Consider the following 57671-nt stretch of genomic DNA (forward strand, 5'->3'; position numbering starts at 1 on the left):
ATGATTAAAAACAACGAGTTAATCCATCCTTTTGACGTAACCAGTAATGAATCAGGTAAGACTTATCAACTGACGCCTAACTCGTCCAAGTCGGTTCAGCCCGTGGCCCTGCTGAGATTGAGTGTATTTACCCCTGTCGGCACAAAAGAAAACCGCGACCGAAACTTTGAAGTTGATGCCTCTGATGAGCTTTCGTGTATGGAAATTGCAAGATCGGAGGGTTATGACGACATCAAGATAACTGGTGTCAAACTATCTATGTCTACCGACTTTAAGTGCTGGCTCGGGATCATCATGGCTTTCAGTAAATATGGTTTTACTTCCGAGAAGATTAGCCTGACTTTTAACGAGTTTGCGAAGATGTGTGGTATCAGTTCAACAAACATCAACAAACGAACTCGTGCGCGCTTTAAAGAGTCATTAATGAACCTTGCATCGGTAGTGCTTGCCTTCTCAGACTCTCGTAGTGGTCGGTTCACAGTAACGCATCTGGTGCAGAAGGCTATGATTGATCCAAAAAGCGATACTGTTGAGCTGGTTGGGGATCCTTCTATGTGGGAACTGTATCGTTACGACCATAAGACATTGTTAAGCCTTCAGGTTCTATACATTTTGGCTAAAAAAGAAGCTGCGCAATCTCTCTATATTTATTTTGAAGCAATGCCAGCTGGTACGTTGTTCGTTAATATGAAACGGTTGAGGGAAAGGTTGCTTCTTACAACCCCTATTCGTACGCAAAACCAGATAATTCGTAAAGCAATGCGGGAACTTGAATCTATCGGATATCTCGATTATCAAGAAGTTAAGAAAGGTCGCGACATACAATTTCAGATCTTCAAAAGAAGCCCTAAGCTGGCCCTTGCCAAACAAGGTTGAAAGCTATCTGGTATGCACTGGTTATAACCTGCTGAAAAATAAGTTATTTATCAGTGCTATGCTTAGTGCTTCTTTTACTACTGGTCTTACATCTCGGCTTAATGTGCAAAAAAGTAACTTTTCAAACGAACTCCTGACTATTCATCTGTATGCCTTTCTGACTCAAGCGTACATGCTAGCCCATTCATTAAATGCCGTTGAGCAAGATGGTTTCGTGCGCACTCTATTCACGTGAATGCCTTTTGTGGATTACGCCTCTTACATTCATACAAATGCTTTTGATGTCGGTATCCCAAAAATTCATTCATTGAAATGCTTTTGTTTGCCACTGTATCCCGAGCATAGCTATGCAGTGGTATAAAAAGGCATTTTGGTGAATGGCATTAGGTCGAATGACACACAGTTCAGCTTTGTTAAGAGCGAGAATGGTCCAAGACATCTATGACATTGGGCATCAGAAGGACTATGTGCTTGATATGAGATCAAAAAAATATCAGAAGCATCACAACTCCAATGGCATTCAAAGAAATGCCTTTGTTTTGTTAGTACACCAAACAACCCAAAATTCATGCAGTTATATCAAAGACTCATTCGCAAAAGGACTCAGCCAGAAAGCATTTGCTTAAATAGCATTGGCCAAAAGCATTCGAATGAATGATGTTCGTATGGACAAGACAAAGTCCCACTCACGCCCAGAGGTGTAAAAGGCATTTAGATGAATGACGCACCGGCCCGAGGATTGTATGTAGTTTCTCCAACTGATAGTTGCCGAACCAGGGAGCACAGTGATATGCGGCCTTCTCAGAATCAAGAGATAGATAATAAGGGAACAAAAAAGATTAGATATGAAGCTTAGTTACCTGCCCGATATCTAGTTAGAGCTTTTCAAACCATCAAAAGTGACTTTTATGCTTGAGGAGTCTCATCAGCTTCAGGATTGAGCTTAACGTAATCTTACCCCCTCCCCTCTTTCAAACTTTTACTAAGCGTTCACTGGTACCTTTCAAAGATTATGCTTTAGGCCCTTTGCTTAAAAATTCACCAATCGCTAAACGTTAAAAAAAGGGGGTTTATGCGAACGGAAGGATCGGAATAAAAAAGTATTATTCATTCGCGTTTACGTGAACTCAAATCTACACGGAGTAATTATGGAACTTTCTTTAAATATTGGCCTTAGTGAAAAGAAATCTAACACGGCTGCACTTTTTAAAACAAAAAGCGCAAAAGTGATTTTGTTTGTTCTGCTGACCGTGCTTTTTTGCGGTCTGGCATATGCGGGTTCAGATGATGGGGCACTGGGAGATATTTGGTCATACATGAGTGAAAGTATGACTGGAGCTCCGGGCAAAATTCTGGCAGCCGCGATGTTGATCTCAAGCGTATATTTCTCTGTCCTTAAGCCTAACCCGGGCCTGGCACTGGTTTCATTATTCATGATGCTGGTAATGGCCAACGGCGAGAAAATTATCAGCACCTTTATGGATGCTGGCGTACCGCTGTAATTTATTGTTAATCATGCATGAGGGGGTTCATCCCCCTCTCTGGATTTTTAATGAGTAAGCAGAACGACGTTCCTCAGCATACCTATAGATTCCCTTTCAGGATCAACATGCCTCTACTGATTTTGTTTTGGGATGCCAAAAAATTAGGGCTTGCATTCATTCTGGTTGCATTTGGGAATATCTTCGAATGCTTCGGGTTTTCTGTTGTAGCAGCGGTTGTGTATTGGATTGCGTATAACAAAGCAGCTGAGTCAGGAATAAGAGGATTGCTAAAACACAAACTCTGGTGGCTCGGTTTTTTGCCAGGTAAAGCAGTTTTTAGTAGCCGTTATTTCAACGATCCATTTATCAGAGATTTGTATTCTTGATGGAGCTATGAATGAAAATGCTAAGTGGCATTAACATCCCTTTTTTCAAAAAATCTAAAAAGGATGAAAACGGTGATCTTGAACAGTCATACGTAAAGAAAGATGAAAGTGCTAAGGGACGTTTTTTGGACATTAAAAAACGATTTAGCCCACAAGCTGAAGCGTCAGGTGCTGGAATTACATACAGCGCCCTGATTAATCGTGATACAAAACTTATCCGCATTAATACTGTTTCAATAGCCGTCATTGGGTTATTGGTTGCAAAGATTCTTTTTTTCACTGACCCAGTGACGATTGTTACCCCTCCAAACATGAATGAAGAGATCACGGTTGTTGGTAACAAAGCATCGGAATCTTATAAAACACAATGGGCTCTCTTTTTTAGTACCCTTTTAGGGAATATTAATCCAACTAATATTTCCTTTGTGACGGCCTATGTCCTCGATGCCCTTTCACCTGAACTACAGGCTAAAACGAGTGAGTCTTTACAGGAGCAGATAAATATCATGCAGGCTCGTGGTGTTGAGCAGACCTTTAAGCCTAATGATATTTACTTTGATCCAAAAAATGACATGGTCTATGTCTGGGGTACCAAAACGACTCGACTTGTAAATGTTCCGGACAAAACTGAATCATCGAAATGGACTTATGAATGGGTTCTCGGGATGAAAAATGGTCGCCCAAGAATTGCATATGTAAATCAATATTCCGGAACACCGAATATTAAAAAAATTACGATAAACGGCAAAGAGCAACTGGCAACGCTGGATAATCCGCCACCGTCTACAGGTAACAAGTGATGATTAAAAAAAAGGGCTTAGGCTTCAACGCAATTACAGCATTGATCATGCTCACGACTTCGAACTGCGTAATCGCTGAAGAATACCAATTGCCAGCAACAATTAATAACCCGGTTGTAATGCCAGTTGGTGCTGACGGATTTCAGAATGGAGCTGCAAAAGCCATTATTCCGGGTCAAGCTGGTTCTGAACAGTCAGGTGCACAAACAAACCTTAGTGAAGCCGGTAATGCGCAGGGACAAAAACCTACAACTGATCTCCCTACCGTGCAACTTTCCCCAGCCAGCAATGCTTCGCCTGCGGTAAGCGCTATTACTGGAGCATTATCAAATAATCCTAGTCTCCCCGGATTTGACGCACAGACCCGATCTGGTGCAATTGATAGCTATGGGAGACCAACAGGTACCTCTTCCCAGCAGAATGCAACCAATGCGACCGCCACGTCAAAAGCCGATGAACTTTATGTCGAAGCTCGTAACCGATATAAAGAAGTTCAGCGTGTAAATGTGCCGCCTGGTGGGAATGTGGTACTGCCAGTTTCACGAGGACTTCAAAACAGAATATCGACCAGCTTCAAGAATGCTTCTGTCAGTACTTCTACCCCTGCTGAAGAGGCAAGCATATTTGTTAATGGTGGCGATGTCTTTATTTCAACTAATACCGATAAACCAATCGGGATTATGTTGTCTGAAGATCAGGTACCTGAATCGACCTATAACCTGACCCTGGTACCGCTTGATGTTCCCGGTGCGATGATTTCAGTTACTACATCTTTAAGCCCATCTATGCAAGCCAAACGTGAAACCTCATTGGATAAGCAAAACTATGAGGAAATGTTGGCCCGCTCCCAGTCAGAAGAACTGGCTCCAACGGATCCAAAACAAGACGATCATAAACAAAGAATCATTGATTTATTGACTCCTGTGGCTCTTGGTGAGGTCCCTTCAGGATTCAGTTTACAACAGGACCGACTTTCTCGTATTCCTGCGCCAGAGCAGTCACCATGTAACTTTAATATGTATGCAAAGCTCGGTCAGAGACTGGTTGGCTCACGTGAACTTATTGATGTAATTCTTGTGAAAAACGATAAACCATACGGTCAAATCGTTGCTGATCAGCAGTGTATGGCAGAAGGCGTTATTGCAAGTGCTTTATTTGATAAAGCATACCTGCAACCGGGAGAAGAAACAGAGCTTTACATAGTCCGGGATAAATTGTTCAAGGAACGCGAGGCCCGGGTTACAACCAGACCAAGTCTAATCAGAAAATAATATGGGAAAAGTTACTTTGCCTGCTCTGCTTGGGGCCACCGTGATTGGTTTTGTCGTATTTGCTTTAACCAGCTTTTACTACAGGTCAGAATATATACCAAAAAGGAGTGTATTAATCGTTCCGGACGCACCCATTAGTATCGAAGATGGCAGTAACGCTTTTCCCGTTCAGACAGTAATAATGAACGATCCAACTCTTATTGATAAATTTGTAGGAGAGGGCAATATTAATGAGGAGAATGCTTTTGACTATCACAAAAGTAACGTTTTGGAACCTAATTACAAACATGAAATATCTAGAACGAGCCAGATAGATAAAGCTGAAATGAATCATCCATCTGTTCGTGAAAACTGGGCCAGAGCAGGTGAACCCTATATCGTTCCTCAGATGTCTGACAGCGAACGAAATCTAAAAATTAAACGATTCCAGAAACCTACAAGTGGAGCTAATCATGGACATTAAAAAGGCCTGGGAAAATAAGACCGTCAGACTTTCTGTTATTGGCGCTCTGCTGGTAGTGATTGTTTATATTATTAGCCAGTCTATTTTTTCCACACCAGTTAAGAAAGAAAAGAAAACACAGAAAAAAGACATGCAGACCAATTTGTTGTTAGATGATTCGCAAATGAACAAATTGAGTAATGAAGAAAGCCAGAAAGTATATAAAGAAATGGTTAAGCAAAACCGACTTGACCAAAATGCGGCGAAAGAGGACCGCGAAAAAGCAGAAAAAGCCCAACAGGAAACTAAAGCCCAAGTTGCAAGTTTAACTTCTCAACTTCAGCAGCTGTCTCAGCAAATTAATGATATGCAGACAAATCGAAACGGCAATCGTAACTTGGATGCTGGTAGTTCGCGTAAAACGATTAATGAGCAGGCACCGGCAGCTCCTTATCAGCTTAATGCTAATGCGCCGATTAATGGCGTAAACCCTAATTACGCTTCTATCACACCTACGCGTAATAGCCCAATGAGAACAATCACACAAAGTTCCATTAAGACTAATGGTACCGATGGTGTCATTCAGGTTATGCCCGTGTCTGAAAACAGAATCAAGGAAGGCAGAGAGGTCATTGCAGGAGATAAAGCGCCAACTCGGACTGTACGAGGTGATGGTACTGCGCCAGTTGATAGCAAAGCGCGGCATGCTGCCCGAAAAGATGAAATGTTTCTTCCGGCAACATCTATTATCACTGGTGTTCTGATTACCGGGCTTGAAGCGCCTACAAGCCTTTCTTCCAAATCAGAACCAATGCCAGTAACGATGCGTATTAAAAAAGATGTCATCATGCCCAATAATTTCACCATGGATTTGCGTGACTGTAACCTTCTGGGTTCAGCTGTTGGTGATCTGGCGTCACAGCGTGCTTACATACGTGCCACTTCTATCTCTTGTGTTAATTCAAAAGGGAAAGCTTTTGACGTAAAACTGGAAGCATATGCTGTAAGTGAAAATGACGGAAAAAATGGGATCCGAGGCACGCTTATCAGCCGAAATGGTAACGCAATTGCAGGAGCTGCATTTGCCGGTGGACTTTCTTCACTTGCCGGTAGCTTAAGTCCCAGTAAGGTATCTTCACTTAACATCGACCCTAATTCACAGGCTCAGTATCAGTCCCCTAATTTTGGTGCACTTGGGGCATTAGCCGGGGCTGGTGCAGCTCAAGGTGGTCTTAATCGACTCGTCGATTACTACACCGCAATTGCAGAACAACAGTGGCCAATCGTAGAAATTAGCCCTGGCCGAGCTATTACATTTGTCGTTCAGACCGGAACTACAATTCCAACGAATCTGACCAGTCGCTGAGGTTTAAATGGATAGTTTAGAAAAAAAAGAATCGCCTGAATCAGCTGGACCTGAAATCACTAAAAAAATGGTGCGAGAAAGGACAACAAAAAAAATTACCTTCGAAATTGATATTGAAAAAATATTGAAGTATTTATTTTTCTTCGCCTTTGCCGTATTGGTCATTATTTATGGTTATAAAGGCTTTATGAATGTTTACGATTACTTCAATAAACAATCCCAGCCTTCGTACAAGATTGCAGTGCTTGACATGCCTGAATTACGTAAGGAATTTTTCAAGCATCACGGAGGCCGTACTGCTGACAATGATAGATCTCAATTCGAAGAATATTTCAGAACATTAATGAAGATCTACCGTGACCGTGGCTATTTAATTATTGATGCAACGCTTGCCGTTACTGTACCGGATAGTGTTGAAATCGTCACTTATATGGAACTTGAAGATAGCTCTGAAGCGGTACAATCAAGTTCTTATAATGCAAAGAAGTAGAGGGCACCCAATAGTGAAAAAGTTACTTTTCCCTTTAATGGCGGCTTTCGCCATTATGGCGAATACGGTCACTTATGCTTCAGAGCAGGTCCTAACTAATAGTGATGCTGCTGCGTTAATGGCAAAGGCAAAGGAAGGTGGCGTTTCACCCAGTCAGATCTCGGGTGTGTTATCAAAAATGAAAGGATATAAACCTAAGGATGCCATATACATTCCTTCTGGTGGGCTATACCTCTTTCAGGACGAACGTTCGCAGCTAATGGCAGTAACGACCGATGGCCGATACTCCCTTACTGGGGGAAGCCTTGTTGATGTAATTAAACGTAAACCTGTTCTGACTGTAGAAGAAATCAGGAATTCCTATTTTATTAGTCTTGATGAGGCCCCCTTCCCTCTGGAAACTGTAGCGTCCATTCCTCTGGGAAATTCAAAGCTTAAAAGACAAGCAGCCATTTTCATAACACTTGATTGTGACGGTTGCATGGAACTTGTTAAGAAATTCTATGCAGATCGGGACAAGTATCGGATAGATATTGTTTTAGTTCCCTCACCCGGTGAGCCAAAAGAAGAGCTTAGAAGGCTCTGGTGTAGTAAAGAAAAAGGAAAAATAAACAACCTCGATATTCTTCGTTGGCTAATGGGAAGCAAATCCGACATTGAAAAAAGATTGCTCTCTCAAAAAGAAGCAGAAGAATGTCCGGCGGAACCTTTGGTAGCGTCATTGATGCTCGCAGGAATTTATAAATTGCAGGGTGTACCTTCAGTTGTCAGACAGGATGGTTTGGCTGGTAATGGCATTCCAAAAGATTTCGACTACTGGTTGAACCAAAGCGTTGAACCTCTCTTAAAAAATCCATTTGAGACAAATTAAGGCTAGTTTATGAACATCAAAAGATTGGTACTCAGTGCTCTGGTTGTAGGTACATCCTCATATCTTACGGGGTGCTCCATCGGTAGTTCCGAATCCGAATGTCCAGGCATTGAAAAGGGCGTTATCTGTAAAGGTCCTCGCGAAGTTATGGAGTTAACTAATAATCGAGATGATCTGTCTGCACTGGCGGGGGAAGAGTCGGAATCGGGAAAGGAGAAATCGGCTGTCAATGACAGCCGTTATCCAACTGAAATTAGCCCTCCAGGGGAAGTCAAATATCCACAGTCTACTACCCTTAAAAATCAGCCTGTGGCTTATTCAAAAACCGAAATTAAGCCAGTTGGTCAGTTACCTGTCATGTACGATAAAACTTTAAAAATGGGTGCCCCTACTTCATCCATTGGACCACGGCCTATTTCTGGTGTACCGGTTAATTCAAACGTAAGGATGACTAGCAGTTATAGCACTGCCTCTTCAACTGGTAACCCTTTCGTTCATCCGGCTGCGGAAGTCGTTAAACAAACAAGCTATCCGGTTTCTGCTGGAAATGCCCCACGCTACGTTGCACCTAATTCTGATATCAGCCCTGGTAAGGATATGTACTCTCTTTACAATGGCCAGCCCGTTAACCCGACTCTCAACCCTGGGCAGATCCAGCAATACCGTTCGCAAGGTTATAAACAAGCTGTAGTGGCTCCTGAACCACTTGCTGTTCTGCAACAGGGGAAAGTAATGAGAATTACTTTTGCACCTTATACCGATGATAACGATGCGCTTAATCTTCCCGGCTACGTTTATGTCAACGTAAAACCGCAAACATGGATTGCTGGCAAGAATTCGACCTCAAACCCAGCTCGCATAGTTCCTTTAGAAGTACAGGATGCGGCCCGGGAAAATATGCAGCAGCAACAAAAAGCAACTAAAGCTGTCTCTTCGAACGGCATTGTTAGACAACTGTAAGGTCAAATATGGAAGCTATCAATAATTACAATAGCGGTTTAAATCGCCATCAATTAGGTGGGTTTATCCCTGTTTACGATCAATTAGCAGGGACTCACTATTTTTTGATTGATGGCAACAGATTAGGGTTTATGTTTATCTGTAATCCATCCCCTGGAGTTTTTGATAATCAGCAAGATGTTCTTGCTGAAATGTTCAAAATGGATTTCCCTACAGATACTGTCTGTCAAATATCTCTGACTGCATTGCCAGACCTGACTTTACAGCTTAGTGCTTGGTCAGCTGTGCGAGGTGGGCGTATGACTGGGAACGATAAGCTTAAAGCAGATCTGCTTAATGGTTATCAGTTGGACTACTACGACAGAAGTATGCATAAGCCTTTAAAACCTGATCATGATAACCTTATGTTGAGGGATTTTCAGGTATGGATCTCGCTATCGATTCCTTTACAGTCTGCCCTTCCTACCGAGCTGGAACATTCGCGTATCGATTCACTTTACTCTGAACTTGTAAGTAAGTTAATTACGATTGGATTGCATCCGTTTAAGGTCGATGCAGAAAACTGGCTCTATTGTATAGATAAGGTCGTAAACCCCGGAAAGAACTCCCGGTGGGCTGAAGGTTTCATAGACGTTAACACTATGAAAAGGCTTAATGAACAAGTTAACGTTCCCGGCCGTAAGTATACAGTCACAGAAAATCATTTCTCATCAGTCACACAAAGTGACGACGAATCTGAGCATCGTTACTTCAAACAACTTTCCGTTGTAAAGTTTCCTGAATACGTCAATTTCGGTTGTATGTATGAGTTAGTAGTTAACTGGATGCATGGACGTAAGACAATTTTCAGCCCATTTATGATCACTCAGACTGTTCAGTTTGCCGATCCGCTCAAGTTGTCAAAAGAAAACGTCCGCTACAAAGCAATCACTAATAAACAGGCAAGTATACCTTCAGTTGTCACATTCTGCCCTCGCCTGCGGGATATGGATAATGACTACATGGCCGTAACTCGCGAGCTTGAGGATGGCGCAAAGCTTTTAAGAGGGTATCTTACTTTCACTGTTATGGGTAGTAATGCCAATTCTGTGCAGACAGCAGCTAACGATCTCAAATCCTTTTACCTCGAAAGCCGGGTCAAAGTAGCAGATGATTCCTTTATCGTTTTCCCGTCATTTATGTCATGTCTGCCAATGTGCAATGACCCAAAGACAATTTTCGACCTTGACCGTTCCGAAGTAGTGAGCAACACCGGAGCGGCTCATATGACACCGATCTTTGGGCCCTGGAAAGGTAATACAGATAGACCAGTACTGAGTTTAGTTTCTCGTGAAGGTCAACTCATGGGACTTGATATTTTCAAGACTTCTGCAAGCTATAACATGGTTATTGGTGCAACGTCAGGTGCAGGGAAGTCATTCTGGACAGCATATCTAATCAATAACTATCTTGGAGCTGGACCGCGATCTAATAACCTCGTTCATTATCGCTCAACATTTAAGCATTTTTTAGAAAACGAATACCCAGATGATGATCCTGACGGTGCTCAAGTATTTGTTGTGGACGTGGGCCGTTCTTACCAGGGGATTGCGGAACAATATACAAACAGTCAATTTATTGATTTCGGTAAAACCCCTGACTTCACCCTAAATCCCTTTGCCTTCCTAACTGACATCACTGTTAACGACGATGTATTTAACGAAGCACCTGAATTTACCGGTGAATCAACTTCAAACGATGCAGAAAAAGACAAAGTTGCTCAGACCATAATGGTTTTGAATCAGCTAAAAATTATGGCTTCAGAGAAAGGCCTTATCGATGATTATCAACAATCAGTGATGCTTCAGCTTATTGCAGAAGAGTACCAAGAATCCAGAAAATCAGGTCGGACCGGTTCAATAACCGGCTTTGCTCTGCGTTGCAAGAAGCATGAAGACAAACGTATAAAGGATATTGGGGAGCAACTCGGAGCATGGTGCGAAGGTGGAATTTATGGGCACCGGTTTACCGATACGTTGCCTCCAATCAACTTCGACAGCAGATTTATTGTTTTGGAACTGGAGGAGCTAAAAGGCACCCCCCACCTTCAGACAGTTGTATTAATGTCTATCATTCAGGCTGCTCAGCATGCAATGTTCATCAAAAAAGATGGGCGTCGTCGCTTGTTCATCCTTGATGAAGCATGGGAGTACATTCGTCCTGATAATTCATCAGGTGCCGGAAATCAATCAAACCAATTCTTCTCTTCCTTCCTCGAAGCGGCATGGCGTAGGTTCAGGAAAACAAACTGCGCTGGCATCTGTATCACACAGTCGTTTGAAGATTATTTTACTTCTTCTGTTGGCCGGGCCCTGACTGCTAACTCGCCTTGGAAGATAATCATGAAACAAGAAAAAGAAAGCATTGAAGCAATGAAGGCTAATAAATATTTTTCTACTTCAGATGCAGAATATGAACGTATGAAAAATATTCGTACAGTCAAAAAGGTGTTTTCAGAGATGTTAGTCAGGTTCGAAAACTTCCAAGAGATCTGTCGGTTATACGTAGACCGGAAAATGGAGCTTTGTTTTACTACGGATAGTGCTGACAGGAGTAAATTATGGGAAATTCAAAGCCGCGAGAATTGTAGCTATGGCGAGGCAATAGAAATTCTCTATGCTCAAGAAGTAGCAGCGGGTTTGGCCGCGTAGAGTAAATATCTTCAAGCAAAAATAATTAAACCAGATGTCTCATAAGAATCTGGTTTTTTATTGTATGCCTTAAGTAAACAAATGAGGTTGTGACTTAATGAGTTCATCACTGTGCTGCAAATTTTGGTTTTATAATTAATGTGGTGTAAAAACAGTGACATAAATACAAATCGCAGTTAGGTTGTGTACGCATTAAGTAAACAAAATTTATAACTTCAATACTGACATTATAAGATGAAAATCACGTAAATTACATTTTTGTTTACCAAAGGTAATCAAAGTAGCGCGGCATTATTAGTGAAAACAGATCACTGGTGTCATTTTGCATACAAAACTTAATATCCTTTAATCATTCTTCTAAAAGTTTATTATTAACGGTTTGGTTTCTGAAAATTTATCCAATTTGCTCACCGAAGACTTTTAACTTATTTAACCCCCTTTATCGCCAAACTGTGATTTTCTAATGTTAGTCTACAGTTCTAGGGCCCTTGCTCCCATGATGCGAATCCTGCCACCTAATAAAGATTAACGCCTCATTCCTGTATGCCGGTCTTACGACGCCAGTGCACGGACTATTTTTGGTCATCACAAGGACAGGCGGGAGATTTAATCAGGGCGTGGTGTTGCTGAGCAGCAGCTGCGGCACTGTAAGCCGAAGGCGGAATTAACTCCTTTATCACCATCTGGGGACGTCATTATGGGTAGCCCTTTTAACTTACTCAGGACCATTAAGCTAAAATTCCGGATAGCGATTGACGTAAGATTTAGGCTAAGCAGGTAAAGTGATCCCCGCTCCCGGGGTGACAACTTTATACAAAAGGCCGAGCGGAAGATTGTCCTTAGGGAATATTTCTTTAACACAGCACGGGCACTTACTCACGCTGCCGGATTTAACCCCCTTAATCGCCAAACTGGGGTTCTGTCCTCATGCTGGCCTTCAGTTCTGGGCGGGGTTGCTATCACTTGCTCCCTAATGCGAGATGTACCTGCTGATACAGATTAACGTCATATTCCTGCGTGCCGGTCTGCCGACACCAGTGCACGGGCTTTTTTCGGTCATCACATTACCGGGCAGGAGATTTTATCAGGACGTGGTGTGACTGAGCAGCAGCTGGGGCACTGTCATCCGCTTGCAGATTTAACCCCCTTAATCGCCAAACTGGCGTTCAGTCCTGATAGTGTCCTTCCGTCCTGGGCAGGGTTGCTAACACTGGCTCCCTTAATACGAAATGCGCCTGCTGATAAAGATTAAAGTCACATCACTGCATACCGGTTTGCCGACTCCGGTGCATGGCCTTTTCCGATAATCACAAGGACGGACGGGTGATTATATCTGTGCATAGTATGTCTGAGCAGCATCAGAAGGCACTGTCAGCCACTGGCAGATTTAACCTCCTTAATCGCCAAACTGGCGTTCAGTCCTGATAGTGTCCTTCCGTCCTGGGCAGGGTTGCTAACACTTGCTCCCTTAATACGAAATGCGCCTGCTGATAAAGATTAAAGTCACATCACTGCATACCGGTCTGCCGACTCCGGTGCATGGCCTTTTCCGATAATCACAAGGACGGACGGGTGATTATATCTGTGCATAGTATGTCTGAGCAGCATCAGAAGGCACTGTCAGCCGCTGGCAGATTTAACCCCCTTAATCGCCAAACTGGGATCAGTCCTGATAGTGTCCTTCCGTCCTGGAGAGGGTTGCTAACACTTGTTCCCATGATACGAAATGCGCCAGCTGATACAGATTAACGTCTCATTGCCCATGCCGGTCTGCCGACACCGGTGCATGGCCTTTTCCGATATTCGCAAGCACAGATGCTTGATTTTTTCAGGGTGTAATATACCTGAGCAGCATCTGAAGGCACTTTCAGTCGCTGTCAGATTTAACACCCTTAATCGCCAATCTGGGATTTTATGATGTTAACCTCCAGTTCAAGACCCTTGCTCCCATGATGCGAACCTTGCCACCTGATAAAGATTTACGCCTCATTCCTGTATGCAGGTCTTACGACTCTAGTGCACGGACAATTTTCGGTCATAACAAGACCTGGCGGAAGATTTAATCAGGCGTGGTGTGACTGAGCAGAAGCTGGGGCAATGTCAGCCGCTGGCAGAAAAAACCCTTATTCGCCATCTCAAACCGTCATTATGGGTAGTCCTTTTAACTTTCTCAGGACCATTAAGCTTAAACTCCGTTTAGAGAATGACGTAAGATTTAGGCTAAGCAGGTTAAGTGATCCCTCTCCCGGGTTGAACACTATATTCATCGTACGAGCGGAAGATTGTCCTTCGGGAAATATTTCTTAAACACCGCTCGGGATCTTATTGCCACTGGCGGATTTAACCCCCTTAATCGCCATACTGGGGTTCTGTCCTGATGCTGGCCTTCAGTTCTGGGCTTGGGTTGCTATCGCTTGCTCCCATAATGCGAAATGTGCCTCCTGATACAGATTAACGTCATATTCCTGCGTGCCGGTCTGCCGACACCAGTGCACGGGCTTTTTTCGGTCATCACATTTCCGGGCAGGAGATTCTATCAGGGCGTGGTGTGACTGAGCAGCAACTGGGGCACTGTCAGCAGCTTGCAGATTTAACACCCTTAATCGCCAAACTGGGATTCTGTTCTGATGTTGACCTTCCGTTCTGGGCGGGCTTTGGTTTACTAACACTTACTTCCATAATACGAAATGTGCTTGATGATGCAGATTAAATTCACATTACTGCATACCGGTCTGCCGACACCGGTGCATGGGCGATTTCCGACGATCTCAAGAACATATGGGAGATTATATCAGGGAGAGTAGTATGCCTGAGCAGCATCTGAAGGCACTGTCAGCCGCTGTGAGATTTAACCCCCTTAATCGCCAAACTGGGGTTCTGTCCTCATGCTGGCCTTCAGTTCCGGGCTGGGTTGCTATCACTTGCTCACATAATGCGAAATGTACCTGCTGATACAGATTAACGTCATATTCCTATATGCCAGTCTGCCGACATCAGTGCTTGGGCTATTTTCGGTCAAAACAAGACCTGGCGAGAGATTTAATCAAGCGTGGTGTGACTGAGCAGCAGCTGGGGGCACTGTCATCCGCTTGCAAATTTAACCCCCTTAATCGCCAAACTTGGGTTCAGTCCTGATGTTGGCATTCCGTTCTGGGCGGCGTTGCTATCACTTGCTCCCATTATGCGAAAAGTGCCTGCTGATACAGATTAACGTCATATTCATGCATGCCGGTCTGCCGACACCAGTGCACGGGTTTTTTTCGGTCATTACAATACCGGGCAGGGGATTAAATCAGGGCGTGGTGTGACTGAGCAGCAGCTGGGACACTGTCAGCCGCTGGCAGATTTAACCCCCTTAATCTCCACACTGGGGTTGCCTCCTTAAGTTGGGTTTCATTTCGGGGTGAGGTTGCTAACTCTGCTCCCATAATTCGTAGTGTGCCTCCTCAAGAGATTAACACCTCATATCTTTAGACTGGACTGACGACAACGGTTCACAGTTAGGAAACGTATATCAGCACACCGGTGAGATAGATTTTAGGGTCTAAGCAAGAAATAGGGTAGGCGTGAAGATTCATTAATGGAGCTCTTAACTTCAAAGCGTAGAGAAGGAGACAAGAATCGTGGTTTAAACAGGTTGTGCATTAGGTATGGACTAGAGAGTCTGAGCTCACATCTGCAAGTTAAGCTCACAAAAAATCATAAAAAAGTAAACAAACATTAGCTTAAGATTGAAACTAAGGATAGAATTGTACGCATAACAAGGAAATGGACGCATTATACGTAAAGTTTACATATATGCGTAAAAGTCGGTTTTCAGTGCAAAAAGGTCATAACCATGAATTTACTTGAAAAGATCGCCCTCGTTGGTCAGCGCATGAAAAGCGAGCAGATTTCTCTAAAGGAATCTCTGATGGCTTCATCAAGAGTATCTGTTTCTGATGATAGTGTTGATGGTGTTGATAGACTGATCTATAACCACTGTTTGAATAAAAAAAATCTCTCTGATTTTTTTGGGAAGTCACGAGTAACGTTCAATAAAATACTTTCGGACTTAGAAGAAAAAGAACTTGTTGGTGCACCTATTTATCAAAACAAAAATCATCTTTACACCCGCTGGGATGTTCAAAAAATAATGGATGCCCTGGGTTATCCCAAGTACCGCGATCATTACTTTAGCAGAGCTATTGTTACTCAGAATCATAAAGGCGGTACAGGGAAAAGCACTACATCTGTAGCTTTAGCAGTAGCAGCTGCTTTAGATCTACAACTCAATGCACGTGTATTAATGATCGAATGGGACCCACAAGGTTCGATTGGAAGCAGCATGATTCAAAGTGTCTCAGAAGATGATGTCTTCCTTACAGCAATTGATGCAATCCTTGGAATTTATGAAGAAAATTCTGAGTATAAAAAATATTTAGATTCAGGATTCTCTGAAGAAGAAATCATCACTAATATGCCTTTTTCAACGCATCTGCCAAACTTGGACGTAATAACGGCTTTTCCGACAGATGCTCGTTTTAAAGATAAATACTGGCAATGTTCTAGAGAAGAACGTACGTCTTTGTTACTACGTTTCAAGGAAGTTATCTTACCGGTACTGAAGCAGAACTATGATTTGATTATTATAGACACTCCACCTGAAGATTCACCTTTGATCTGGGCTGCTGACGAAGCGGCCGATGGGATTCTTGTCGCAGTGTCACCACGTGAATATGATTACGCCTCTACTACAGACTTCATGCTTACAATAAGTGAAAGGTTTAAACAATCACCAAGTAAGGGCGACAATTTAAAATGGTTCAAAGTTCTTGCTGTCAATGTAGATGACAAAAGTCCATATGAAAGAATAGTTTTGGATAAATTAATCAGAACTGTTCAGGACCTTTTGATGTCCGCTAACATAAAAAATTCTGAAGCATTTAAGGCAGCTGCTTCCAAAGGGCGTACAGTGCTTGATATCAAAAAATCAGAGGAACTTTGTTCCGCAAAGCAGCTTGATGTCGCAGAAGAATCTGTATTACAGGTATATCAGCAATTTATAAATGAAATAAAAAGTTTTTCAGCTAAGCAAGGAGTTAACGCATGAGCGATGAGCAACATATCGGGAATGATAAATCTCGATATTTAAACGCACCAAAGCGGACAGAAGTCGGTCACCGTTCAGGTCTTGCGGGTTTGAAAACAGCACCTCGCATAAAAAAGTTATTCACTCTTCATAAGGGCCGGAGACTTGAAGCGGAACATGTGATTGTTCCAGCCCAGAGAGTGGAGAAGGAGACCTTAGTCCATCCAGCGAACCCACGAAATCAAGAAGCCCTTACAGATTATTCTGTTAGAGATATTCTTAAGCAGATTGAAGAAAGAGGGGTCGATACCGAAGGGATCGCTGTAAAAAGAGATGGGGTTTATTTATTAATAGAAGGAAGTCGCAGACGTTTCTGCTGTATAAAGGCAGAAAAGGATCTCCCCCTGTGGGTTCTTCCGGATGAACTAACCGAAGATGATATAAATTCAATTATATCCGCAGCACAAACATCTCGAAAATTTTCATATAGAGAAGTTGGGTTTCAATTTATCAAAAAAATGGAAGAAAAAGGATTTTCTACTAATGAAGAACTCGCAGCATATCTTGGGATTAGTCATGTATCGGTAGCCAAAAGAATCCAGGCGGCCCGTATTGACGAAACATTGATCTCTTTATTCCCGGATTATGAAGGAATCCCGAACTCCTATTATAGTCGCTTGTCTCGTTTACAGAAATATGTGCAAAAAAATCTATTTCCTTTAGATGAAGTAATAGATAATGTTAAAGAGGAAACAAAAGATTTAGACATTGGAGATCTCCAGGTTGCTCAAAAAGTTGTAATGGAAAAAATCACACAATCTGTGGAAAGTGTTTGTGAAAAAACTTATTCCACAAAATGGGAAACAAGTGATCTTATTACTTTTGATAACAAAGATAAGTATGCAAGAATCAGTAAAAACAATACTGGTAGAAAAATTCGCTTTGAATTCAATAGGATAAATGCGGGTTTTATTAAGGAACTAGAGGAGTTCATAAAAGAAAAATTAAAAGTATCAGAATAAATATTGAACTGCATCTTTATGATGCAGTTCATATGATTTATATTTTTAATTTCTTGTTATATTAATATGGGGTGTGCGCAGGTTCAGACATATAAGGTCTTAGTTCTATATGAACAGAAGCGCCATTCCCATCATTTACTACGTTTAAAGGTGCTTTTCCCGGCAATGACATAGTTGCAACGTCAGGTCCAGAAACAGCAAAATTATTTTCTGCTGAAGGCATTACTGTAAAAATCTTTATAGCAACATTTTCATGTCTAAATAATGAAATCCCAAAAGTAGAACCAGCTTCGGTATTGCTCACGTCCACAACCACAGGGGTTTTTCCTAGATATTCATTAGTTAGTATGTTTTTTACTAATGCCCCTTCCGGGACAGTATAGATACGGTATGGATATGCTAAAGCCGTGTGACAAAAACATATTAAAATAACAATTAATGTTTGTTTCATAGATTATCCTCATTCAAAAATAAAAGATATAACTCTTGAAAATCGTGGTTAGTAATTAGGTCCGCTTTTCCGGGAAAATCGTAACTAACAGAAAATAAAAGCGAAAGCGAATCTTTTCCTTTTGCTTTGGGAGAGATTCTGCTAAAAGCACGGTTAATAAACATAAGTTGATCTTCATTGTTGAAGCAAAGTCCAAGCATTCCAACCGTAGGAACTACGAATGTGCTTACGCTGCCTGGGGGCAAAAGTTGCTTACTACGGGCATTGTAAGCACAACGACTACCACCTAGCGTTAGGCCTGAAAGCTCAATAAAACTTCTGGTTCCATTCTTGGCGACAAGCCAAACATCAGTTCCTGAACTTTCGACACGTAAAGTAACTTTTCCGTCAGTAAAGGCCTCACTTTTATTGTATAGAATAGGGTCAAAACCAACTGTCGGGAGTTCTTCGATTTTACTTTCTACTGACTGACAACCAGTCAGTAATGCAAACAATAAAAGTGTGATAACTTTAATCATCCCGCTTCCTTAGATTGTTTTTGGCGCTCGTTATAAAAGATAATGATTCACCGGGGTAGAGAATTGTTTCTTTCGTCCAATAACCATAACCACCGAGGATATTTTTTCTTTTCTCAATATAAACGGGTTCAGAAAATACTAAATGTTGATATTTAGGAAGAGATAAGATTTCATATTTTCCTTGTCCAACTAAGAGGTAATTCTTCTCTTTAGGATTGATGGTTACTGGATTACCAACACTTTGAGGTATGTTAAGTTTTTTTATATTTAGGTCAGAATAGTCAGGAACGGACACTTGATCATTAGACGTATTTCCGGGAAGAGTAAACCCTTTACCCTGATCCGGTCCAAAGATGGCAATTATATCTTTGTTGTTTCTTGTGATCGAAACGATAGCCTGAAGGGGCGTATTAGCAAGGTCATTTATAAACGATATAGTTAGACTTGATTTTGGCTCGACCCAAACAATGCTTTTTCCGGATGTGCCTTCGCTTAATGCAATTTTTTCATTTAGTAAGATTTTATTTTTGGCAATGATATTATACTCAAGTTTTGGTATCACAATAAAAAGTGATTCTTTATTTGAAACATTCATGATTTCTAAGAAATTGGTTTTGGTCATGCTGGTCTTTAGAACAGGCCTATATTTACCATTTATAAACCACCTTCCGTTTATAAGCTCCGCTTTAGCAGATATAAGTGAATCACTTTTCTGTGCGGCAGAAGAAAAAGCATCTTTTCTATGCTCTTTCTCTTGATGTGGTGCAGCTGCTGCGTGAAGATGCAAAAGTAATGTTGAAATTGAGATAATCTTCCAATTTATCTTCATCTTGTTACCTCAATGTTGTTTTCAATCGAATCGAGTTCTAAAGGATAGGTTTTAAGTGAATAAAACTTGTTTGTTGTTTGTATTAGCTGATGACACAATAAAACTGGATTGTTCTTCATGATTATTTCTACTAATGTAAGTGCTGGTGAGTCAGTTTGCGGTATACCCGGAGCAACTATTACCTGGTCTTCTAATTTTGACATATAGAGTGATCCAGTATTTATATGCAAACAATTACCGATCAGTACTGGAAGATTGTTTTGAGTACGACCATGGGCTTTTCGAATGCTGTTTACAGGATTCCTACCTAGGACCATAAGGTTGACGTCATTTATCATCATTGGTATTACGGCATGGTCCATACCGAATAGAAACTGGCTCTGAAAAATATTCACATTGGCATAGTTGAATGCTTGAAGCGCATTATAAGTATCAGTGAATGATGTGCGGATAGGGGCGTAATCAGAAGGGCAAACCCCAATTTTTATATCGCCTTTTAGTAAAATCTGCATCATCGTACCAAGCTGGGTATTAAGAAGTTTTTTTACCTCTTCCTCTAAATAGTAACGATTCACAGCTTTATGCCACTTTCCGCCCATTACACACCATCTCTCATTGAGGTATGTGCTGGGGTAAAATGTTCTCCGGTCTTTGTTTAATGGTAACAATTTTTTTAACATTTCTTCTCCGGCTCCGGCAGCTGAGAAATGCCTCACAAAACGTCCATCGAAAAAGCCACTGTTTATCGCCTTCATCAATTCTATGGGTTCCGGCCCATAGTCAAACAAATTTCCAGTAGAGAAAATTACTATCTCTTCTTCTGGCTTTGTAACTGATTGGATCAAGTTGCACAGCGCAGAGTAATGTCCATGAGGATCTGCCAGAAAGAAAATCCTTCCGGAGAAGTTTGTAAGGTCTATAGTTTGGACGTGCTCAGCTGCCATAAATTCCTCTACGTATGTTTACATCGATGATACGGTATTTCGAACTATGATTTTTTTACAAAAAGGCGTCATTTTGGATTCTAAGCCTAAGGACCTTTGTTACTTACAGGTAAAGGCCCCAGTCCTGGCTCTCAAACAGTTCATACTTAGGATGCAAAGTAACTTTCTGATTATAATTGGCTCCTTTATAAACATGGTTAATACATGAATACAGGAAATTTAACGGTAAGGTATTTAAAATGGAAGGATGCTGAAATAACATAGACTTACGTATTTTTTTAATAGTGTTAATGTTGATAATAGGTCACCATTAATGTATAAAGTTAATATCTAATATGGTCCTATTAATAAAAGAGAGTTTTTATGGCTGAACTATTAAAATCTGAAAGTCCTGTTTCACCATCAGTGCAGGATATCACTGAAGCTTTAAAAATCGTTGTCGATGATGGAAGTAAAGCTGCAAAACTGGTTTGTCTTAATGAAAGAAACGAATTAGTTCCCTTGCTTACACAAAATAGTTTTGTTCCAGATTTCCGTGTTCGCCATGAGGGTCTCAATCCTTTTAACTATCTTATTGATGGGCTGGAAAGGTTTTCGCATCACAGCGAATCTAGTAACTCACTGGAATCGACTGATGTATCTCACCAATACGATGAAATTAGCCGGTTAAATGTTCACCATGCACTTCATGCTTCTGGTTTAGTTCCTCAGGATGTTCACCTCTTTGTTACTTTACCACTTAGCCAGTTCTATACTGCTTTAGGGGAAACGAATATTGAAAATATTCAGAGAAAAAAAGATAATCTGATGAAACCAGTAGAGCGTTATCTTGACGGTAAACGCTATTCTTTTAACGTTTTGTCTGTGACTGTTTTCCCTGAATCTTTACCAGCTGTGACCCGGGCAGATGAAATTGAGGATATTGCTTCATTTGAATCAAGTTTGGTAATTGATCTTGGTGGTACTACTCTTGATGTTGCAAGTATTACTGGGCAATTAGAACAGATTTCGAAAGTAAAAGGTTTTGACCGTATTGGTTGTTCTATTGTTTACGATGAGATCAGCAGGTATCTTGAATCTGAGAAACTGAATACGAGTAATGCTTACATTCATCATCTTGTTGATAATCGTCATGATAAATCAGCTTTGAAGGTTGCAGAGGACAAGCGTGACGGTGTTTTTGATGCGGTAAACTCTGCGGTACAGAAGTTGCAAAGTAAAGTAATCAGAGCGGTTACACAAGTCGAAGAGAGGCCTCATAATGTTTTCCTTGTTGGGGGAGGTTCATATCTCATCGAAACAGCTATTCGTAAACATTTTGAAACGGCTAAAGTTATCATGGTAGACAATCCGCAGTTCGCATTATCTTTGGCAATTGCTGATACTATTTATTCAGAATAATGAGCTAGAACATGGCTAAATACCCTATCTCAAATAAGGCAGATAACGACCGGATTCAGATCCGGTCTTTCTGGATATCCGAAAGAAAAGCACCCTATGTTTATAGTTTCTTGAAAAAAACAGAACTTTGTCATAGGGGTGACCAACTGGATTTAATTAGGTCGGCTATTAGTACCGGGTTGGTATTAAATAATTTATTTCCTGACTTGGCAAATTTTATAAATGGTTTAAACGAAAGATTAACACTTGCAGATCTTAATAGGTTTCTGAATGATGGAAATACTATAGATACTGAACCTAAGCCTCCTATTAATGTATTGCTAGAGAATGTCTTAGATCAAAAGTTTAAGGAGTATTTAACACCTCTACAATTAGATAATTCAAAGCAGGATTCTGTTTCTGTAAAAGAAACCTTCCTTGTACAAAAGGAACATGCCTGCTTTGGTGTGAAGATTGAAAATGAGGGAAGCGATACCTCTATACCATCTGAAAGCCCACTTTCTTCAGGTGCATCCAAAATTTCAAAAGAAAAGTCCATTTCCTCTGTGGTGCCAGTGCTAGAAAAAGTATCGGATGAAAATCAAACCGCCTCCATAAGCATAAAATCTAAAGCTAAGGCAAACAAGCGACTAGCGACTTTGGCAAGATAGGGCTTTGTTGAATAAATCAGATTTCGGGTAAGTCTCCCCCGTAGCGGGTTGTGTTTTCAGGCAATACGCACGCTTTCAGGCATACCTGCTTTCGTCATTTTGTTCAGCGCTCGTACCAGGGCCATAGCCTCCGCAACCTGACCATCGTAGTCACGCAGCGTCAGTGAACCCCCGAACAGCTGTTTTACCCGGTACATCGCCGTTTCCGCTATCGAGCGACGATTGTAATCTGTTGTCCATTTCCACCGCGCATTACTCCCGGTCATTCGCTGATTAGCCACTGCACGGTTACGGTCTGCATATTCACCGGGCCAGTAACCCGCACCTTTTCGGGGAGGGATAAGCGCGCTGATTTTCTTACGCCGCAGTTCATCGTGACATAGCCGGGTATCGTAAGCGCCATCGGCGGCGGCTGACCTGATTTTCCGGTGGGTTTGCCGGATTAACCCGGGGAAGGCCTCTGAGTCCGTAACGTTGTTCAGCGACAGGTCTGCACAGATGATTTCATGTGTGTTGCTGTCAACTGCCAGATGCAACTTTCGCCATATACGACGGCGTTCCTGGCCATGCTTTTTGACTTTCCACTCGCCTTCACCGAAGACCTTCAGCCCGGTGGAATCAATTACCAGGTGTGCGATTTCACCCCGGGTGGGCGTTTTGAAACTGACATTAACCGACTTTGCCCGCCTGCTGACACAGCTGTAATCCGGGCAGCGTAGCGGAACGTTCATCAGAGAAAAAATGGAATCAATAAAGCCCTGCGCAGCGCGCAGGGTCAGCCTGAATACGCGTTTAATGACCAGCACAGTCGTGATGGCAAGGTCAGAATAGCGCTGAGGTCTGCCTCGTGAAGAAGGTGTTGCTGACTCATACCAGGCCTGAATAGCTTCATCATCCAGCCAGAAAGTTATGGAGCCACGGTTGATGAGGGCTTTATTGTAGGTGGGCCAGTTGGTGATTTTGAACTTTTGCTTTGCCACGGAACGGTCTGCGTTGTCGGGAAGATGCGTGATCTGATCCTTCAACTCAGCAAAAGTTCGATTTATTCAACAAAGCCGCAAGATAGGTGAGAGACAGTACAATCGACTTCTGAGTTCAACTTGTCTTACCAGGAAAGCCAGCATACTTGCTGGCCTTTTTTTTGTTATAATAAACTCAGGCTTCAGCTGAATCTGTAAAATTACTGTTAATGAAACGGTATTTTAGGTTAATTTGGATGCTGTTACAGGAAGTGCGGATTTTTCCTAAATTTGTAAAAAACCTAAGAATTATCTTAATAAATCTGGTACTTAATTATTATTTTACGTAAAAAGTCTTTGTGGTTTAATGGTTATGTAAGGATTTTTTGATACCCTTATACCCGATGGACCTAAGGTCACTGACAACGATGTTCATGTAGAATCTTCGTTTCTGTAATCCCTTTTGTCCTTGTCCCAAATGATTGATTATTATAATAAAGGCTGATCGAATGCTATCTCGCAACTCACTAATACATGGTTTACGCCGAGACCAGTTAATCGGAGTTCTGACTATTTCAGAGTTTCCGGTAGTTATGGTAGAAAGCCACTTCATTCAGTCTGAGGTTATGGGAATAAAACCCGTAATTTTTAATATTGATGAGCTTCTTGTTTCTATATCCCCAATTTCCTCTCTTAAGTTCGATTGGGAGTGGGCCCCAGTTGATACAATACTCATTGAAGTTATCATTCCACCTGTAGAGTCAGACCTTGTAAGTGCAGAAAATGACTTCCTCCGTGATTCTGGTATTGGCCATATCCAGTGCGAGCCTGGCGGAGCATCAATACGACGTACAGTTACCTTCGTTGGTGGAATAACCGCTGATAACTTACTGTATCAGTTGAGGCTTATGTGCGTAAGCGCGTTAAAACTTTTAGGAGAGGAACTGGGGGATGAAGTCTAAGATTAGATATGTTTTATCTGGTTTTGTTGTGTTATGTGCATTTGCTGGAGTTTATAAAATCCTAAACAATGTTCCGGTTAAACCTGACCTTTTGGACTTCACTGGAAACACATTTAAAAAGACATCACTCTTCCTGCCATGTGATAAAAGCTCGCCTTCTTTAAACATTAAAATTGCTGATAACGAGAAAATCGTGATCAACGGCATCGCTTCAAAAGTAACTTTTGTTGAAAAGGCTGACCCCGTCAAAAGCCCTGGTTTTTGTGATGATCTTGATCTAAACAATTCTCGCCTTGTACATACGGCATCTTACAGCCTGGTGATTTCTGAAACCAAAACAGGATTTACACTATCAAATTTCAAGCATCTTGCCGATGATGAATCATTAGGCGGTATGTGGTTTTATCAAAAGTGACTTTTTATATGGCAACTTCAGACTTCGCTCTTAAAAACCATAATGTTAAAGCATTTGGTCAGGATGCAGCCCTTGTCATTGAGATGAACAATGAAGATGTTAGCTCATCAAAACCTTCACCTTTTTCAAATGAGATTGATAATTATTATCTTACATTGCACGTCGCTCCAAGGAACGCAAAAAAAGATTATGACTGGGGCTCAAACCGTTCTGTACTTCTAAAATTGTCGACGAATGAAGTTATGCAGATGGCATCTGTATTTCTTAGAATCATGCATACTTTAAAGATTGATAAGAGGAAAACCTCACATCATGGCCACGTCGTATACAAAAATATAAGCGTTACCCCAAACGAGAGGGGCGGTTTGTTGTTATCCGCAGGGATAGTTCCAGTCGATAAAGATGGCTTAAAACCCTTCATGCACATGGTCCCCGTCTCACAAATGGATTGCGTTAAAATTGGCCTCTACATACTTGGATATCTTGCTCAAAAAACGCCCTGGGTAAGCTCCGAGTCTATAATTACCGCGCTTCGCTTATCTGAAGCCAAGAATTCAAAATAGCGCATTAACATACGGAATATACGGAAAAATACAGGTTTTTTTAAATGTTATACGAACGGATATTTCTGTTTTTCATCGTAAAGTGAGTTTAATTTTGCTCAGAAAAACAGGTATTCGTCATGAGAAAATCAGGTTTAGGTTTAGCCCTGTTGTTTTCTTTAATTGCTCCGATTAAAGCGGTCTATGCTGAAGCGATTATGATTTCAGGAAAGCTACAGGCTGATTTGCCAGCCGTATCCTTTGACCCGGGGCCGGGCGACTTTGTTGCATACGTTAATTCTAACACTATCACTGCCTCAGGTGCAGGCACAGCCTGTAATGTAACGGTTGATGATCGAGCGACTTCCTCTGTTGATAACCTCGTTTGTTTTTTTGAGTGGTTACCCAATACCTTGGGATTAACTTCTAACGGCTTCACTCTTTCAGGCGTTCCCAACACCACCGGTGATTTAAAACTACCTTACAAGATTTCTTACTTCTCTGGTTCTGAACGGAAAAAAGTTGAAATAGTAAAAGGTGAATATTCAATCAAAAGTGTGGCACCGGTAAAACCAACTATCACCGGTCTTAAATCATCCCTGAACGGATTAGTCTATGACGGCTTTTCTTTCAAATCGTATTTAAAGGATGAAGCGATCAAAGATATCGCTGTTTCTGTTGAACCCCGCAATTATATTCAATACATCTCAATAGGTTCAGGCTCCGCCTGTGAAGTACCTATTGGCGGAACTTCCTGTACCATTGAAGTTGGAAGCATTAAGGCCAGTGATACAGATGAACTTTTGGGTTCACGTGATATCACAATTACAGCAAACTCTAAGAATAATTATTTCGCACCTCCTGAATCCAAAAAGCTTGTTGTTAACTGGGATTATCGGCCTCCTGTAGTAGACCATACACTTTGGAATTTTACCGATGAGGCTAAAACAATCAAAGTAGGTGGCCAGGACATCTATACCGGAGCCAAAACCGTTGCTGTGGCCGTTAAGGTACCCCAGCAAGAAACAGAAGGTGAATGGTGGCTCCCAACAGCTATGTCGCTCACTATGACTCCGGATGGCGTGTTTAAGCCGACGACTAAAGTGACTTTAGATGATGGCACTGAGATTGATTTCAAACAGTCCTGGGCAACCCCTTTACGTAGAACTTTACAGCCGGTAAGTGGACCTCAAAAAGTCGGTGATGAGTACCTCTATATCTTTGACTTAACGGATCTTATAAACGGGTCCTACGCAGCGACTTTTACAGTAGAAAATACGAGCAAAAACTCTTCTACGTACACTGAGCCTGAAAGCAAACTGATGCTGTCTGATAACCCAACGCTTATGGTTCTCAAAGATGGGCAGGTATTAACTAAACGAGCACCCGTATACTTCCTGAACGAGATTATCGTTGCAGCTTTCCAGGGGCAGGCTGGGGTTGCTGACATAAAATCAGTAACAATAGACAACAAAGTAGTTTCGTTAACACCTACAAATTATAAAGGTATTTACTACCTGCCGGTTGGAGACGATTTAGCAGTTAATTCGGATCACGAGATTACTGTGGTGGCTGAAAACCTTTATGGAAAAAACGTAAATTTCAGTACCGTGTTCACTTATCAACCTACTGGATTCACTCTTAAGAATCTGGAAAAAAACGTAACTCTTTACTCGCGCGTACGTCAGTATACGGACCTGCTTAGTCAAACAGCTGGTGATAAATGCACTCTGTTTACCACAGAGGAAAATGCGAATGCTTACCTCGCCTGGTATGGGGAAAAATCAGATGTTACAGCATGCTACCCTCAGTGGAACAATGTCCCTGATGGGTTGGAGTTCTATTTTAAAGGACGTACCCCGGGTCTAACTGGATTCTTTAATAAAACAGGTGAGAATCTGCTCGACTATCAAGTCTATATGATTAACGGGAAGGGCTCTAAAGCGGTTTCCGCAAGGAATCGCCGTACTCTGACCACACAATTACCATACAACCCGATCATCTCTTACAAAAAGAATAAAGTCATAGCAGGCATCAATCCGAACACTGCTCTGGCTTATACGACCGGGGGGGAGGCCGCTCGAATATTAGCGAAGGTGGTACCAGCTGACGTTACGATGATCGTCTCTCAAAACGGCTCTGAGGCTGTCAAAACGTCATTTAAAAATCGTTCCTCAAACAACGATGCAACGACCTTTGTACAAAGGGTCAAGGTTGCTGCTGCACCATTGTGGACAAAGAACGTCTTTGACATAGCTGTAGAATACTCAAAGGATCCAGAATTAAGAACTACAGACACCCTCAACGTATATACGGTGCCTGATTTCAATATTCGAGCATCGATGGAAGTGGATGACAAAAAAACAGCCACATCTCTTGAAGTGCCCTTAAAGGTAACAGTGGGGCGTTATAACAACTCCACACGTAAAAGTGCATTTGACCGTAAAACAATGGGAGAATGGGACGTCACGATATACTCTCAAAAAAGTGTATACGGCAAAGATCCAGAAACAGGCCGTTATAAAACTACATACGAAAGAACTGCGCTGACTGAAGCATTGCCGGTCAATGATGCGGGCATTGTCGAAACCAAGATTAAAATTGAAAATATGGATCTGGGTAATATGCGTCTGGTTGGTGTGGCTAAGGTCAGATCGCCATTCTCTGATTTTGAAATGAAACGTGAGACCAGTGCTGTAGGCATTCGAATCTATAAAGGTGAGGAACTGGAGGGTAACCTGTCGAAAAGCCTTATTATCGGAAGGATCCCACTTAGTACTCTGGTAAGCTTCAAATCTGCCAGTACGGCTAACTCTGATGCACTCGCCCCCACCGAATGGCAGCAGTCCTCTGATAATGGTCAAACCTGGACCATGCTTTCCGACATGACCGGAAAGAGAAGTGTAAGTATCAAAAAGACAGAAGTAGGAAAGTGGCTTTATAGGGCAAAAATGACTAATAAATTCACATCCAAGATTTCCTACACAGATGCCTTAACGGTAGTTACCTACAAGCAGCCTAAGCTCAGTATAGATGTTACAGACATTCTTCAGGGCTCAGATATACCTGTAACCCTGCTTGATAACGATGAACCTATACCAGCAGGCACCGCTGAGGTTCTCTGGTCAGAGGATAAAGTCAACTGGGTGCAGGGAGATACAACTTACACTGTGGCTTCAGCTGATACCCTACCGTCTACGATTTATGCCCGGATGCGTTACCTTGATTCCGATGAACTGGCAGAGGAGTCTTCATGGAAGGAAACGTCTGCTCGGTTGGCAGCCGCAAAACCCAAGCGCCTTTCTGTCTCGGTAACGGGGGTTTCAAAGGTAGAGGTTGGTCAAAAAGTTACTTTGGAAGGTAAGTTCACGAACCCTAACAGTAAGTACCAGAATGGTAATAACGTAGTTGAAGAATGGAAAACACCGGATGGCCAGACATTTAAGGGCTCTTCACTGTCTGTTACCCTTACTGAGCAAATGTTGGATAAACAGGGATATGCTGCTTTTGAATACAGTGCATGGTTAGCGGACAATAAGGAGAATACGGTTTCTACCCGTAGAGTTTCTGTCAAATCGTGGGTTTATAAATTTCCCGAGATGAAAATAAGCTCCAAACTTAAATACGACATGGCACCGACCACCCTACGCGTTGCGTTGAGCGGTATTAAGGATGGAGACTATCCTGGTGTTACTTATTCCCGTGAATGGATCTACGACAAAGAGAATCTGGTAATCACTAAAGATGAAGGTGACACCAAAGAATTTACAATTGAAAATCCTGGCAAATATACATTGATGGTTGTTTTCAAAGATAACCGAAACAATGAACAGCGTATCGAAAATACCTTTGTTGTCGATGAACAAACGCCAATGAACGTTGAGATGACACCCAAGTTCTCTAACAAATATATGAGAGCTCCACTCGATGTAACCTTAAGGTCAAACATCAAGCTATCTCATTCGGCGGACTCGATAGATACGGTCACATACAAGGTGAACGGTGAAGTAATACCCAGCGGCAAAAATTATTGGGCTCAACTGATCTCGGGTTTAAAAGAAAAGAAATACGAGATTACAATTGATGTTGTTAGTAAACTTGGACAGAGAGGTTCAGCATCTGTTGAGTTTGATGTCGTTAAAAACGCAGTGCCTAATTGTACATTGAGCTACACGGAAACCAACCTAAGCTGGAGCTTTACCAATAAATGTGATGATACTGATGGAAAAATGGTTAGATATGAATGGTTCATCAACGGCGAATTAAGGAACGTTTTCGGTAGTACGGCTACACTTTCTAAAAACCTTAACCGTGGTAAGCAGGACATAAAAGTAATTGCTTATGATGATAGTGGAGACTTTGCAACACAGCACGTGACAGTTTTCGGACCGGCTGAAGAGGCAAGTAAGTCTGAAAACACTGTATCAATACCAAGCAGTGAGTAGTTAATTTTTAAATATAAAGCCGGGACATTATGTCCCGGCTTTTTTATACCCAATAATTGGACCTTTGAAAAATTAATGTCGGAAAGTAACTTTGCTCCAAAGGCATCTTTCATGGCCGCTAACAAAGCTGCGTATACATGCTGAGGAATTAACATTCTTATAGGTGAATATTAGGTTGGTTTGCAGACTTCCGAGCGTTGAAAAACATGGATAATAATTACTTGGATAGAGGTGCATCTGCCTAGTAAAAATATTCTTCAGTGCCAGTGAGAAAAATATGAGCGACTACATACCTAAAAAGAGAGGGCTGCTTATACTGGATTGGTATGTCCCCCTTAATATTTTATTGCTGATTCTCGTTATGTGTGTCTTTTTCACCCGTTATACATTTGGATACGGTTTATTGAATGGGTGCCTGCCTGCTGATTTTTATATGATTGATCATTCGGATAAAAGTATTAAAACTGGTGAACTCATAGCATTTAACATGCCGAAATCGGTACGTTTTATCCCAGAAAATGAACGAGTCATAAAAATTGTTGCCGGTGTGGGCGGTGACAAACTTAAAGTAACAATGGATGGGGTTTATAACGGGGACAAATTTTTTGAAGCTAATGCACGTCGTATTTCGAAGAAATACAATATTCCGTCCATTTTGATTGAAAAAGAATTGATAATTCCTGAAGGCGAAGTTTTCCTAATTGGGCAAACCGATCACTCATGGGATTCCCGTTTTTGGGGAACAGTAAAGCTGAATTCAGTAATTGGGAAAACATATGCGATCTTTTAATGTAAATAAAAAATATTTACCAATACTTCCTGGACTTGCGTTATGTGCAGTTTTAAGTAATACAAATGCAAGCACTGAGTATCAACATGATGCTGACCTAATCGCTCAGCAAGCAAAAGGGCTTGGGGCACAGGCTAAAGGTGCACAGCAGCCAGATGGGGCTCTTAGCCTTGATGCTACGCTAAAATCACCAGATGTGCAGAAGTACATAGCGCAAGCTGAAGCACTCCAAAAAAACCAGGACCTGAGCAAGCAAATAAACCGTGGTTACGTCCCCGGTATGAATGCGGATAGTGTTCAAGCAGTTATAGACCATACCCAGGCTATCAGGGCCCAAAGTAATAACTCTGAAGCTGTCAACGATATAATTAGAAGACGTGATGAAATTCAAGAAAACGCCAGCCTTAATGAAGCGGCTCTGAAAGCTGTGGAAAATAAGCCGGAAGTCATGCGAGGACAATCTAAAAATATCGAAAAATTGTTTGGTTCCTCGGGCATCACAGCTGCTGACTTCGAAAGAAAAATGGATAGCACACGTGAAGAAGCACTATCAACTGAAAATGGAATAACGATCTTTGCTTCATTTAGCTTGCCGGATTATGTACTGGAAGACCTTCTACGTACGGCCTCAGAGCATAAAGCTCGTGTAGTTTTCAATGGTCTAAAGAAAGGAACTACTCGGCTACCAGAGACACAGGCAGCAATAAACCAAATGATTGTCAAAGGAAAATTTGAATCTCCTTTGATTACAATTGATCCTGATAGCTTCAGTCAGTATCAAGTAACTCAAGTACCGACAATTATTTCTAGGGAGCAAGCTCGTTTTGCAAAAATGGTAGGCTCCTTCAACGTTGAGTTTTTTCAGCGAGAACTTGCTAAAAAACCCGATCAGGATATTTTCCCGGTTGCTGGTACCACTTATCCCGTTGAAGAAAAGAGCATCATTAAAGAACTGGAAGAACGTGCACAAAAATATGACTGGGAAGGTGCAAAAAAAAGGGCCGTTTCTGACACATGGAAAAATCAATGGATGGTCGACCTCCCTCCTGCCCAGGAACACAAAGAATTTTTAATTGACCCTACAGTGAGGGTCACTCAGGACGTAAAAGATAAGCAGGGCCGTGTAATAGCTTCCGCCGGTGAGTTGATTAATCCACTTTCGAGATTTCCTCAAAACCTGACGATGATAATTTTCGATCCACTCAATCCGGGCCAGCTGGTATGGGCTGAGCAGCAGTATCGACAACGTCTGGGTAGTGGAAAAGTAATGCCAATGTTTACCCGTATCCAAAAAGATAATGGATGGGATCACCTAAATGATTTACGTGAAAAATTTAACGGTAAGGTGTTTAAAGTTAACGAACAGATCATCTCACGCTTTCAGATTAAAAACACACCTGCGCTTATAACTACTGACCAAGATAAATTCCGGATCACCCTGTTTAGCGAGGCAGAAGTCCGTGGTATCGGAGCCCCAAATCTTTCAGAGGAAAAATAAGATGAAACTCGGATTTATTATAGGCGCTCTCTTTGCAACATGGCTGACGCTAAATTATCCGGACCAGATGAGAAGTTATTTTACCAAAGCCGTCGACTATATCGAAAGTGTTGCAACATTTATTACATCCAAGTGAGCATGATGGTGAAAAAATTCAAAAAGTTACTTTTAGAGTTCATTGTAGCAGTTATGCTTTCGCTTTCTATACCGGGTATGGCTATGGCAGCAGATGCTGGAGTCCCTGGGGCTATGTGTCAGTCAGCTGGAGTGTGGCAGGGCTTGATTAAGAATATCTGTTGGAGCTGCATTTTTCCCATGAGGATAATGGGCATAGGGGCAGCTCCAGAAGGCGCTGCTCCTTCACGTCCGGGTTGCTACTGCACAGATCAGAACGGCGTACCGGAAATAGGTTGGCAATTGAGCTTCTTTCAGCCGGTGAAGATTGTAGAAGTTGTAAAGAGCCCCTGGTGCAGCCCCTTTCTTGAAGGCACGATGCTTCAAAAATCGCAGTTTGATATTGGTAAAAGCAACACAAATCAGCCAATGACAGCAACTGAAGCCGGATTTTACGATGTTCATCTTTGGGAGTTCCCAATCATGACAATGCTCAAATTACTGATTATTGGCGAGTGCACTGCTGAACCCTATATAGATGCCAGCCTGACCTATATAAGCGAAGTGGACCCTATGTGGGAAAGTGATCTGCTTACACTCGTCCTGAATCCAGAGGCAGTAGTTTTTGCAAACCCAATTGCCTCAATGGTGTGCGCTGCTGACTGTGTAGCAGTAACAGCAGGAAAGGATAATCTCGCTGCATACTTTTGTGCCGGATGCGATGGCAACCTTTATCCATTAACCGGCCACATTTACGCAAATGATGACGCTGTAAGGACGAGTTCACTGATAACCCAGCGTCTTCTGACTAAACTACATCGCCAGGGAATGCTGATGCGAACGATGGGAGCAGACGCAATGTGTGAGAAAACGTGGGAATACTTTACACCTCGTTCCCAGTATCGGCTTTCAATGCTTTTCCCAACTCCTGAGGCGAAAGGGCCGGATTGCTGTCATCGTCTTGGTGATTCGGTACATGACTGGTCAACCCTTAAAGGTGGGCGCAAAAAAATAGGCAATGATAATTATGTCTATATGTTGTGGCGTTACAATGACTGTTGCGTCAGATATATACCAGGCGCTTGATTTCTAAGGGTAAAAATAATGAAACTTAGAAAAACGATAGCTTCAACTATTATTGCATCAATGATTGCCAATACTATGAGTTGGGCTTTTTATATCTCTCTCATAAATATGGTAATGACTCCTCGTATTTATGCGGCAGACGCTATATTTGACCAGCTCGAAAGTAACTTTAATCTTGCTAATCCTAACGCAAATCGCAATGCGACAACCAGTGCTCAGGACATTGTTGAGAAGTACAAGAATGCGGATTCAGGCGAGAATGTCAGTGGGAAGATCACCGAGAAATACGTGGGTAAAGCCGAATCCGCTAATCTTAATCTCGGAAAGTATGGGGCAGGGAACTCAAATGAAAGTGTCATGAAAAATGCCGCATCCGATGGAAAGTCCATTGGTAGCGCCGTACAACTGCCGAGTATGTCTGGAGGGACAATCAATTCAAACTATACCAAGGAAGGGGCAAAGCTGCTCTCTCGGGATGCTAATGGCAACATTGGTATAAGCAGTAATCCCAATACTACTCCTGGAACCAAAACAAATACCGGAGAGATTTTCAGCTCAGAGCAAAAGCACAGCGATATTAAGTTCAATGCCGCAGATCGTTATGGGGATGAGGATGGCTTTGTAAACGATATAAAGAATCGGAAAAGCCAGTTATTTGATGCTCAAAGTTATGATGGCGTTGCCTACCGCACCCTCGTAAATGCTAACAAGGACAACCCGGCATCATCTATAAAGCCTAACGATCCCATGTTTACTGCGGGGAGAAATGAGATAACAAATGCTGTTGCTGGTACTGGAAACTGGCTTCAGAACTGTAATGTTGAGACCTCTAAAAAAACAGTAACCACACACTATCCTGATTACAAAGAGTTCTACTGTAACTCGCCTAAGCAAGATAACTTCAGCAGCTGCACGATAACCCGTGATTTTTCAGTCCCTGTTTACATTTCAGGCGGAAACGGAGACATGTCGATGTGCGGCGATAATTGTGTGCGTATATGGTTTGGTCGCCGTGATGACAACTACTGGAGTGACGGGGTATATGATAACGAACTGACATTAAAATTCCATCCGGATGCAAAATTGGCCTCAGCAAAGATTGTTAACGCGGAGTGGGATGACCACATGCGGGTAACACTTGATGGCACGCAGATTTTTGCTCACATAGATGGTGCATATCGAGAAAGTGACTATCCGGCTCCTAAGGGATCTTGGGAGTTAAAAAAATCGTGGAAACTCGACAAGGTTTACGATGTGACTGATAAGGTCAGAAAATCGGTGTATGAGGAGCCTGATCGAGAAGTGACAATGGCATCCAGAGTATGGGTTGGTGGGAAGGGTGAAGGGTATTTTGAGGTTGAGCTGACTTTTGAAAATATGAAGCTCGAAGATAAGCACGTCCAGGAACCAGCTGGTTGTTACGATGCTGTACAAGCTCCGAATACATTCTGCCGTTTCGATCGGTTTAAAGATATGGATGTTGGCACAAAACGGCTTCCGGAAAGCGTGCTTTCATTGGCAAAGCCTCTGTATGAAGGTGATAAAGGATTTCTTACCTGGAAGACAAACCTTGAAGGCTACTTTTGTGATCCATTGGCCAAAGACAAAATTTGCTCTTATGACGCTAGTGGAAAAATTATGAAAGACGCTAATGGAAAGGACCTCTGTTACAACTATGAAGAAATAAAGAGTATGCCTGATGCATGTAGTGCTTATAAAAATGATGCAGCATGTGTACTCGATAAACAAACATGTGCAGAGGGTTGGTTCGATGAGGGCACTAACAGTTGCTACATGTATGAACAGAAATACACCTGTGACAGAGGGAAGGATGTAGTTCGGGAGGTTGAATCTTCTACAAATGCCTGTGTTGGCATGATCCCATGTTCAGGTGGAACATGCGAAACTGGGCCAAAGGAAGAGAACAACGATTTTGGAAAAGTTGCGGCTTATTCAAACATGGTTCAGTACATGCAGGGCGAAGCCAAATGCGAAGACCCTAACGATGCCAATTCATGTTCCGTCTTTGAAGGAAAACCTGAATGGTGTGGTCGTTCAGTAGGCTTTGTAAATGGCCTGGCAAAGACGGACTGCTGCGAAGCACCACAGGGAACCGCAGGAGCACTTGAAGGTATCATGCTTGCCGGATCTATGATCAGAAACACAAACTGGACCAGAGTTAATGCTCAGCTAATAAAATGGACCGGCGGTGATACAGGTACATGGGCTTCTATGTCTAATGCGGTCGGAGAGTGGACTGCATCAGCTGGTAAAACAGTAGGGCAAATGTGGAACAACGTCACGAGCTCCTTAACGAGCGTATATGAAAACGTCGCTGGTAATCTAAGCAGGGCAGTTGGGTCTTCCGCAACTTCTGGAGGGGCAGGAGGTGCTGGCCAGTTGGCACAGGAAACAATGTCCAGCTTCGGTATAGGTCAGCTTAAGCAGATGGCAATGAAGAAAGCCTACGAATTGCTACCAGATACAGTTCGTGACTTTGTCTTTAAGAACGTTGCTACTACCGGAGGAGAGGTTGTCTTCTCGGCTGCGGTTCAAAACTTTATGCTTGCATTAAACGTGATCGGTTGGATTTATACAGCCTATCAGGTCACTAAAATGCTTTTAGAAATGTTGGTAGCATGCGACCAGAAAGAGATGGAAGCTTCTATTCATAAGAATCAAAAATCCTGTTTTACATTAGATACGGAACGATGCGTCAAATATCTGAATGTTGGTTTCACAAAGAAATGCGTTAAAAAAGCAACAGACATGTGCTGTTATAATTCCATGTTGTCACGCGTTATTATGCAACAAGCTTATCCGCAATTAGGAATAGACCCTGTCGCCTCTAATTGCGTGGGGCTATCAATAAAGCAAATACAGCAACTGGATTTCGATAAAATTGATCTGACGGAGTGGATTAATGATGCAGTTCAGGTAGGAGAAGTTCCTGATCAATATTCAAAATTCTCCGAAGAATCAATTGTGGAAAACTTACCATTCCAGAATGAGAACTATCAACTTCCATCAGAACGTACCAAGGAAGCAATGGGCGGTGAAGAAAATATGATAAAGGCCAGACAAGAAAATGCTCAGGCTATAAAAGAGGAAAATGTAGATTGTAGCTATTTACCTCGACCGGCCATATGTGAGGTAGGTTCAACTACGCTGGATCCGGTTACGGGCAAGCAGTTGCCGAAATATTGAAGAAGGGGCCGTTAGGCCCCTTTTTTAATTACTTGGCTTTCAATGTTTTTTCTGGGAAGCCTTTTTTACCGTATTCACCGGTAAAGAGGTAATAATCTTTTCCGTTGATGGAGGCTGCAACACCCCCTGGAGTTGTTGTATTTGGGCTATCAGAACGGAAAATGATACCCGAAAAATCAGCGCTTGTTTCGTTTCCTTTAAATGGGATGAACACATAACGAATTACAGCGTAATCACCAGCGGGAAGGTTTAGCTCAGGAATTTCGGTTCCTGTTGCGGGGCGAATCGCCTGAAAGCTGTACATTGAATCTGTAGGGAAAACATCAGCATCAGGCTTAGAGGGCAGATCACAGGTACTCCATTTATTGACGACTGCCATATCAATTTTACATGTGGCCAGAGCTGCTTTCTGTTTTTCAGGGTTGTATCCAAATGAGGCCTGAGTTGCTTTTGTATGCTCAAAAACATACTTAGCTCCCTCACGTACCAAACTTTCATCATTGTAAGGCAATTTTTTTGGATTGGGGACGAACACTAGGTATTGATTGACCTGGATGTATTCGGCGTCAGAAGAACTGTACAAAGAGCTGAGGCTCATGATCCCAAAACCTTTTAGACCGCCTGTTACGTAGCCCATCGAACTATTGATGAGATACTTAGAAAGAAAGTTGTCGGCATCCCCTCCAGGAGTAACCTCTTGCTCCTTAAAATTAACGTCGAAACCAGCAAACGAATAGGCATTCTTGGCGACAGAATCATTTGCATTAGCATGCCAGTACTGGCCGTGACTGTACGCATTCAGAGCGGTGCCTGGCGTAGTGCCGGTGTCACCGGCACAACCCGATAGGGAAAAACCAATGACGACAGAAGAGACCAGAGATACTAAACGTAAAAGTTTCATTTAAAGCCCTTTTTGTAATGTCTTTTGGAGATGGAACCATTATTCCATAGTCACGCGTTTCACAAACAACCTGATTGCATAAAAAAGGAAAAAAAGTGATTTCCAGTAGAACCAGCAGTACACAAGAAAAGCGCTTTTATAAAAATGTATAATTATTAAAACGAAGTAATGAGGTTGAAATGGGTAAGCCAACAGAAGAGCAAAGACCTGTTATCGAGAATGCTAGCGCAAACAATATGGTGATAGCAGCGCCTGGATCAGGCAAATCGTTCACCATGATAGAAGCGGTTATATCGATTCTCAAAAAGTATCCATATGCAAGAATCGGGATGGTGACCTTTACTCGCGCTGCAACAAACGCACTTGCAGCAAAGTTACAAAAGCGATTGAGCAAGAAGGATCTTGACCGGGTGCTGGTGGATACTTTTCACGGACTCGTTAAGAAGCAACTGGACATGATTCGCTGGCCGGGAAAGATGTTGATAGGGCCAGCACAGAGATCTGTCATTCACCGGGCTTTGAAAGAATCCGGTGTAACGATGAAGTTTGCTGAAGCTGAATTCGTTATTGATGCTATCGGCAGAGAAATGGATACGGATGTGATTTCAGTTCGGCATAACAGACAACAGATCCATTTGTTTAATACCTATCAGGCGTTATGCCAGAAAGACCATGTGGCGGACCTCAATGCTCTTTCAAAATTTGTTGTCGGTCAAATGCATTCGGGAAAAATGCGCACGTTAGATTTGACACATTTGATAGTAGACGAAGTTCAGGATACTGACTCTATACAATTCTCATGGATAGCATTGCATACAAGAGCTGGAGTCTATACGAGTATAGTTGGAGACGATGATCAGGCCATCTACTCCTTCAGATCCTCAGGAGGAGTCAAAATATTTCAACAGTTTGAAAAACACTTCAGACCTAACATATTTTACTTAAACACATGCTTTAGGTGTGAACCTGAAATTTTAGAGGTGGCCGGAGCACTGATAGGAAAGAATGTTTACCGTTATGCCAAAGAGTTACGCTCGGCAAAAAAGGGAGGGGGAAAGGTCACTTTTCGTTCATATGTAGATATGGAGGAACAGATACAGGGTATTTTAAGCCTTATAAATCAGGATCCACATGGATGGGCAATTCTAAGCCGCAATAATGCTCACTTGGATGAGCTAGAAAGTTTGATCGAACAGCCAGTAATTCGTTACGGAGGTAAATCATTCTGGGATGAAAAAGAAACAAGCGATGTGTTAAGCCTTATGGCCTTTTTCCGACAATCAAATGATCCTCGCTTAATGAAGAGAGTATTGGCATTGTTTGGAGAACAGGAATCAGTTTTGGATGAAGTGGCATTGAGTATGAGAGGAAGAAAAGTTACTTTTGGCGACCTTGCCATCCCGGAGGACAGTTCTCTCGAAACAAAAACATTACATTCAAACTTCGTGCGCTTTACCCAGGAAAGTTCTGATAAAGTTGAGATAGCAAAACGTTTCGCCAACCTTACGAAATGGATGGAATCGTCGTCAATCAAGATGAGGAGTAATAAAGGTACAGCAACCTTAACAAAAATTGCTTTAGACACTTGTAAACAGTGGGCAGAAAAGACTGGTTGGATGAATATGATAAATCGTGCTGCTGCAATGTCATTAGGCCCTAGGAAGAAGGACGAGGAATACAGCCCAGAGAAAGTAGTCCTATCAACCTTGCATGGTTCAAAGGGTCTTGAGTGGAATAAAGTAATAATAATGAGTTGTAATGCGGATCAGATACCAAGTAAAAGATCAGTTGGGGAGGAGGCAATAGAAGAAGAAAGACGTTTGCTTTATGTTGGATTTACGCGTGCAGAAAAGCAACTTTTTGTAATGTGGTATGGTGATCCTTCTTTCTTTTTAAGAGAATGCAGTGAAGAAAAGATGAAAGAAGCAGCTAATATTCGAATTTCTCCACTTTATACAGAATAATTCGATATGGGCATTTACTTATGCTTAAAGCTATAGTATAAAAACAATGAGCTTAAATATCAGCTCCCAAATTTGAGTAACTTTGCTTAAAGTTACTTTCGCGTTAAGCGTTGATTTAGCCGTGAAAAGCGGCCAGCTTAAACAAGCTGTAAGACACCACCGGCAAAATGTCACCTTTGTCGCTGGTGCACTTCCCATGCCTGCAAAAGGCAATCTGAATTTACCAAACCGTAACTAATTTAGCTCCTCCTGGGGCTATTTTTGTTGCGTACTTCTAATGCCAGATAGTATAAATCAGGCGGTTCATAGCTTACGGGAGATGAATGACAGGCTTTGCCTTCGTGTTGAAACAAAAATTTGTTTCTTCCTTCTTACTATATATAGGTGACCCCAAATGTCTAAAAATAAAGCTCGCAGTAAAGCCCTTCATCAAACCTTTAGTGAAATTATTCCAGAGATGGATAAGGCGCTAAACAAACAGCTCTTAGAAGTTCTGATGAAATATACAGAACGTGATAATGAACTGATTGTTATTTTGAATGAGGACGGCCCAAATATCATTGAACTTAAGTCTCTTAAGCCTGTGTCTTTGTTGGCCGAAAAGCTTTCTGCTTATTCAAGCTATTATCATGTGGATGTTGTGGAGCTCGTGGTCAAGAAAATTGATTTCGAAGGAGCTTATAAGCTTCTTAAAGCTTCCCCAGATGTACCACTTTTTAAAAGCTTAACTGAACTGGATAAATATCTTGTTGAGGAGTTTGAAAAATACGGATTAAATTCATTTCTTGACGTGGATAATCTGGATTACTCACTTGAAAAAGCCAGTGAACTCAAAAATGAGCAGTTAATAAATTGGGTTTCGGACATCATTTGCAAACGTGAAAAATTAACTTTACGTAAGCGTTTTGATGTCGCAGTAAAGGCCCACTACGAAAATGTAGAAAAAATGTATGATACCATTCGTCCGTTAATGAAAAAACTGGGTTTCCCAGAAGATCTCATGACGCACACCTTTAGTGAGTTAAGCGTTTTTGAAACTAAAGGATGGGACCATGCAATAAAATCGAAAATTGAGACTCTCGCTAAGCGTGAAACTCAATATTTAGATGATGCGGCTAAAGCAGAGAATCGACGTCTTGTAACAGAGAAGTTGGAGAACTCTTTAGCGATTGCACCAACTAAACCAACAAGAAATTGGTTACATATTGCCGGAATTGCCTGTTTGGTAGTCTGCACGTTCATGTATGTAACTAATAAATTTATTTAATCCTGTTAAGGGGGAACCCTAACGGGGCTTCTCTTTGAACAAATCGAGGAGCGGAAAATGTCATATCTTGAATATATCAATGAAGTAAAAGTGTCCGGGATAGTTATCAGTGCTGTGGAGAAAAAAATGACTGACCAGAGTATAGGTTTGTTAATAAAGCTCAAAAATAGGATGAAGACAGAAGTTGATGGTGAAATCACTGAGAGAGAATTTTCAGTTCAAATCAAGGTGTCGCCTGAAATGTATTCAACCTGTTTCACTGGTATAAATCAGGGTGATGAGTTGATGGTCTCCGGTTATATTGTTGTCGATACTATTATGATTGAAGGGAGAGAACATCCTCTTGACTACATGAGAGTGGTAGCAACAAGTAAGTTGGCTCACATACCTAAACCTCTAAAAGGTTTTGGACAAAGTAGCTTTAATCAGATCTGACATTAAACCCACCCTAAAGGGGAGAAATCCCTTCATGGGATTTCTCCTTTTGGAGTCCCCATGAAACAAAAATTTAGGGCTACTGCAATAAGTAGTAATCAACTTAGTTTTTTTTCTATATTCGATATAGATGAAGATGAAATAACGCAAATAGTTGATTCACCCAAAGAGCATTTAAATGATGCATACACGTCCGGATTAAACTTTAAATCAGATGAAAGTAACATTTCTGAGATAAATTATGATTCTGAAAGGCGTGAAAATCACCTTTATGAAAAATCCAAATTACTTAAAAATCAGATTTTGCATACAATTAATTTTGCAGCAGAAACAGATTATCTATATTCGGTTGAAGAATATAACCCAGATTTGGGTGGTCTGGTAATAGAATGGACCCCTGAGGATGTGTATGTTGTTTTTCTATCCGCTATGGAAGAGTCTTTGGAAATCATTAAAGAACTAGTGTTGAGGAGAAAGTTATTCTTCAAAGATGACAATGGTAATATCACAGTGAATCCACTTTTAGAAGCTGAAACACGGTGGTATATGTCAAAATCATTTGAATACACTTGTTTATCTCATGGACTTGATGCATGTGAATTTAGAGCGGAATTAAAATCATGGCTCTATTATCATTCGCATCGTTCGATTAGTGAAAACACGAAATTAGCTGAATGCAGGAATGATGATGAAATCATTTTGCATGATTGCAATGACGATATGGGCTGGGACATCTTCTTTGATCAGGATTATTTAATGTCAGAAAAAAAACTGGCTGTTAAATGGACTGACAGGGAAATTATGGATGTTTACATAAAAGCTTTTAAATCCACATTAGAGTTGTTTGACGAGCTTGTTTCATGTGATCTGTTAACTAAACGAAACGCTTTTGGCAAGTTAGAAATAAATCCAATATTCGAAAATCATTTTGAATGGATCATGTCTGAAGCTTTTGAAATAGTGGGAAATCATCTTGGTTATAATGTGCCTCAAATCAGGAAACTGATGGCAACTATTTGCCAAATGAATCTCAAATAAAATGCCACTGGCAAACATCTGCCAGAGGGCGGTGTTTGCATTTTACCGGAGTTAAAAATGTCTAATGCCGCTATGAAGTTAAATGAAACATCTTCTGATGCTTATGAAAAATTAGAAGCTCTTCTTTCCCCGGATGTTATAAAGTTAAAACATTATGTGGATAAAGGTGAGTATCTTTTAGTTCTAGCAAAGGACCTTTTTGGTATTCCAGAAATGGATCCAAAGATGGCTGTGCCTGTTTTCAAAACTAAAACCTCGTATCGAGCTCCGCTGAACAAAGACTACATACCAAATCCCCGAATACTTGAACAAGTGGTTAAACTGCTTATCAGTCCGGATATAGATTTAAGTGTGTGTCTTAAAGGTGAGTCCGGTTCTGGCAAGACTGAAATGGTAATGTACATTAGCCACATGATGAATTGGCCGCTGACAATTAAGCAGATCAACAGCAATATTCGAGTTGATGAGCTTGAAGGTGAGCGCAGTCTTAATGGTGGTAATACAGGTTTTGTACACAGCGATTTGGTAACGGGATTTCGTAATGGTCACCTCATTCTTCTGGATGAAGTGGACAAAATCGATCCTGATACGGCAGCAAAACTTCACATGCCCATTGAACGTAAGCCCTGGTCACTCAGTGCTAATGGTGGTGAGGTTATAACTGCTAATGGCGGTGATGCTGCCAACTTACTGATTTAGTGTATGATGGTGTTTTTGAGGTGCTCCAGTGGCTTCTGTTTCTATCAGCTGTCCCTCCTGTTCAGCTACTGACGGGGTGGTGCGTAACGGCAAAAGCACTGCCGGACATCAGCGCTATCTCTGCTCTCACTGCCGTAAAACATGGCAACTGCAGTTCACTTACACCGCTTCTCAACCCGGTACGCACCAGAAAATCATTGATATGGCCATGAATGGCGTTGGATGCCGGGCAACCGCCCGCATTATGGGCGTTGGCCTCAACACGATTTTCCGCCATTTAAAAAACTCAGGCCGCAGTCGGTAACCTCGCGCATACAGCCGGGCAGTGACGTCATCGTCTGCGCGGAAATGGACGAACAGTGGGGATACGTCGGGGCTAAATCGCGCCAGCGCTGGCTGTTTTACGCGTATGACAGGCTCCGGAAGACGGTTGTTGCGCACGTATTCGGTGAACGCACTATGGCGACGCTGGGGCGTCTTATGAGCCTGCTGTCACCCTTTGACGTGGTGATATGGATGACGGATGGCTGGCCGCTGTATGAATCCCGCCTGAAGGGAAAGCTGCACGTAATCAGCAAGCGATATACGCAGCGAATTGAGCGGCATAACCTGAATCTGAGGCAGCACCTGGCACGGCTGGGACGGAAGTCGCTGTCGTTCTCAAAATCGGTGGAGCTGCATGACAAAGTCATCGGGCATTATCTGAACATAAAACACTATCAATAAGTTGGAGTCATTACCCTAATGGCTACACGCGATTTATTGGTACTGCAAACACAAACATGAGTGGAGGCGCTCGCCGGTTCGTTTCTTCTCAACGTCAAGATGCAGCTTTTATAAAGCGGTTCTTGATAGTTGAAATGGAGAAGCCCGACAAAGTTGCTTTAACCAATGTGCTTACTAAACGATATAGCTCTTTGCCTTTTCAGGTCATTGAGAAGTTCGTAAGAGTAGCGATTGCAGTAAATGACTCTGGTACAGAAGACAGTGTGATGGATATTCGTCAATTAGTAGCTTGGGTTGGCACGTCGATGACGTTAAAAACCTTTAGTCTTCTTGACACTTTCAAAATAGCTTTTGCTTCTGCTTTACCTTTACATGTGGTCGATCTTGTTCTTCAAGCTATAGATCTTTCTCTTGGCGAAGACAAGGATAAATCGCTGGAGTATTTCACAGCAAAAAAGTCGAGTTAGATGGGATTTGTTATGAAACCTCTGATATTTGTATCTCAGAGTTATCCCATCTTGAATTTAGTGCGTTTTTAAGTACGGATGGTGCTGCTACCATTGCTATAGCAAAAAACGGAACTAATTTTACTGGACTTATGCAACTGAATAACGACTATTCTTTATTGTTTTATCATGATGGTAAAATAAATATGGAAGGTCTAATTAAAGAAATGGAATTAAAAGGTTATATGTATCAGGGAGCAATGGGCAATGATGATGTTGCCGCTGAGTTTCCCGGTATTCTTTTAATTGCACCAGAGAAGCTTTAATATCAACCCTATCGGGAAATCTTTCCCGTTGGGGAGGGTTTCCCCTTTTTTTTGGAGAAACCCATGACTTTAAATACTTCAATGCTTAACAAAGTATCTGCAAAACAAATCTCTGAGAATTTTGCAAAATCATATCCAGATTTACTGGAAGGTGCAGTTATAACAAAAATTGAAATAAGTGGCTGTCAAGGATCGCGTCGAACCGATAAAATCGATTTGTCTTATGATGGAGATGATATTACGGATCAAAAAAGCGTATCTAAAAGCGAAGTACGTTGGATTGACATAAAAGCCCTTAGCTTCAAAAGTACGATTACCAGCAGAATATCAACCCTTTGCTCACGCTTGTGCATCCGCTATAGCAATATGTGGATTTTACCAGTTTCCAGTATGGAAGAGTTTCTGGAAGGGGCCCAAGAGATTGAACGAGAGTTTCAGGCAGGTATTCAAAACGTTGTAGACAATTATGAGATGCATATTGAGGCTGAAAAAAATAGAAGCCCAAGAATGTCTTCTTTGATTGATCAGTTGAAATTAACTAAAGATGATTTCATAAAATCCTTTAGATTTAATATTGCTCACTTTATTCCTTTTACGCCTATTAGCGTTGAAGGTGATGAAACCCAGGACTACTATCAGGAACAATTGATAACAGATCTGGCAGAAGAAGCAATGAGGGTTTATGAAAAAATTAGTAAAAATAATAATTTGCGCTCAAGTACTATTGACCGACTGAAGCAAATGCAAAATAAGATCATTAGCTTCATGTTTATACATAAAGAGGCGGCAGTACTTGCAGAAGCTATAAAACACATAATGAATAATTTACCTAAAGGTGCCATTTCTGAACCTCGCGACGTTGCGGTGTTACAGCAGTGGTTTTATTTCATGAGTGATGCTTCAATGTTAAAGCGTATTATTTCAGGAGAGCAAAAGGTTACTGACTGGTTGGAATCTATTACCAGATCATTTAATCAAAGCTCACAAACAGAACCGAACGCGCTACAGAACACAGGTATTGAAGCTATTTTAGATTCAACAAATGTGTTTCAGGTTGAACCTGTCGTAGAGAACGATATAAAAAACAGCACGTTTTCAAACACTGATTCTGTAGCTGAACCTGAGAAATCAGTTTCGCAACAGGAAGACAATGCTGAAAATGGTTTTGATATCGAGCTCAAAGGCTGGTAACTGTTTGCTTTATTAAAAACCCCAGATGGGTACTTCACCATCTGGGTGAGTACCCCTTTTTATAAAGAGGTATTCTATGAAATTAGATCTTAAATCATCGCCGCGCCATATTAAGCGTTTACAGAATATAGCAAAAGTCATTAGCGGCTTAGGCGATGTAAGAGTTGTAATAGACGACAATACCAAAGGACCGTATTTTGATCCTGTCAATAAAGTTTGTGTTTTACCAAACGGCGATTATAGCGATGATGACTTTGTCAGTCTGATTGAAGGTTTTACCTGTCATGAAGCTGGTCATGGTCGCTATACCGTCAGTGAGGTTTACAGTGACGCCTTTAATAGTGTTCTCATGTCATCTGAAGGGTTTACACGCTTCGATGACGGAATGAATGCAGAGTTTGAGAGCCTCGCTGAGAAACGTAAAGCTTATAGCAGGGCAAAACGTCTTACCGGGCTTATAAATCTGTTCGATGATGTACAGATGGAAGAGAAGGTTGGTAACGATTATCCGGATGCAAAGCGGCGGCTTGCAGCCACTTACGCACTGATGGTTAAAGCCGGAAGGATGACTCCTGATATATCTTCTCGTCCGGAAAATCCTGTCCTATTTATTGAGTGGTATCTGCTTAACTCATTGCGAGTAAAAGTCCTTCAGCAGGTAGGTCACAAAGAAACCCTCGATCCGTTTTTTGACTATGCCCAAAAGATACTTTCTCCAGTAATTTCTGATGTTGAGGAAATTTTTCATGATGCTCTTGGTTGTGAAAATACTCAGGGCTGTGAATCCCTTGCTCGTAAGACCCTGGCTCTTTTAGAGAGACTGCGGGATGAGGCAAAGGAACAACAGCAGCAGACAGAGCAGGAGGAGCAGGAGGCATATGATGAATCCGAGACCGATACCGATACCGAATCAGAAGATAAATCGCTTACGTCGACTGATAGTCGTGAGGATGATTCTGAGGACGATAGTGAAGGTCAGGCAGATACTTCCGATAACGCTGATCTTGCTCAAGAGGGATGTTCTGAGCCTTCAGAACTTGCTGAAGATAACGAGGGAAATAATGAACCCACCGGTGGCAATCCCACGGGTGATAACATTATTGAAGACGATACTGATGCGATTAACCCTTCCGAGAGTGAATCAGATGAAGCCAGTTCGACTAACGTTGAAGATGAAAGTAACTTTTCATCGGCTCAATGGGAGATACTGGCAGATTTGTTGGATGCCTTTCTTAGCAGTGATGAGGATAGCGAAGATTATCACGATGCTTTGGCTAAAGAGATTGAAGGTATTGCATCAAAAGTATCCGATGACGTGAAAGCCGAATTCGGTGCTTCTGAATGGGATATCCCTGATCTCCTTATCGATTTGAATGTTTACAATGAGGCTTTGTCTCTGAGTCATTCAATCGGTAGCGACTTGTCTGTTTTACAGCAGGTTAAAATGCGTGGCCGAAACAAAACTCATGAGCGTGGAATTACCTTCGATGGAAATCGATTAATTCTGTCACAAATGGGAGTTCGTGATGTCTTCAGAGCTCAAAGCGAATCTAAAAATAGAGGGCATGTTGGCCTCGTATTAGTTCGTGATATTTCAGCGTCAATGGCTAATGATGAAAGATATATTCATGCCATTAAGTCAGATCTTGCTTTATCGATGGCCGCTGAAAGTTTGTCAAAAATGCATGTCTCCAATATAGTTTTTCCCTTCAAGGAAAGTGAATTTGAGATTATCAAAACGTTTGATCAAAGCGTTGAGGAATCTCTATCGAAATTCACTCTTGGATGTAAGGGTTATTATACCCCTACGGGATCTGCTTTAATGGCAGCTGTTGATCTGTTACTTGACAGCCAATTCGATAGGAAAATAATTTTTCTTATAACTGATGGTTATCCGAATAAATCGGAATTTACTATCGTCGAAGTTATGGAAAAGGCTAAATGTAATGGAATAGAAATCGTTGGTGTTGGTATTAAGACTGATGAAATAATTGGTTTTGAAACGGACACTTTCGTAACAGTTGATGATACTTCTTTATTGTCTATTGAAGTCAGTAAGCTAGTTCATCAAATACTTTCTTAATAAACTCTACCCAATCGGGGCAAAAAGGCCCCGGTGGGTCTTTTTGCTCCATGAAGGAATAAGGAGCAAAATATGACTCAGATAAAAACTTACCGTGTAGAACATGAAAAAGTCGGTGCGATGCATAAAGTCCGTATTTTCGGACGTGTTGGTGAAGTTATAAGCAATGATAGCCCTCAGGAAAGAATCTTCCGCGAAGTCACTATAGCGGAGGGTAATAGCCAGCAGGCTGCGTTACTTGTAGATAACTACATACAGCGTCTTGAGAATAATGGCTTCACGACTGAAGCATAAATGTTGAGGGCCCCCGGGCCCTCTTTCTTAAATTCTGCGTTGTGGGTTTCTCCCTGTCTTCTGCACCGCAGAAGGCATTGAGAAACTCACAATGCCAGATAAGAGAGATCATCATGACTTATGCATCCCCGGCTCTTCGTCGTAAACCACAGGAAGTATCTGAACACTTTATTAAACTCGTTCATGCTCGAATTGCTGAAGTGTCTGGCTGGAAGTATATATTCGAAAGAATACCTGCTTTCAAAGACGCTTGTGCAAAAGCCCCGAGCCAGGTTCCTTGCCCGTTTACTGGCGCAGGGAAATCGAAGTTTCGTTTCCGACAAAAAGACCTTTATACCGGATGTGCGATCCATAATGACTTTCCGGTAAATGAGTTTTGCGACGGAATTGATGTTCTGGCGAAATATTATGAATTAAGTAAAACGCAGACTTGCAAAAAGATTCTCTCAGATTTTTTCGGGATGGATCTGCATGCTCCGTTAACTGACGCCGACATTGAAAATGAACGACGCTATAAATCAGCAGTTCGTGCCACAGAAACTCTTGACCGAGAGGAAGTGGCAAAGCGAATGCGAAAACTTGATGTGATGTATCACTATACCGGTGAAATAAAGCCTAATACTCCTGTTGCTTTGTACCTCCGTAATCGTGGGATCTCCCGCTTACTGAGTCACTTACCAAAGGATTTAGGCTTTAATAACCGGATCTACTATTGGGATAAAGATAAGCAGAAATCGATTATCTATCCGGGAATGATTGCAATCTATCGTGACACCCGAGGTCGGCCTCTGACTATCCATAGAACATACGTAGACAAAAACGGTGATAAGGCACCTGTAGAAAATCCAAAGCTGATGATGAAGCCTCCTGCCGATATGACAGGTGGCTCAATTCAGTTGTTTGACCCTCACTATGATTCAGGTAGTTCGACCTGGACACTGGGAGTGGCTGAAGGGATCGAGAATGCGCTTTCTGTTGTAGAAGCGACTTCAACACCATGCTGGGCAGCCAGCTCCGCATGGTGCCTTGAAAACGTTACTGTTCCTGATTTTTTACTGCCTCCGCCGGATGTAAAATATATAAACTTTTATATCTGGGCGGATAAGGATATTGCTAACTCACAAGGCACTCGTGCCGGTATCGAAGCTGCTCAGCGACTTCAAAGCCGCATGGTTGAGTTTTTGGCTAAACGATATCCCGCATCAAAGCTGACAATTGAAGTCTTCGAACCAGCACAAGATATTCCTGATGGGAAAAAGGGTATCGACTGGAACGATGTTCTCCAGTTAACAGGGCAGGATGGATTCCCGATTCACTGGGCTCCTGAATGTCTTAATCAGCTGTAACAACGATAACTCCCCCGCATTTTGCGGGGGGGGTTATCTTATCAATATTATTTTTTAAATTGTATTGATAAGATAACCGCTTTCCTTCGTGATAATTACCTGCCTTTAAGGTCTTTTCACGGCTGAGATGCTTGCTCAGTTAAATAAATGTGCGGTACTACTGGCTATGGTCGGTTGTATGACATGGTTATTCCATAAACTATTAAAACCCATAACGGGAGTATTACCGTTATGGTGATGCTCGTCGTTTTACATCGGAGAGCATTTTAATGAATTTTCAAACTAACGAAGTTTTTAATAAATTTGCTGCTGTTATAAAATCGCGCATCGTCAATGAACCATCGTCATGCTATTTGCTGCATGATAATGAGATAGATATAACGATTTTGAAACATGGCATATTAGAAAATGACAGAAACCTGTTGTACGTAGTTCGTCCTTCAGGAACGTGTTTGTTGCGTTGTGACAAATATTTCTATCCGAAATATTATCTTCGTTGCCGTGGAGATTATAAGTCATTCATATATGTCCATCTTGATCTACATAGTGGTGAAGCTAAAGAAATCACATGGGAGCAAGCAGACGATATGCTGTCTAGTCCAGGAAAACCCCCATTAAAAGGAAATCTTGGACGATTTGAGTATATAAAAGTTGTGGTTGAGGACCTTCGTATTCGAGGTTACGCTGATTATCTTCCTGCGTATAATCTTGATGACCTTCGCCGTTTTGCCTTACAGGACGACCGCCCATCCCTTGTCAGATACATTGACAATGTAATGGCAACGGTCTGATTGGTTGCTAATTGATTTACATATTTTCCCTGATGGCCAACCTGCATCAGGGAGGCCTCAATAACGACTGGAGGCTGTATGAAGTTAGCTACGGACCTGGTAAAAGCTATTTTGATTAGAAATGGTGTTGAACCAGTAAATATAAGCGAATCATCTAAATTATCTTTGAAACAACCACTGACAGAACTTAAATTCAGTTTATATTTGCGAACTGAGCATTTATCTCACTTCCTACCCGGTTATGTTTATTCTATAAAAGAATGTCCACTGTCATATGACATCGGGATCGAAATTCAGAAAATCTTCGAAAGTTTACATTTGTTAAACGAAGAATTTGAATCCCTCGGTTTTGTTTCTGTATGGATAGAAATGCATCAAAGCATTTTTGAACAAAGTCGGTTTAAGAAAAGTAACTTTACTTTTCGGGAGGAAGAGGTCGAGCTTGCTAAAGGGCTTGTTTGTTCTCACAATTCACAAATAAGTAATGCGGCTTATTTCTGGCTTCAGCACTTTGAGGAGTTTATGATTTATGTTCGTAATAAGCTTATCGACCTCTTTCGAGAGGCCTATGACCTGATCCTTGGAATGCAGCAAGTATTTTTCATTCGGGAAAAGGAAGAGCTGTTGAAAACTATAAGTTATGGGGATGACCTGTATGAGGTGAAATTAATGGCGGCTGAGCTTTACTCTATCGAACAGAACTTAAAGTGTTCTGAATCGATAAGTACAAAATCTCAAGCTTCGGCATATATTAACCGCATCCGTGAGTTTGTGCGTTCGGGGTGGAGGCAGGGCTATATAGTCTGCCATCATAAGCGAAGTAATCAAATCTCATCATTGTCATTACCGATGTACTTGAAAGATACGTCAGGCCGAAGTGCTCGAAAGCGAGTAAAACGTCTTATATCTTCTACAGTTTGTGGTAGAAATAAAGATTTAGGTCTTACAGATTTTTAATTAAATTATACCCATGTGGGGATCACACCCCATATGGGAGTGATCCCTTTTTTATTGAGAGAGGATCACATGAAAATTATCGAAAAAATCATTAATGCCTTTTTGGTTGTTCAACATAAAAAAATACAGGTTAAAAACATTACATTTTTAGACAATGGGCAGGGCATGTTCTCTGGTATGTCTTTTGATGCTGATGTTTCACTGGAGTTTATGTATGAATCAGCAAAAGCATATAGTTCTTGTTTCTGTGATATTCCCTTTCCAGGTTTTGAAGATGCAAATCTGGAGGAAATTACGAAATTTCAATTAGATGCTTTGAAGCAAAGAAAGAATCATTCTTTCATTGTTAACCATTTGAGGTTTCCTATAGTTTTAAGGGAAGGGTGCAAAATCGAAAGAGGAGAAGTCTATTCAATTTCGAATTGCACTTATAATAAAGAAAGATTGCAGTATCTTTTTTCTCAGGATATTTACGGTAAGTTGTATAATTCCTTAGAGAAAGAATTAAGCTCGTTTTTCTCATTTATCAATGTTGAGGTGCACGAGTTGTTAAAAGATGCTGTATGCTTTGCATTAAAAATCCTGAATAAGATATCTTTGGATACACCTGAAAGACTTATTAAAGCTTTTAATTATCGTGACTGGTATTGTAGTTACGATGTTGAGCTTTTTAGGAAAGGCTTACCTGGTCATATTCTGGAAGAGCTCATTGCTCCAGATATCTTACTTTCAGACCTTAACGGTTGTAGAAAAATACTTAGAAATGCAAAACGATTTCTAAATGGACATACAAAAACCAATTGTGTTTATATTAAATATGAATGGTGGTTGGGGCCTGTGGATACCTCACACTCAGCTAAGTTGATGTCTGACAAAGAAATTAACAACCGAAGTGACTTGAAGAATTTTTCAAAGGTCTTTTTCAAAGAGTGTTTAAGTTCTGGTAAGTCGGAATATGAAAACCATCTTAGTGAAAAAGAACATGCGCTTCGCTACAATTATTAATTAAAATTATTTTCTCCCATAGGGATTTCTCCCTTTGGGAGAAATCCCTCTATTAAGAGGGTATTTAAATGAATGCGATACAAAAGTTAGTTGAATCTATTCTTGTTAAAATGGGTTTTGTTGGCGCTGTAGTGGAAAATATATATTTGGATTCAAAACCATTTCGGCATATTCGATTTGTGGCTGATATTCCAGTAATATCTTTTCTACCTCATTTGGTGAAATATCTTAAGGGCGCAGACCATCTTTACTGTGGTAACGATGATTTGCATCCTCTTTTCATTTATTTTTCCGAAGCGGCTACATTAAAAGCAGGCCCTGTAAATCTCGCGAACTTTCGTTTTGAAGTTTCTATAGCTTCAACTCATTTACGACTGGTCTCAGAGCAGCCTGATTTGCTTATCAAAGGATTTAACCGGGATAATCTAGAATACGTTTATTACCGCTCAGATTTGGCCTCTAAGGATCTTATACTAGGCCTTGTTGAACACGGTTCTCCTTTCATAAAACATCTACATGGACTTATACAAAAGCGAATTTTAAACGAGTTCTCTCTGATTTTTTCTGTTCTTGAAAAGATTTTAGAAAGCGCGAAGCCACAAATTCTTGCTTGCTTCCATAGTGTTGATTATGAAATGAACGTAAAAATAATAGCCGAAGCTATACCTGAAACTGTATCTAATCAGATAGTCACATCTGATTATATAGTTAATTCTATATCAGATGCGGACAAGTTTATAAATCATGTTCGTCGCTATTTAGCAGGCAGGGTAATGAAGAGGCGGATATACGCTGAATTAGATGTTTGTGAAGAAACATCAAATATTTCACTAGTGAACTTAGGATGCTTTACGTCTCCTCTGCTCGTTACGGAATATCAAATGTTTAAGCCACACTCTTCAGGGTTATATCGAAAAGCTATAAACAACTCCTTAAAACAGTTCAAACCAGAAATGCATTTACCTTCTGAAGAACTCTTTTATAATTAATCTAACCCATCCGGGAACTTGCTTCCCGGTGGGAAGCACTTCCTTTTTAGTCATGAGGTAGTGTAAATGTTTAAAGAATCTGACCACGTGGAATTTGTTAGTGCCTTTCTTTATCAAAATTTAGGCCTTAATGTTCCCGCTGACGATATAACCGTTCAATTATCTGATACTTCGTTCGACAAAGTAACCTTTGATTACGATGTAGATATCGATAATTTAAATTGTATGTTGGATCTCTACATATCTGAACTAATAAAGCACAACGCATCTTACTCCGATTCTATTCTTTTGAAACAAAAAATAATTTATTTTCTTGGAGTATTTAAGAATTTCGGATTTTTTACGTTTGATATTCGCGGATATAGTAATACTTTAAGCCCAGTTAAAGTTATTGATATTGTTTCAATGATTATTAATGACTGTGAAGAGTTATCTAAAGCTAATTCTTCTACTGATGCTATAAGAAATCTTTATCTCGATAAAATGAAGGTGGATGGGAAAGTGTTAGTTGCGAAATTTGCACTTAAACAGTTTTTTCATTCCGACTTTGGTGACTTTATCTCATTTGTCGAGAAAAGAATTACAGATTGTCTTAATGAAACTTTAAGGATTATCAAAGCTGTTGAACATGGCTTTGTACGTGTTGGGCAGCATAAGATTAATCGCCGTATTAATGATGACTTAAAGTTATGCATTGATTTCAATACTGATGATTATCCGGCAAATATGCCAGATATATATATTAAGTTTAACGATACATTTGATGGGAACGGGGCGTTATATTGTGACAATGATGCCCTCATATCCCTCTATACCGATGTTGCTTCAATTATCAATGTGCCGGTGATGATGGAAGTAAGATTGATCAATAAAAGAGGGCGTGTTGTCTGTGATTCTTCGCATTCAACTTACGTATCTCTCGAAAGTAATGACCGATACAGAGTAACTGATCGCACATTACTAATAACTGAAGCTTTTGACGATTTTCGTAACGCGTCTCAATGATCCTTTTGCTTCAGTCCAAAAAAGTAACTTTGGTTGGCTGAAGACACTTGTCTATGACAATGTAAAATCTGTCGCTGGCATCTTCTTTTAGCTTAACCAAACTTTTATCTAACCCAGTGGGGAAGTCGCTTCCCTTCTGGGGCACTTCCTCTCAAATTTGAGGTAGTGTATATGACACATTCATCTGATGATAAAAACTATGTCCGAGCAGTTCTGAGCTATCTTGGCATAGATTTTGATGAGGCGGATATAGTATTAAGTGTTTGCCATTGTCAAAGTGACGAGCTTTCTTTTACCTGTAATATCAAAGCTATTGAACTCAAGAATGCTGTTGATTTATATGTCGATAGTATCTCTGAGAATGAAATAGAAGCTTTAAACAGAGAATCTTTAAAATCTCGACTCTGTTACTTTCTTGAGGTGTTTGACGCAGTCTCTGGTCAGTACCTTGAGATTTCAGGAAAACACTTTGCAACTAGCCGTTTTGAATATGATGATGTTTGTAGTGAAGTTCTTAGCATGTCTAATGATGTTTCTCAGTCGAAAGGTTATGACCGGGATGAATATAACAGACTGATGCAGGTTGATGGTCAGGTTATGATTGCCCGTTTTGCTTTGCAACAGTTCTGGGATACTCATTTTATTGGACTAATAACATTTGTATCTGAGTCTATAACATCGAGCCTCTATAAAGCTTATGAAACTTTTAGTGATATAAGTTTGGCTTGCTATAAACTGAGTGAATATTCTTATTCACGCTCTATCAACAGTGAATTGACCCTTAATATTTCACTTAAAGAAAATGACTTCTGTGAGGACCTATCTGATTGCTATATGGAAGATGAGGCTTTACCTTCTGGTAGGGTAATTTCTCGACGCAACAATGACTCCATAATAAGTATTTATGAGAGCTATGCTGCGGCTTCTTATATTCCGATGATTGCATCTTTGGAAGTCGTTGATGAATACGGCGAAGTGGTTACTGACCTCTGCCATACCGTTTATGTTTCAGAGTTAACCGGTGGGCGGATTAAAATCCACGACCGTAATGACTTAGTATCTGAAGTTTTCGATAACCTAAGAAATTTAAATCTTGCAGTTGGAGATTCAGTTTCACAAGCTGCTTGATTCTTTCCCTGATTTTGATTTTTTCTCACATACTCTTATGGCACGGTTTCCGTGCCTTTTTTTTGCCTCGCTTACAAGCGTCTACTCCTCTTCTACCTATCCCACCTTACATCACCACTTAAAATCTATCTTTCTAATTCCATTATCCTTTTCGTAGCCTCTAATGCTCTGGTATGAACATACTCTTTAAACTCAAAAAAGTGCTATTAACGAAAAAAAATCCCTAAAGAGATTTGTATACTGTTCTCAACCAAGGAGAGCTCATGAATGAACTAAAATCCAAAAACGAGAACAGTACCAAAAGCAACTTTCCCCCGGTTGATAATCAGTTTTGCTTTTACCATGTTGATTTCAGCATAGAACGACTACTTTCAACGGCCGAGGATCTCCAGTTTGAGTACATCTTCCAGAAACCTGGAAGTGAAGTAAGAAAGGATTTGGTTGAGCGATTCGAACGTGGAGAGCGCTTTGTTACAGCTTCACACTGTGACAATTTCTGTGAAATCCTTGGTTGTCAAGGCCATCAGGAAAATGCATAAACCCATAAACCTACATTTCCACTTTTAAGGATGTTCACTAAAGAATGATTGGAGAAAGTATTTTTGACTGGGTAATTTACGGAATATCCATTTTGATATTTGCCTCAGCACTAATTGAAGGAAAGACAACTCGCTACCCAGCACTTTTTTTCTATGGGAGTTTAATTTTAATGTTAATCCTGATAGTTGCTGGAGGCCTTAACTGGTGGTTCTACAGGTCAAAATATGGCGCAGTAATCGTTATCTTCACAGTGGTCTCTTTACTGATGACTCGATTCCGCCTGGTCATATATAAATTAAGATTAAGAAAGTTAGTTTCAGAAATCAGATTTCGTATAAAAACGGGTTTTCGTATAATTCTTGTTTTGTCGGATAATGAGGATGAGCGTAATGTTCTGCTGTCTATGCTTAGCAACGTATTGCCAGAGCAAACGCTTATTCACACGCGTGATGCTCTCGGACCTCATTCAGAGCCTATCCTAAAAGCTCTTGAGCTACATCATCAACAGGGAACAGGTTACATACTCGTCTGTGAACAACAAATCTCAGCGCGTACGTGGTTGAGTATCGTAGAAAATGGGAAACCTGATACATCTATAGCTGTTAATTTTCATTCGATCCCAGAAATGGAGTGATTTTTCAATGAGTAGAACCGTTTCACAAAGTGTCACAGAAGATTGTCTTTTTGATACCCGCACACAAGTCAGATTACAACTAAGTCGAAGCGTTCATAAAACGCTGGCATCTGCTAAAGAAATTTTACAGGGAAGGGGGGTTGATTCGGTCTCTATTGAAGATCTTGTGCGAGCCTGTCTTGAAGAGAACCAGCCAATTGATCTAGCCTCACTTTACCTTGAAAATCTCTTAAAACAGAAAGGTACCAGCATTTGCGATTTTTAGTGTTTTCAAACCTATTAGATAAAATGCCGGTTGTGTTTATATAACATCAATAATTTCATGCAACAGGTAAAACATGAGTACTCAAAAGCAACTTTCCAGAACTACCGGCACTGAACGTATGTTTAAGGAAGAGCTGGCGTTATCCTTAATTTGTTGGGTTTTCACCAGTCCTTTTACCAACTGGACCGATAAAGTCTTCAGTGGTATTGAAGTTCCGTCTGAAGGACCGTCATCATTACGGGGTGAGACAGAAAAATTCTTTCGTTTTGTCGTTAATGAAGAAGGCTACGACGCAGGAAGGGCTGCTATTGGTCTTGACCTATGTTGTTTTTCACTTCCGTTGTGTTTGTTCCCGGACGCTGCCCTGTCTGAGGAAGAGGTTATGAGTAAGTTAACCGGAGAAGTTATCCATGGAATTCTTCTTTCCTTACCTGAGTTTATTGATATGCCAGAAGTGCTCGCTTACCAGGTCAGGGATGAAATTCTTGCTTTTAACACTCGCTGTGGAGACGGGATCTTTCATGGTTGGAACACGGCTTCAGAATTGTGGAAGTTTGAAATCTTTCCCCGCACCACCATCATGATGCAGCATACTTCGGCAATACATTAAAATTAGGCGGGGCAGAATGCATAAAAAACTTTTTCTTCTCGAATGGAAACCCTGTCAGAGCCGCGTATGGGCCGGTTGGATGGCCCTGTGGTTGACTATCAGTTTTCTGATGTTATCTGCCTTGCTTATGACAGATCATCTCCTGAACAAAGTCATCCTGCCGCCAACATGGTTGTTGATCTGGTTTTCGCCAATGCTGGGGTTTTTGATAAAAGTTCGCGTCGTCGAAACTCAACATTTCCTGGAGCATGACCTCTGTGTTGCAGGTTTCTCTTTTTACCGCTGGAAGAGGTTAGTTTCTCCCGGGCTTTGGTCAGTTGACTGTATAAATGGTCGTTTTCGCCTCAATCGGATCACCCAGGTGGGTAAGACTATCCACTATCCATGGCGTCTCCATTATCATCCTTTGTTCATGAGCCCTATCGAACATAAATCGCATGCTGTGAAAGCTGTTTCAAAATGACTTCTTTAGAGGTTTACATGACATTTAT

The 57671-nt window shown here is 41.2% G+C and carries 53 protein-coding genes; 47 read left to right on the plus strand and 6 right to left on the minus strand.

All coding sequences use genetic code 11. The features are described from left to right. The 14 genes from L2Y28_RS22600 (at position 1) to L2Y28_RS22665 (ending at position 17729) form a co-directional block, all read left to right on the plus strand. The gene (locus tag L2Y28_RS22600) at positions 1 to 876 is read left to right on the plus strand and encodes a RepB family plasmid replication initiator protein (RefSeq protein WP_000594611.1); all 876 of its coding nucleotides are present in this window, start codon (positions 1 to 3) and stop codon (positions 874 to 876) included. Between the two features lie 1148 nt (positions 877 to 2024). After that, positions 2025 to 2378, plus strand: coding sequence for a hypothetical protein (locus tag L2Y28_RS22605; RefSeq protein WP_000423602.1), 354 nt, complete (start codon positions 2025 to 2027; stop codon positions 2376 to 2378). A gap of 17 nt (positions 2379 to 2395) precedes the next feature. Further along, a complete protein-coding gene (locus L2Y28_RS22610) occupies positions 2396 to 2746 on the plus strand; it encodes a type IV conjugative transfer system protein TraL (RefSeq protein ID WP_001447770.1) in 351 nt (116 codons plus the stop codon). Between the two features lie 11 nt (positions 2747 to 2757). Then, entirely contained in the window at positions 2758 to 3546 is a 789-nt protein-coding gene (locus L2Y28_RS22615; RefSeq protein ID WP_000783153.1) for a TraE/TraK family type IV conjugative transfer system protein, read from the plus strand. Next, entirely contained in the window at positions 3546 to 4817 is a 1272-nt protein-coding gene (locus L2Y28_RS22620; RefSeq protein ID WP_000592092.1) for a type-F conjugative transfer system secretin TraK, read from the plus strand. The genes L2Y28_RS22615 and L2Y28_RS22620 overlap by 1 nt, the downstream gene beginning before the upstream one ends. Position 4818: 1 nt before the next feature. After that, on the plus strand, positions 4819 to 5280 hold the full coding sequence (gene htdO / locus L2Y28_RS22625) for a plasmid transfer protein HtdO (protein ID WP_000521242.1): 462 nt from the start codon (positions 4819 to 4821) through the stop codon (positions 5278 to 5280). Beyond that, positions 5270 to 6625 carry an IncHI-type conjugal transfer protein TrhB gene (trhB, locus tag L2Y28_RS22630; RefSeq protein ID WP_000351841.1) on the plus strand — a complete coding sequence of 452 codons (1356 nt, stop codon included), beginning with the start codon at positions 5270 to 5272 and terminating at the stop codon, positions 6623 to 6625. The genes htdO and trhB overlap by 11 nt, the downstream gene beginning before the upstream one ends. A gap of 7 nt (positions 6626 to 6632) precedes the next feature. Next, on the plus strand, positions 6633 to 7115 hold the full coding sequence (locus L2Y28_RS22635; protein WP_000377632.1) for a hypothetical protein: 483 nt from the start codon (positions 6633 to 6635) through the stop codon (positions 7113 to 7115). A gap of 118 nt (positions 7116 to 7233) precedes the next feature. Beyond that, positions 7234 to 7986, plus strand: coding sequence for a protein-disulfide isomerase HtdT (gene htdT / locus L2Y28_RS22640; protein WP_182911723.1), 753 nt, complete (start codon positions 7234 to 7236; stop codon positions 7984 to 7986). Between the two features lie 9 nt (positions 7987 to 7995). Next, positions 7996 to 8946, plus strand: coding sequence for an IncHI-type conjugal transfer lipoprotein TrhV (gene trhV, locus L2Y28_RS22645; protein ID WP_001022588.1), 951 nt, complete (start codon positions 7996 to 7998; stop codon positions 8944 to 8946). An 8-nt stretch (positions 8947 to 8954) separates the two neighbouring features. Further along, positions 8955 to 11636: a TraC family protein gene (locus L2Y28_RS22650; RefSeq protein ID WP_000387412.1), complete on the plus strand. Its 2682-nt coding sequence runs from the start codon at positions 8955 to 8957 to the stop codon at positions 11634 to 11636. 2548 nt (positions 11637 to 14184) lie between these two features. Continuing rightward, entirely contained in the window at positions 14185 to 14346 is a 162-nt protein-coding gene (locus tag L2Y28_RS22655; protein ID WP_001371949.1) for a hypothetical protein, read from the plus strand. Between the two features lie 1128 nt (positions 14347 to 15474). Continuing rightward, on the plus strand, positions 15475 to 16728 hold the full coding sequence (locus L2Y28_RS22660; protein ID WP_001050364.1) for a ParA family protein: 1254 nt from the start codon (positions 15475 to 15477) through the stop codon (positions 16726 to 16728). Next, positions 16725 to 17729, plus strand: coding sequence for a ParB family protein (locus L2Y28_RS22665; RefSeq protein ID WP_001278838.1), 1005 nt, complete (start codon positions 16725 to 16727; stop codon positions 17727 to 17729). Before L2Y28_RS22660 ends, L2Y28_RS22665 begins: the two co-directional genes overlap by 4 nt. 61 nt (positions 17730 to 17790) lie before the next feature. On the opposite strand, the gene L2Y28_RS22670 is transcribed toward L2Y28_RS22665, so the two are convergent. Genes L2Y28_RS22670 through L2Y28_RS22685 form a run of 4 tightly spaced genes read right to left on the minus strand, consistent with a single transcriptional unit; the run spans position 17791 to position 20471 of the window. Further along, the gene (locus L2Y28_RS22670; RefSeq protein ID WP_000815011.1) at positions 17791 to 18180 is read right to left on the minus strand and encodes a hypothetical protein; all 390 of its coding nucleotides are present in this window, start codon (positions 18178 to 18180) and stop codon (positions 17791 to 17793) included. Then, on the minus strand, positions 18177 to 18698 hold the full coding sequence (locus tag L2Y28_RS22675; protein ID WP_000598517.1) for a hypothetical protein: 522 nt from the start codon (positions 18696 to 18698) through the stop codon (positions 18177 to 18179). Before L2Y28_RS22675 ends, L2Y28_RS22670 begins: the two co-directional genes overlap by 4 nt. Next, positions 18691 to 19527: a hypothetical protein gene (locus tag L2Y28_RS22680; RefSeq protein WP_000700976.1), complete on the minus strand. Its 837-nt coding sequence runs from the start codon at positions 19525 to 19527 to the stop codon at positions 18691 to 18693. Before L2Y28_RS22680 ends, L2Y28_RS22675 begins: the two co-directional genes overlap by 8 nt. Then, positions 19524 to 20471: a metallophosphoesterase gene (locus L2Y28_RS22685; protein ID WP_000718595.1), complete on the minus strand. Its 948-nt coding sequence runs from the start codon at positions 20469 to 20471 to the stop codon at positions 19524 to 19526. Before L2Y28_RS22685 ends, L2Y28_RS22680 begins: the two co-directional genes overlap by 4 nt. Before the next feature lie 363 nt (positions 20472 to 20834). Here L2Y28_RS22685 and parM point away from each other — a divergent pair, with 363 nt between their 5' ends. Both parM and L2Y28_RS22695 read left to right on the plus strand, forming a co-directional pair. Next, complete coding sequence (gene parM / locus L2Y28_RS22690) at positions 20835 to 21872, plus strand: plasmid segregation protein ParM domain-containing protein (RefSeq protein ID WP_000818954.1); 1038 nt, start codon at positions 20835 to 20837, stop codon at positions 21870 to 21872. A gap of 11 nt (positions 21873 to 21883) precedes the next feature. Further along, positions 21884 to 22522: a hypothetical protein gene (locus tag L2Y28_RS22695; RefSeq protein ID WP_012695436.1), complete on the plus strand. Its 639-nt coding sequence runs from the start codon at positions 21884 to 21886 to the stop codon at positions 22520 to 22522. A gap of 56 nt (positions 22523 to 22578) precedes the next feature. On the opposite strand, the gene L2Y28_RS22700 is transcribed toward L2Y28_RS22695, so the two are convergent. Then, on the minus strand, positions 22579 to 23547 hold the full coding sequence (locus L2Y28_RS22700; protein ID WP_072201439.1) for an IS5-like element IS903B family transposase: 969 nt from the start codon (positions 23545 to 23547) through the stop codon (positions 22579 to 22581). Positions 23548 to 23990: 443 nt separating this feature from the next. Between L2Y28_RS22700 and hdtA the strand changes: the two genes are divergently transcribed. The 8 genes from hdtA (at position 23991) to trhN (ending at position 36540) form a co-directional block, all read left to right on the plus strand. Beyond that, the gene (gene hdtA / locus L2Y28_RS22705; RefSeq protein WP_000952689.1) at positions 23991 to 24443 is read left to right on the plus strand and encodes a H transfer determinant A; all 453 of its coding nucleotides are present in this window, start codon (positions 23991 to 23993) and stop codon (positions 24441 to 24443) included. Continuing rightward, positions 24433 to 24858, plus strand: coding sequence for a hypothetical protein (locus L2Y28_RS22710; protein WP_000836981.1), 426 nt, complete (start codon positions 24433 to 24435; stop codon positions 24856 to 24858). Before hdtA ends, L2Y28_RS22710 begins: the two co-directional genes overlap by 11 nt. Positions 24859 to 24866: 8 nt before the next feature. Further along, positions 24867 to 25421 carry a plasmid transfer protein gene (locus L2Y28_RS22715; RefSeq protein WP_000235773.1) on the plus strand — a complete coding sequence of 185 codons (555 nt, stop codon included), beginning with the start codon at positions 24867 to 24869 and terminating at the stop codon, positions 25419 to 25421. 119 nt (positions 25422 to 25540) lie between these two features. Continuing rightward, positions 25541 to 29845 (plus strand): IncHI-type conjugal transfer protein RSP, encoded by a 4305-nt coding sequence (gene rsp / locus L2Y28_RS22720; protein WP_001232109.1) that lies wholly within the window; start codon positions 25541 to 25543, stop codon positions 29843 to 29845. A gap of 277 nt (positions 29846 to 30122) precedes the next feature. Next, complete coding sequence (trhF, locus tag L2Y28_RS22725; protein ID WP_001286760.1) at positions 30123 to 30635, plus strand: IncHI-type conjugal transfer protein TrhF; 513 nt, start codon at positions 30123 to 30125, stop codon at positions 30633 to 30635. Continuing rightward, on the plus strand, positions 30622 to 32133 hold the full coding sequence (locus L2Y28_RS22730) for a TrbC family F-type conjugative pilus assembly protein (RefSeq protein ID WP_001256132.1): 1512 nt from the start codon (positions 30622 to 30624) through the stop codon (positions 32131 to 32133). The genes trhF and L2Y28_RS22730 overlap by 14 nt, the downstream gene beginning before the upstream one ends. A 144-nt stretch (positions 32134 to 32277) precedes the next feature. After that, positions 32278 to 33333 (plus strand): IncHI-type conjugal transfer protein TrhU, encoded by a 1056-nt coding sequence (trhU, locus tag L2Y28_RS22735; protein WP_181231580.1) that lies wholly within the window; start codon positions 32278 to 32280, stop codon positions 33331 to 33333. An 18-nt stretch (positions 33334 to 33351) separates the two neighbouring features. Next, positions 33352 to 36540, plus strand: a complete 3189-nt coding sequence (gene trhN / locus L2Y28_RS22740) for an IncHI-type conjugal transfer protein TrhN (protein ID WP_000776701.1) — start codon at positions 33352 to 33354, stop codon at positions 36538 to 36540. A gap of 28 nt (positions 36541 to 36568) precedes the next feature. Here trhN and L2Y28_RS22745 read toward each other — a convergent pair whose 3' ends face one another. Continuing rightward, positions 36569 to 37441 carry a hypothetical protein gene (locus tag L2Y28_RS22745; protein WP_000771834.1) on the minus strand — a complete coding sequence of 291 codons (873 nt, stop codon included), beginning with the start codon at positions 37439 to 37441 and terminating at the stop codon, positions 36569 to 36571. A gap of 179 nt (positions 37442 to 37620) precedes the next feature. On the opposite strand from L2Y28_RS22745, the gene trhI reads away from it, so the two are divergent. The 23 genes from trhI (at position 37621) to L2Y28_RS22860 (ending at position 57643) form a co-directional block, all read left to right on the plus strand. Next, entirely contained in the window at positions 37621 to 39405 is a 1785-nt protein-coding gene (gene trhI, locus L2Y28_RS22750; protein WP_044704554.1) for an IncHI-type conjugal transfer helicase TrhI, read from the plus strand. Positions 39406 to 39799: 394 nt separating this feature from the next. Then, positions 39800 to 40672, plus strand: a complete 873-nt coding sequence (locus L2Y28_RS22755) for a hypothetical protein (protein WP_000041927.1) — start codon at positions 39800 to 39802, stop codon at positions 40670 to 40672. A gap of 57 nt (positions 40673 to 40729) precedes the next feature. Continuing rightward, complete coding sequence (locus tag L2Y28_RS22760; protein WP_000120822.1) at positions 40730 to 41107, plus strand: hypothetical protein; 378 nt, start codon at positions 40730 to 40732, stop codon at positions 41105 to 41107. 60 nt (positions 41108 to 41167) lie between these two features. Continuing rightward, complete coding sequence (locus tag L2Y28_RS22765; RefSeq protein ID WP_000810361.1) at positions 41168 to 42145, plus strand: hypothetical protein; 978 nt, start codon at positions 41168 to 41170, stop codon at positions 42143 to 42145. Between the two features lie 57 nt (positions 42146 to 42202). Next, positions 42203 to 42844, plus strand: a complete 642-nt coding sequence (locus tag L2Y28_RS22770; protein WP_236919604.1) for an AAA family ATPase — start codon at positions 42203 to 42205, stop codon at positions 42842 to 42844. Positions 42845 to 42872: 28 nt separating this feature from the next. Then, a protein-coding gene (locus L2Y28_RS22775; protein ID WP_095033700.1) for an IS1-like element IS1B family transposase occupies positions 42873 to 43570 on the plus strand; the annotation gives its coding sequence in 2 pieces (ribosomal slippage) (positions 42873 to 43122 and positions 43122 to 43570; 699 coding nt in all). A 56-nt stretch (positions 43571 to 43626) separates the two neighbouring features. Beyond that, the gene (locus L2Y28_RS22780; RefSeq protein ID WP_236919605.1) at positions 43627 to 44037 is read left to right on the plus strand and encodes a hypothetical protein; all 411 of its coding nucleotides are present in this window, start codon (positions 43627 to 43629) and stop codon (positions 44035 to 44037) included. A gap of 131 nt (positions 44038 to 44168) precedes the next feature. Beyond that, a complete protein-coding gene (locus L2Y28_RS22785) occupies positions 44169 to 44342 on the plus strand; it encodes a hypothetical protein (protein ID WP_001176645.1) in 174 nt (57 codons plus the stop codon). A 63-nt stretch (positions 44343 to 44405) separates the two neighbouring features. After that, positions 44406 to 45533 (plus strand): DUF3150 domain-containing protein, encoded by a 1128-nt coding sequence (locus tag L2Y28_RS22790; RefSeq protein ID WP_000174396.1) that lies wholly within the window; start codon positions 44406 to 44408, stop codon positions 45531 to 45533. A gap of 76 nt (positions 45534 to 45609) precedes the next feature. Continuing rightward, positions 45610 to 47616 (plus strand): VWA domain-containing protein, encoded by a 2007-nt coding sequence (locus L2Y28_RS22795; RefSeq protein WP_000762700.1) that lies wholly within the window; start codon positions 45610 to 45612, stop codon positions 47614 to 47616. A gap of 72 nt (positions 47617 to 47688) precedes the next feature. Further along, entirely contained in the window at positions 47689 to 47910 is a 222-nt protein-coding gene (locus L2Y28_RS22800) for a hypothetical protein (RefSeq protein ID WP_000192120.1), read from the plus strand. Between the two features lie 113 nt (positions 47911 to 48023). Next, complete coding sequence (locus tag L2Y28_RS22805; RefSeq protein WP_000220379.1) at positions 48024 to 49256, plus strand: toprim domain-containing protein; 1233 nt, start codon at positions 48024 to 48026, stop codon at positions 49254 to 49256. Between the two features lie 269 nt (positions 49257 to 49525). After that, positions 49526 to 50047, plus strand: coding sequence for a hypothetical protein (locus L2Y28_RS22810; protein ID WP_001011130.1), 522 nt, complete (start codon positions 49526 to 49528; stop codon positions 50045 to 50047). 78 nt (positions 50048 to 50125) lie between these two features. Further along, on the plus strand, positions 50126 to 51004 hold the full coding sequence (locus L2Y28_RS22815) for a hypothetical protein (RefSeq protein ID WP_000762003.1): 879 nt from the start codon (positions 50126 to 50128) through the stop codon (positions 51002 to 51004). Positions 51005 to 51073: 69 nt separating this feature from the next. Continuing rightward, positions 51074 to 52009, plus strand: coding sequence for a hypothetical protein (locus L2Y28_RS22820; protein ID WP_000691119.1), 936 nt, complete (start codon positions 51074 to 51076; stop codon positions 52007 to 52009). A gap of 68 nt (positions 52010 to 52077) precedes the next feature. Next, a complete protein-coding gene (locus tag L2Y28_RS22825; protein WP_044704555.1) occupies positions 52078 to 52998 on the plus strand; it encodes a hypothetical protein in 921 nt (306 codons plus the stop codon). 66 nt (positions 52999 to 53064) lie between these two features. Next, positions 53065 to 54003: a hypothetical protein gene (locus tag L2Y28_RS22830; RefSeq protein ID WP_000472041.1), complete on the plus strand. Its 939-nt coding sequence runs from the start codon at positions 53065 to 53067 to the stop codon at positions 54001 to 54003. 171 nt (positions 54004 to 54174) lie between these two features. Next, on the plus strand, positions 54175 to 55131 hold the full coding sequence (locus L2Y28_RS22835) for a hypothetical protein (RefSeq protein ID WP_000149830.1): 957 nt from the start codon (positions 54175 to 54177) through the stop codon (positions 55129 to 55131). Between the two features lie 263 nt (positions 55132 to 55394). After that, positions 55395 to 55670, plus strand: a complete 276-nt coding sequence (locus tag L2Y28_RS22840; RefSeq protein WP_001004200.1) for a hypothetical protein — start codon at positions 55395 to 55397, stop codon at positions 55668 to 55670. A gap of 44 nt (positions 55671 to 55714) precedes the next feature. Continuing rightward, the gene (locus L2Y28_RS22845; protein ID WP_000578891.1) at positions 55715 to 56305 is read left to right on the plus strand and encodes a hypothetical protein; all 591 of its coding nucleotides are present in this window, start codon (positions 55715 to 55717) and stop codon (positions 56303 to 56305) included. Between the two features lie 7 nt (positions 56306 to 56312). Beyond that, positions 56313 to 56570 (plus strand): hypothetical protein, encoded by a 258-nt coding sequence (locus tag L2Y28_RS22850; RefSeq protein ID WP_001371933.1) that lies wholly within the window; start codon positions 56313 to 56315, stop codon positions 56568 to 56570. 73 nt (positions 56571 to 56643) lie between these two features. Then, positions 56644 to 57180 (plus strand): hypothetical protein, encoded by a 537-nt coding sequence (locus tag L2Y28_RS22855; protein WP_000107167.1) that lies wholly within the window; start codon positions 56644 to 56646, stop codon positions 57178 to 57180. 16 nt (positions 57181 to 57196) lie between these two features. Continuing rightward, positions 57197 to 57643 carry a hypothetical protein gene (locus L2Y28_RS22860; RefSeq protein ID WP_000549069.1) on the plus strand — a complete coding sequence of 149 codons (447 nt, stop codon included), beginning with the start codon at positions 57197 to 57199 and terminating at the stop codon, positions 57641 to 57643. Positions 57644 to 57671 lie beyond the last annotated feature (28 nt).

Source organism: Enterobacter sp. JH25 (assembly GCF_021725435.1).
In the GTDB taxonomy this organism is placed as follows: domain Bacteria; phylum Pseudomonadota; class Gammaproteobacteria; order Enterobacterales; family Enterobacteriaceae; genus Enterobacter; species Enterobacter intestinihominis.

Excerpts from the sequence above, each read along its gene's own strand:
- L2Y28_RS22600 (WP_000594611.1), top strand. The coding sequence starts at position 1 with ATGATTAAAAACAACGAGTTAATCCATCCTTTTGACGTAACCAGTAAT.
- L2Y28_RS22605 (WP_000423602.1), top strand. The coding sequence starts at position 2,025 with ATGGAACTTTCTTTAAATATTGGCCTTAGTGAAAAGAAATCTAACACG.
- L2Y28_RS22610 (WP_001447770.1), top strand. The coding sequence starts at position 2,396 with ATGAGGGGGTTCATCCCCCTCTCTGGATTTTTAATGAGTAAGCAGAAC.
- L2Y28_RS22615 (WP_000783153.1), top strand. The coding sequence starts at position 2,758 with ATGAAAATGCTAAGTGGCATTAACATCCCTTTTTTCAAAAAATCTAAA.
- L2Y28_RS22620 (WP_000592092.1), top strand. The coding sequence starts at position 3,546 with ATGATTAAAAAAAAGGGCTTAGGCTTCAACGCAATTACAGCATTGATC.
- htdO (WP_000521242.1), top strand. The coding sequence starts at position 4,819 with ATGGGAAAAGTTACTTTGCCTGCTCTGCTTGGGGCCACCGTGATTGGT.
- trhB (WP_000351841.1), top strand. The coding sequence starts at position 5,270 with ATGGACATTAAAAAGGCCTGGGAAAATAAGACCGTCAGACTTTCTGTT.
- L2Y28_RS22635 (WP_000377632.1), top strand. The coding sequence starts at position 6,633 with ATGGATAGTTTAGAAAAAAAAGAATCGCCTGAATCAGCTGGACCTGAA.
- htdT (WP_182911723.1), top strand. The coding sequence starts at position 7,234 with ATGGCAAAGGCAAAGGAAGGTGGCGTTTCACCCAGTCAGATCTCGGGT.
- trhV (WP_001022588.1), top strand. The coding sequence starts at position 7,996 with ATGAACATCAAAAGATTGGTACTCAGTGCTCTGGTTGTAGGTACATCC.
- L2Y28_RS22650 (WP_000387412.1), top strand. The coding sequence starts at position 8,955 with ATGGAAGCTATCAATAATTACAATAGCGGTTTAAATCGCCATCAATTA.
- L2Y28_RS22660 (WP_001050364.1), top strand. The coding sequence starts at position 15,475 with ATGAATTTACTTGAAAAGATCGCCCTCGTTGGTCAGCGCATGAAAAGC.
- L2Y28_RS22665 (WP_001278838.1), top strand. The coding sequence starts at position 16,725 with ATGAGCGATGAGCAACATATCGGGAATGATAAATCTCGATATTTAAAC.
- L2Y28_RS22670 (WP_000815011.1), bottom strand. The coding sequence starts at position 18,180 with ATGAAACAAACATTAATTGTTATTTTAATATGTTTTTGTCACACGGCT.
- L2Y28_RS22675 (WP_000598517.1), bottom strand. The coding sequence starts at position 18,698 with ATGATTAAAGTTATCACACTTTTATTGTTTGCATTACTGACTGGTTGT.
- L2Y28_RS22680 (WP_000700976.1), bottom strand. The coding sequence starts at position 19,527 with ATGAAGATAAATTGGAAGATTATCTCAATTTCAACATTACTTTTGCAT.
- L2Y28_RS22685 (WP_000718595.1), bottom strand. The coding sequence starts at position 20,471 with ATGGCAGCTGAGCACGTCCAAACTATAGACCTTACAAACTTCTCCGGA.
- parM (WP_000818954.1), top strand. The coding sequence starts at position 20,835 with ATGGCTGAACTATTAAAATCTGAAAGTCCTGTTTCACCATCAGTGCAG.
- L2Y28_RS22695 (WP_012695436.1), top strand. The coding sequence starts at position 21,884 with ATGGCTAAATACCCTATCTCAAATAAGGCAGATAACGACCGGATTCAG.
- hdtA (WP_000952689.1), top strand. The coding sequence starts at position 23,991 with ATGCTATCTCGCAACTCACTAATACATGGTTTACGCCGAGACCAGTTA.
- L2Y28_RS22710 (WP_000836981.1), top strand. The coding sequence starts at position 24,433 with ATGAAGTCTAAGATTAGATATGTTTTATCTGGTTTTGTTGTGTTATGT.
- L2Y28_RS22715 (WP_000235773.1), top strand. The coding sequence starts at position 24,867 with ATGGCAACTTCAGACTTCGCTCTTAAAAACCATAATGTTAAAGCATTT.
- rsp (WP_001232109.1), top strand. The coding sequence starts at position 25,541 with ATGAGAAAATCAGGTTTAGGTTTAGCCCTGTTGTTTTCTTTAATTGCT.
- trhF (WP_001286760.1), top strand. The coding sequence starts at position 30,123 with ATGAGCGACTACATACCTAAAAAGAGAGGGCTGCTTATACTGGATTGG.
- L2Y28_RS22730 (WP_001256132.1), top strand. The coding sequence starts at position 30,622 with ATGCGATCTTTTAATGTAAATAAAAAATATTTACCAATACTTCCTGGA.
- trhN (WP_000776701.1), top strand. The coding sequence starts at position 33,352 with ATGAAACTTAGAAAAACGATAGCTTCAACTATTATTGCATCAATGATT.
- L2Y28_RS22745 (WP_000771834.1), bottom strand. The coding sequence starts at position 37,441 with ATGAAACTTTTACGTTTAGTATCTCTGGTCTCTTCTGTCGTCATTGGT.
- trhI (WP_044704554.1), top strand. The coding sequence starts at position 37,621 with ATGGGTAAGCCAACAGAAGAGCAAAGACCTGTTATCGAGAATGCTAGC.
- L2Y28_RS22755 (WP_000041927.1), top strand. The coding sequence starts at position 39,800 with ATGTCTAAAAATAAAGCTCGCAGTAAAGCCCTTCATCAAACCTTTAGT.
- L2Y28_RS22760 (WP_000120822.1), top strand. The coding sequence starts at position 40,730 with ATGTCATATCTTGAATATATCAATGAAGTAAAAGTGTCCGGGATAGTT.
- L2Y28_RS22765 (WP_000810361.1), top strand. The coding sequence starts at position 41,168 with ATGAAACAAAAATTTAGGGCTACTGCAATAAGTAGTAATCAACTTAGT.
- L2Y28_RS22770 (WP_236919604.1), top strand. The coding sequence starts at position 42,203 with ATGTCTAATGCCGCTATGAAGTTAAATGAAACATCTTCTGATGCTTAT.
- L2Y28_RS22780 (WP_236919605.1), top strand. The coding sequence starts at position 43,627 with ATGAGTGGAGGCGCTCGCCGGTTCGTTTCTTCTCAACGTCAAGATGCA.
- L2Y28_RS22785 (WP_001176645.1), top strand. The coding sequence starts at position 44,169 with ATGCAACTGAATAACGACTATTCTTTATTGTTTTATCATGATGGTAAA.
- L2Y28_RS22790 (WP_000174396.1), top strand. The coding sequence starts at position 44,406 with ATGACTTTAAATACTTCAATGCTTAACAAAGTATCTGCAAAACAAATC.
- L2Y28_RS22795 (WP_000762700.1), top strand. The coding sequence starts at position 45,610 with ATGAAATTAGATCTTAAATCATCGCCGCGCCATATTAAGCGTTTACAG.
- L2Y28_RS22800 (WP_000192120.1), top strand. The coding sequence starts at position 47,689 with ATGACTCAGATAAAAACTTACCGTGTAGAACATGAAAAAGTCGGTGCG.
- L2Y28_RS22805 (WP_000220379.1), top strand. The coding sequence starts at position 48,024 with ATGACTTATGCATCCCCGGCTCTTCGTCGTAAACCACAGGAAGTATCT.
- L2Y28_RS22810 (WP_001011130.1), top strand. The coding sequence starts at position 49,526 with ATGAATTTTCAAACTAACGAAGTTTTTAATAAATTTGCTGCTGTTATA.
- L2Y28_RS22815 (WP_000762003.1), top strand. The coding sequence starts at position 50,126 with ATGAAGTTAGCTACGGACCTGGTAAAAGCTATTTTGATTAGAAATGGT.
- L2Y28_RS22820 (WP_000691119.1), top strand. The coding sequence starts at position 51,074 with ATGAAAATTATCGAAAAAATCATTAATGCCTTTTTGGTTGTTCAACAT.
- L2Y28_RS22825 (WP_044704555.1), top strand. The coding sequence starts at position 52,078 with ATGAATGCGATACAAAAGTTAGTTGAATCTATTCTTGTTAAAATGGGT.
- L2Y28_RS22830 (WP_000472041.1), top strand. The coding sequence starts at position 53,065 with ATGTTTAAAGAATCTGACCACGTGGAATTTGTTAGTGCCTTTCTTTAT.
- L2Y28_RS22835 (WP_000149830.1), top strand. The coding sequence starts at position 54,175 with ATGACACATTCATCTGATGATAAAAACTATGTCCGAGCAGTTCTGAGC.
- L2Y28_RS22840 (WP_001004200.1), top strand. The coding sequence starts at position 55,395 with ATGAATGAACTAAAATCCAAAAACGAGAACAGTACCAAAAGCAACTTT.
- L2Y28_RS22845 (WP_000578891.1), top strand. The coding sequence starts at position 55,715 with ATGATTGGAGAAAGTATTTTTGACTGGGTAATTTACGGAATATCCATT.
- L2Y28_RS22850 (WP_001371933.1), top strand. The coding sequence starts at position 56,313 with ATGAGTAGAACCGTTTCACAAAGTGTCACAGAAGATTGTCTTTTTGAT.
- L2Y28_RS22855 (WP_000107167.1), top strand. The coding sequence starts at position 56,644 with ATGAGTACTCAAAAGCAACTTTCCAGAACTACCGGCACTGAACGTATG.
- L2Y28_RS22860 (WP_000549069.1), top strand. The coding sequence starts at position 57,197 with ATGCATAAAAAACTTTTTCTTCTCGAATGGAAACCCTGTCAGAGCCGC.